General features: G+C 22.1%; 53 protein-coding genes, 6 tRNA genes and 1 pseudogene (2 of these 60 only partly in view). 27 read left to right on the plus strand and 33 right to left on the minus strand.

The genetic code is table 11. From position 1 onward, the window contains the following. From pncB to AB4W60_RS01635, 4 genes are all read right to left on the minus strand, one after another. Nucleotides 1–40, minus strand: the beginning of a protein-coding gene (gene pncB, locus AB4W60_RS01620; protein ID WP_367676029.1) for a nicotinate phosphoribosyltransferase. The gene continues 1,181 nt to the left of window position 1, outside the view; 40 of the gene's 1,221 nt are visible here — the first part of the coding sequence; its start codon is at nucleotides 38–40; the stop codon falls past the left edge of the window. 125 nt (nucleotides 41–165) lie between these two features. Beyond that, nucleotides 166–1,122: a rhodanese-related sulfurtransferase gene (locus AB4W60_RS01625; RefSeq protein ID WP_367676030.1), complete on the minus strand. Its 957-nt coding sequence runs from the start codon at nucleotides 1,120–1,122 to the stop codon at nucleotides 166–168. Nucleotides 1,123–1,211: 89 nt separating this feature from the next. Further along, nucleotides 1,212–4,082 carry a valine--tRNA ligase gene (locus AB4W60_RS01630; protein ID WP_367676031.1) on the minus strand — a complete coding sequence of 957 codons (2,871 nt, stop codon included), beginning with the start codon at nucleotides 4,080–4,082 and terminating at the stop codon, nucleotides 1,212–1,214. 98 nt (nucleotides 4,083–4,180) lie between these two features. Then, nucleotides 4,181–5,689, minus strand: a complete 1,509-nt coding sequence (locus AB4W60_RS01635) for a leucyl aminopeptidase (RefSeq protein WP_367676032.1) — start codon at nucleotides 5,687–5,689, stop codon at nucleotides 4,181–4,183. Nucleotides 5,690–5,938: 249 nt separating this feature from the next. Between AB4W60_RS01635 and argF the strand changes: the two genes are divergently transcribed. Together argF and AB4W60_RS01645 are read left to right on the plus strand one after the other, a co-directional pair. Then, on the plus strand, nucleotides 5,939–6,934 hold the full coding sequence (argF, locus tag AB4W60_RS01640; protein ID WP_367676033.1) for an ornithine carbamoyltransferase: 996 nt from the start codon (nucleotides 5,939–5,941) through the stop codon (nucleotides 6,932–6,934). Nucleotides 6,935–6,994: 60 nt separating this feature from the next. Beyond that, nucleotides 6,995–7,387 (plus strand): Rid family detoxifying hydrolase, encoded by a 393-nt coding sequence (locus AB4W60_RS01645; RefSeq protein WP_343188880.1) that lies wholly within the window; start codon nucleotides 6,995–6,997, stop codon nucleotides 7,385–7,387. A gap of 86 nt (nucleotides 7,388–7,473) precedes the next feature. Here AB4W60_RS01645 and AB4W60_RS01650 read toward each other — a convergent pair whose 3' ends face one another. The 15 genes from AB4W60_RS01650 to greA form a co-directional block, all read right to left on the minus strand. Beyond that, nucleotides 7,474–9,300, minus strand: a complete 1,827-nt coding sequence (locus tag AB4W60_RS01650; protein ID WP_367676034.1) for a DEAD/DEAH box helicase — start codon at nucleotides 9,298–9,300, stop codon at nucleotides 7,474–7,476. Between the two features lie 296 nt (nucleotides 9,301–9,596). After that, the gene (pnp, locus tag AB4W60_RS01655; RefSeq protein ID WP_367676035.1) at nucleotides 9,597–11,681 is read right to left on the minus strand and encodes a polyribonucleotide nucleotidyltransferase; all 2,085 of its coding nucleotides are present in this window, start codon (nucleotides 11,679–11,681) and stop codon (nucleotides 9,597–9,599) included. Between the two features lie 196 nt (nucleotides 11,682–11,877). After that, complete coding sequence (gene rpsO, locus AB4W60_RS01660) at nucleotides 11,878–12,147, minus strand: 30S ribosomal protein S15 (RefSeq protein ID WP_367676036.1); 270 nt, start codon at nucleotides 12,145–12,147, stop codon at nucleotides 11,878–11,880. Nucleotides 12,148–12,240: 93 nt separating this feature from the next. Further along, nucleotides 12,241–13,176 (minus strand): tRNA pseudouridine(55) synthase TruB, encoded by a 936-nt coding sequence (truB, locus tag AB4W60_RS01665; RefSeq protein ID WP_367676037.1) that lies wholly within the window; start codon nucleotides 13,174–13,176, stop codon nucleotides 12,241–12,243. Between the two features lie 36 nt (nucleotides 13,177–13,212). After that, nucleotides 13,213–13,578, minus strand: a complete 366-nt coding sequence (gene rbfA / locus AB4W60_RS01670) for a 30S ribosome-binding factor RbfA (protein ID WP_367676038.1) — start codon at nucleotides 13,576–13,578, stop codon at nucleotides 13,213–13,215. Nucleotides 13,579–13,615: 37 nt separating this feature from the next. Beyond that, nucleotides 13,616–16,219 (minus strand): translation initiation factor IF-2, encoded by a 2,604-nt coding sequence (gene infB / locus AB4W60_RS01675; RefSeq protein WP_367676039.1) that lies wholly within the window; start codon nucleotides 16,217–16,219, stop codon nucleotides 13,616–13,618. 13 nt (nucleotides 16,220–16,232) lie between these two features. After that, complete coding sequence (nusA, locus tag AB4W60_RS01680) at nucleotides 16,233–17,720, minus strand: transcription termination factor NusA (protein ID WP_367676040.1); 1,488 nt, start codon at nucleotides 17,718–17,720, stop codon at nucleotides 16,233–16,235. A 451-nt stretch (nucleotides 17,721–18,171) separates the two neighbouring features. Further along, nucleotides 18,172–18,258: transfer RNA gene (locus tag AB4W60_RS01685), tRNA-Leu, on the minus strand. Between the two features lie 32 nt (nucleotides 18,259–18,290). After that, nucleotides 18,291–18,548 (minus strand): preprotein translocase subunit SecG, encoded by a 258-nt coding sequence (gene secG, locus AB4W60_RS01690; protein ID WP_367676041.1) that lies wholly within the window; start codon nucleotides 18,546–18,548, stop codon nucleotides 18,291–18,293. Nucleotides 18,549–18,584: 36 nt separating this feature from the next. Beyond that, on the minus strand, nucleotides 18,585–19,277 hold the full coding sequence (locus tag AB4W60_RS01695; RefSeq protein WP_343188472.1) for a hypothetical protein: 693 nt from the start codon (nucleotides 19,275–19,277) through the stop codon (nucleotides 18,585–18,587). Beyond that, nucleotides 19,211–19,924 carry a hypothetical protein gene (locus tag AB4W60_RS01700; protein ID WP_367676042.1) on the minus strand — a complete coding sequence of 238 codons (714 nt, stop codon included), beginning with the start codon at nucleotides 19,922–19,924 and terminating at the stop codon, nucleotides 19,211–19,213. The genes AB4W60_RS01695 and AB4W60_RS01700 overlap by 67 nt, the downstream gene beginning before the upstream one ends. Continuing rightward, nucleotides 19,911–20,765 (minus strand): dihydropteroate synthase, encoded by an 855-nt coding sequence (folP, locus tag AB4W60_RS01705; RefSeq protein WP_367676043.1) that lies wholly within the window; start codon nucleotides 20,763–20,765, stop codon nucleotides 19,911–19,913. The genes AB4W60_RS01700 and folP overlap by 14 nt, the downstream gene beginning before the upstream one ends. A gap of 228 nt (nucleotides 20,766–20,993) precedes the next feature. After that, entirely contained in the window at nucleotides 20,994–22,901 is a 1,908-nt protein-coding gene (gene ftsH / locus AB4W60_RS01710; RefSeq protein WP_367676044.1) for an ATP-dependent zinc metalloprotease FtsH, read from the minus strand. A 56-nt stretch (nucleotides 22,902–22,957) separates the two neighbouring features. Continuing rightward, on the minus strand, nucleotides 22,958–23,587 hold the full coding sequence (locus AB4W60_RS01715) for an SAM-dependent methyltransferase (RefSeq protein ID WP_343188476.1): 630 nt from the start codon (nucleotides 23,585–23,587) through the stop codon (nucleotides 22,958–22,960). A 56-nt stretch (nucleotides 23,588–23,643) separates the two neighbouring features. Continuing rightward, nucleotides 23,644–24,123 (minus strand): transcription elongation factor GreA, encoded by a 480-nt coding sequence (gene greA / locus AB4W60_RS01720; RefSeq protein ID WP_343188477.1) that lies wholly within the window; start codon nucleotides 24,121–24,123, stop codon nucleotides 23,644–23,646. Between the two features lie 310 nt (nucleotides 24,124–24,433). On the opposite strand from greA, the gene AB4W60_RS01725 reads away from it, so the two are divergent. The 5 genes from AB4W60_RS01725 to cgtA all read left to right on the plus strand — a co-directional run bounded on the left by AB4W60_RS01725 (nucleotide 24,434) and on the right by cgtA (nucleotide 27,803). After that, nucleotides 24,434–24,688, plus strand: a complete 255-nt coding sequence (locus tag AB4W60_RS01725; RefSeq protein ID WP_343188478.1) for a BolA/IbaG family iron-sulfur metabolism protein — start codon at nucleotides 24,434–24,436, stop codon at nucleotides 24,686–24,688. Nucleotides 24,689–24,736: 48 nt separating this feature from the next. Then, nucleotides 24,737–25,993, plus strand: a complete 1,257-nt coding sequence (gene murA, locus AB4W60_RS01730; protein ID WP_367676326.1) for a UDP-N-acetylglucosamine 1-carboxyvinyltransferase — start codon at nucleotides 24,737–24,739, stop codon at nucleotides 25,991–25,993. A gap of 47 nt (nucleotides 25,994–26,040) precedes the next feature. Continuing rightward, the gene (rplU, locus tag AB4W60_RS01735; protein ID WP_367676045.1) at nucleotides 26,041–26,388 is read left to right on the plus strand and encodes a 50S ribosomal protein L21; all 348 of its coding nucleotides are present in this window, start codon (nucleotides 26,041–26,043) and stop codon (nucleotides 26,386–26,388) included. Next, complete coding sequence (gene rpmA / locus AB4W60_RS01740) at nucleotides 26,378–26,641, plus strand: 50S ribosomal protein L27 (RefSeq protein ID WP_343182899.1); 264 nt, start codon at nucleotides 26,378–26,380, stop codon at nucleotides 26,639–26,641. Before rplU ends, rpmA begins: the two co-directional genes overlap by 11 nt. Before the next feature lie 127 nt (nucleotides 26,642–26,768). Further along, nucleotides 26,769–27,803: an Obg family GTPase CgtA gene (gene cgtA, locus AB4W60_RS01745; RefSeq protein WP_367676046.1), complete on the plus strand. Its 1,035-nt coding sequence runs from the start codon at nucleotides 26,769–26,771 to the stop codon at nucleotides 27,801–27,803. Between the two features lie 404 nt (nucleotides 27,804–28,207). On the opposite strand, the gene rpsI is transcribed toward cgtA, so the two are convergent. Continuing rightward, complete coding sequence (rpsI, locus tag AB4W60_RS01750) at nucleotides 28,208–28,600, minus strand: 30S ribosomal protein S9 (protein WP_343188481.1); 393 nt, start codon at nucleotides 28,598–28,600, stop codon at nucleotides 28,208–28,210. 38 nt (nucleotides 28,601–28,638) lie between these two features. Continuing rightward, complete coding sequence (rplM, locus tag AB4W60_RS01755) at nucleotides 28,639–29,067, minus strand: 50S ribosomal protein L13 (protein WP_343188482.1); 429 nt, start codon at nucleotides 29,065–29,067, stop codon at nucleotides 28,639–28,641. A 451-nt stretch (nucleotides 29,068–29,518) separates the two neighbouring features. On the opposite strand from rplM, the gene AB4W60_RS01760 reads away from it, so the two are divergent. From AB4W60_RS01760 to rplS, 6 genes are all read left to right on the plus strand, one after another. Next, the gene (locus tag AB4W60_RS01760) at nucleotides 29,519–30,688 is read left to right on the plus strand and encodes a chorismate mutase (protein WP_367676047.1); all 1,170 of its coding nucleotides are present in this window, start codon (nucleotides 29,519–29,521) and stop codon (nucleotides 30,686–30,688) included. Between the two features lie 123 nt (nucleotides 30,689–30,811). Then, entirely contained in the window at nucleotides 30,812–32,164 is a 1,353-nt protein-coding gene (gene ffh, locus AB4W60_RS01765; protein WP_343188484.1) for a signal recognition particle protein, read from the plus strand. Between the two features lie 41 nt (nucleotides 32,165–32,205). Further along, complete coding sequence (rpsP, locus tag AB4W60_RS01770) at nucleotides 32,206–32,448, plus strand: 30S ribosomal protein S16 (RefSeq protein WP_343188485.1); 243 nt, start codon at nucleotides 32,206–32,208, stop codon at nucleotides 32,446–32,448. Between the two features lie 19 nt (nucleotides 32,449–32,467). Next, entirely contained in the window at nucleotides 32,468–33,001 is a 534-nt protein-coding gene (gene rimM, locus AB4W60_RS01775) for a ribosome maturation factor RimM (protein WP_367676048.1), read from the plus strand. Then, nucleotides 32,998–33,804, plus strand: coding sequence for a tRNA (guanosine(37)-N1)-methyltransferase TrmD (gene trmD / locus AB4W60_RS01780; RefSeq protein WP_367676049.1), 807 nt, complete (start codon nucleotides 32,998–33,000; stop codon nucleotides 33,802–33,804). Before rimM ends, trmD begins: the two co-directional genes overlap by 4 nt. Nucleotides 33,805–33,818: 14 nt before the next feature. Then, nucleotides 33,819–34,166: a 50S ribosomal protein L19 gene (gene rplS, locus AB4W60_RS01785; protein WP_343188488.1), complete on the plus strand. Its 348-nt coding sequence runs from the start codon at nucleotides 33,819–33,821 to the stop codon at nucleotides 34,164–34,166. A 96-nt stretch (nucleotides 34,167–34,262) separates the two neighbouring features. Here rplS and tldD read toward each other — a convergent pair whose 3' ends face one another. Next, nucleotides 34,263–35,717 (minus strand): metalloprotease TldD, encoded by a 1,455-nt coding sequence (tldD, locus tag AB4W60_RS01790; RefSeq protein ID WP_367676050.1) that lies wholly within the window; start codon nucleotides 35,715–35,717, stop codon nucleotides 34,263–34,265. Nucleotides 35,718–35,989: 272 nt separating this feature from the next. Here tldD and aroQ point away from each other — a divergent pair, with 272 nt between their 5' ends. Genes aroQ through accC form a run of 3 tightly spaced genes read left to right on the plus strand, consistent with a single transcriptional unit; the run spans nucleotide 35,990 to nucleotide 38,274 of the window. Continuing rightward, nucleotides 35,990–36,433 (plus strand): type II 3-dehydroquinate dehydratase, encoded by a 444-nt coding sequence (gene aroQ, locus AB4W60_RS01795; RefSeq protein WP_343188490.1) that lies wholly within the window; start codon nucleotides 35,990–35,992, stop codon nucleotides 36,431–36,433. 24 nt (nucleotides 36,434–36,457) lie between these two features. Continuing rightward, the gene (gene accB / locus AB4W60_RS01800; RefSeq protein ID WP_367676051.1) at nucleotides 36,458–36,898 is read left to right on the plus strand and encodes an acetyl-CoA carboxylase biotin carboxyl carrier protein; all 441 of its coding nucleotides are present in this window, start codon (nucleotides 36,458–36,460) and stop codon (nucleotides 36,896–36,898) included. A 14-nt stretch (nucleotides 36,899–36,912) separates the two neighbouring features. Beyond that, the gene (gene accC / locus AB4W60_RS01805) at nucleotides 36,913–38,274 is read left to right on the plus strand and encodes an acetyl-CoA carboxylase biotin carboxylase subunit (RefSeq protein WP_367676327.1); all 1,362 of its coding nucleotides are present in this window, start codon (nucleotides 36,913–36,915) and stop codon (nucleotides 38,272–38,274) included. Nucleotides 38,275–38,332: 58 nt separating this feature from the next. Here accC and fis read toward each other — a convergent pair whose 3' ends face one another. The 3 genes from fis to AB4W60_RS01820 all read right to left on the minus strand — a co-directional run bounded on the left by fis (nucleotide 38,333) and on the right by AB4W60_RS01820 (nucleotide 39,741). Next, on the minus strand, nucleotides 38,333–38,632 hold the full coding sequence (fis, locus tag AB4W60_RS01810) for a DNA-binding transcriptional regulator Fis (RefSeq protein ID WP_343188492.1): 300 nt from the start codon (nucleotides 38,630–38,632) through the stop codon (nucleotides 38,333–38,335). Between the two features lie 159 nt (nucleotides 38,633–38,791). Further along, on the minus strand, nucleotides 38,792–39,565 hold the full coding sequence (locus AB4W60_RS01815) for an RluA family pseudouridine synthase (RefSeq protein WP_367676328.1): 774 nt from the start codon (nucleotides 39,563–39,565) through the stop codon (nucleotides 38,792–38,794). Next, nucleotides 39,517–39,741: a S4 domain-containing protein gene (locus AB4W60_RS01820; protein WP_367676052.1), complete on the minus strand. Its 225-nt coding sequence runs from the start codon at nucleotides 39,739–39,741 to the stop codon at nucleotides 39,517–39,519. Before AB4W60_RS01820 ends, AB4W60_RS01815 begins: the two co-directional genes overlap by 49 nt. A 167-nt stretch (nucleotides 39,742–39,908) precedes the next feature. On the opposite strand from AB4W60_RS01820, the gene alaS reads away from it, so the two are divergent. From alaS to AB4W60_RS01855, 7 genes are all read left to right on the plus strand, one after another. Next, the gene (gene alaS / locus AB4W60_RS01825) at nucleotides 39,909–42,521 is read left to right on the plus strand and encodes an alanine--tRNA ligase (protein ID WP_367676053.1); all 2,613 of its coding nucleotides are present in this window, start codon (nucleotides 39,909–39,911) and stop codon (nucleotides 42,519–42,521) included. 83 nt (nucleotides 42,522–42,604) lie between these two features. Then, nucleotides 42,605–42,784 (plus strand): carbon storage regulator CsrA, encoded by a 180-nt coding sequence (gene csrA / locus AB4W60_RS01830; protein ID WP_343182915.1) that lies wholly within the window; start codon nucleotides 42,605–42,607, stop codon nucleotides 42,782–42,784. An 80-nt stretch (nucleotides 42,785–42,864) separates the two neighbouring features. Beyond that, nucleotides 42,865–42,954 (plus strand) — tRNA-Ser (locus AB4W60_RS01835). A 39-nt stretch (nucleotides 42,955–42,993) separates the two neighbouring features. After that, nucleotides 42,994–43,067: transfer RNA gene (locus AB4W60_RS01840), tRNA-Arg, on the plus strand. A 129-nt stretch (nucleotides 43,068–43,196) separates the two neighbouring features. Further along, nucleotides 43,197–44,723 carry a glutamate--cysteine ligase gene (gene gshA / locus AB4W60_RS01845; protein ID WP_343188494.1) on the plus strand — a complete coding sequence of 509 codons (1,527 nt, stop codon included), beginning with the start codon at nucleotides 43,197–43,199 and terminating at the stop codon, nucleotides 44,721–44,723. A 333-nt stretch (nucleotides 44,724–45,056) separates the two neighbouring features. After that, on the plus strand, nucleotides 45,057–45,728 hold the full coding sequence (locus tag AB4W60_RS01850; RefSeq protein WP_367676329.1) for an endonuclease: 672 nt from the start codon (nucleotides 45,057–45,059) through the stop codon (nucleotides 45,726–45,728). 12 nt (nucleotides 45,729–45,740) lie between these two features. Next, entirely contained in the window at nucleotides 45,741–46,478 is a 738-nt protein-coding gene (locus AB4W60_RS01855; protein WP_367676054.1) for a 16S rRNA (uracil(1498)-N(3))-methyltransferase, read from the plus strand. Nucleotides 46,479–46,482: 4 nt separating this feature from the next. Here the strand turns inward: AB4W60_RS01855 and AB4W60_RS01860 are convergent, their stop codons facing one another. From AB4W60_RS01860 to AB4W60_RS01880, 5 genes are all read right to left on the minus strand, one after another. Beyond that, entirely contained in the window at nucleotides 46,483–47,070 is a 588-nt protein-coding gene (locus AB4W60_RS01860) for a 5-formyltetrahydrofolate cyclo-ligase (protein WP_367676055.1), read from the minus strand. A gap of 36 nt (nucleotides 47,071–47,106) precedes the next feature. Further along, on the minus strand, nucleotides 47,107–47,769 hold the full coding sequence (gene rpiA / locus AB4W60_RS01865; RefSeq protein ID WP_367676056.1) for a ribose-5-phosphate isomerase RpiA: 663 nt from the start codon (nucleotides 47,767–47,769) through the stop codon (nucleotides 47,107–47,109). A gap of 166 nt (nucleotides 47,770–47,935) precedes the next feature. Continuing rightward, nucleotides 47,936–48,007, minus strand: a tRNA-Gln gene (locus AB4W60_RS01870). Between the two features lie 34 nt (nucleotides 48,008–48,041). Further along, nucleotides 48,042–48,123: transfer RNA gene (locus tag AB4W60_RS01875), tRNA-Leu, on the minus strand. Between the two features lie 57 nt (nucleotides 48,124–48,180). After that, nucleotides 48,181–48,255: transfer RNA gene (locus AB4W60_RS01880), tRNA-Met, on the minus strand. Between the two features lie 181 nt (nucleotides 48,256–48,436). Here AB4W60_RS01880 and glnS point away from each other — a divergent pair. From glnS to eno, 3 genes are all read left to right on the plus strand, one after another. Then, entirely contained in the window at nucleotides 48,437–50,077 is a 1,641-nt protein-coding gene (gene glnS, locus AB4W60_RS01885) for a glutamine--tRNA ligase (RefSeq protein WP_367676057.1), read from the plus strand. 196 nt (nucleotides 50,078–50,273) lie between these two features. Then, on the plus strand, nucleotides 50,274–51,914 hold the full coding sequence (locus AB4W60_RS01890; protein WP_343188499.1) for a CTP synthase: 1,641 nt from the start codon (nucleotides 50,274–50,276) through the stop codon (nucleotides 51,912–51,914). Between the two features lie 20 nt (nucleotides 51,915–51,934). Then, nucleotides 51,935–53,206, plus strand: a complete 1,272-nt coding sequence (gene eno / locus AB4W60_RS01895) for a phosphopyruvate hydratase (RefSeq protein ID WP_367676058.1) — start codon at nucleotides 51,935–51,937, stop codon at nucleotides 53,204–53,206. Nucleotides 53,207–53,269: 63 nt separating this feature from the next. On the opposite strand, the gene ispF is transcribed toward eno, so the two are convergent. The 3 genes from ispF to AB4W60_RS01910 form a co-directional block, all read right to left on the minus strand. Further along, complete coding sequence (gene ispF / locus AB4W60_RS01900) at nucleotides 53,270–53,752, minus strand: 2-C-methyl-D-erythritol 2,4-cyclodiphosphate synthase (RefSeq protein WP_367676059.1); 483 nt, start codon at nucleotides 53,750–53,752, stop codon at nucleotides 53,270–53,272. Between the two features lie 16 nt (nucleotides 53,753–53,768). Beyond that, nucleotides 53,769–54,464 carry a 2-C-methyl-D-erythritol 4-phosphate cytidylyltransferase gene (gene ispD / locus AB4W60_RS01905; RefSeq protein WP_343188502.1) on the minus strand — a complete coding sequence of 232 codons (696 nt, stop codon included), beginning with the start codon at nucleotides 54,462–54,464 and terminating at the stop codon, nucleotides 53,769–53,771. Nucleotides 54,465–54,548: 84 nt separating this feature from the next. Beyond that, nucleotides 54,549–54,830 carry a septum formation initiator family protein gene (locus AB4W60_RS01910; RefSeq protein WP_343188503.1) on the minus strand — a complete coding sequence of 94 codons (282 nt, stop codon included), beginning with the start codon at nucleotides 54,828–54,830 and terminating at the stop codon, nucleotides 54,549–54,551. 291 nt (nucleotides 54,831–55,121) lie between these two features. Here AB4W60_RS01910 and polA point away from each other — a divergent pair. Beyond that, nucleotides 55,122–57,671, plus strand: a pseudogene (polA, locus tag AB4W60_RS01915) (DNA polymerase I) (it continues 173 nt past the right edge of the window).

The following is a 57,671-nucleotide window of genomic DNA, read 5'->3' on the forward strand; positions in this document are numbered from 1 at the left end:
ATATAGGATATTCAAATTTTTTAAAATAATTTTTAATCATTATATTTGTATAGTACATTTTTATGGAATAAAAATAATTTACAAAAATGTTTTAAAAATATATTTTCGTAAATTAATTTTTAATATATATAAAATTTTAAATAAAAATATATAAAAAACCTATTGTTATAGAAGATTATAAGTCTTATTAAAAAAATTATATTTACAAGCCAAAGAGCAATATTTATCTAAACTATTCCTGCAATATTTACATTGTATAAAAAGCAAATGACAAGAACTATTTTTACAATTTATATAAGTATCACAAAGATTATTACATTGATGACAAGAAGATATTATGTTATTTGAATAATCTTCAATCATACGCGCATCAAAAACAAAGAGTTTTCCTTGAAAGTAATTAGGTAAATTAAACTTATGTACATCACGTAAATATTTTAAGATACCACCTTTTATATGATATACATTTTTAAAATTATTATTAAGTAACAAAGAGGTAGATTTTTCGCATCTAATACCACCAGTACAATACATTAATATCTTTTTATTTTTAAATTTTATTAATAAACTTAATATATCTTGCATTTGTTGTTTAAAAGTTTTAGCTCTAACATTTATAGAATTTACAAAATGTCCTATTTCATACTCATAATAATTACGCATATCTACTAATACGGCAGAAGAATCTTCAATCATATTATTAACTTCTATAGCATTTAAATATATTCCATTATTTTTATTATTAAATTTATTACAAATAATACCATCAGAAACAATTTGTTTTTTAATTCTGACATACAATTTATTAAATGGTATTTTACTATAACTTAGGGCTAAATTCATATACAAATTATTTAATTCAGATTTTAAAAGATATATGAATAATTTCATTTTATGATAAAAAACCAAAGGTACACTAATTTGAGCATTAATACCTTCAAAAGATATATAAACTCTACCTAAAATATTCATTTTATTAAAATTTATATGAATAAAATCACGAAATAATTCCGGTTTACTAATATAAAAATATTTATAAAAAGAAACTATCTTAATTTTATGTATTTTATTTTTTTTTTTGTTCAACAAACTTTTTTTATCTTTACTCAACAAAAATGACATTAAATTCACCAAATATTTATATAATTTTAAATTTATATTTTAAAAGCTAACTATTTATCAAAAATATCATTTATAATAAAAATATAATTTTATAGTTTATTTATTAAATTAATTCTAGAGATAATTTTTAATTTATTTTTTCTTAAAGATGTAATTCTTGATTTAGAATCAAAATATAATTTTTTAGGAGCTTTAATTATAAAATTGTTATTTAATAATCTAGATTGTAAAATATCTATTTCTTTATCTATTAAATTTAACTTTTTATTTAAACTATTTAATTCCCTTTTTTTATCTAATAATCCTTTTAAAGGTATTAATAATTCCATTTCATTTATAAAAGTAGATATAGAATAATCTATAATTTTGTTACTGCTATCTGATATAAATTTAATTTTATTTAAAAATAATATTTTAATAAGGAAATAACTAATTTTATTTATCTGATAAACTTCTTTTTTATTTAAATTATTAAAAACTAATATTAGTGGTTGTGATTTACTAATATTCATATTACAACGAGTATCTCTTACAAAAATTATAATTTTTTTTAATAAAGATACATATTTAACAGATGAACCTGATAACTTATTTTTATCAAAATTAGGAAAATTTTCTAACATAATAGATTCAGAATTAGGAGATTTTAACAATTTAATACGTTGCCATATAGTTTCAGTTATAAAAGGTATAATAGGATGAGATAGTTTCAGAATAGAATCTAAACATTCTAATAATGTATATAAAGTACTATTTATTTTTTTTTGAATATTTAATTTAATGTTTATTTTAGCTAATTCTAAATACCAGTCACAAAATTCACTCCAAATAAAATTATATAAAATTCTTGTAGCTATATCAAATCTATACTCATCTAAAGCATTTCTATATAACTTAATAGTTAAATTCAATTTAATAAATATCCATTTATCTATAAATGATAATTTAATATTTTTAATAATATTATTATATTTAAATTTATCTATATTAGTTATAACAAATCTACTAGCATTCCATAACTTATTACAAAAATTTTTATAACCTATCAATCGATTCATATCCCAATTAATATCACGACCAGTTGAAGCTAAAGCAGCAAAAGTAAATCTCAAAGCATCAGTACCTGTACCTTCTATACCTTTAGAAAAAAAATTTTTAGTATAATTCTTAACTTTTTTAATTGTATTTGAATCATTTAAATGATTAGTTCTTTTAAAAATTAGTTCATCTAAAGTAATTCCATCTATAATATCTAACGGATCAATTATATTACCTTTTGATTTAGACATTTTATTACCTTCTTCATCACGAATTAATCCAGTAATGTATATTTCTTTAAAAGGAATTTGAGGAACGTTATTAGAATCTTTAATAAAATACATAGTTAACATAATCATTCTAAAAATCCAAAAGAAAATAATATCAAAAGCACATACTAAAACATTTGTAGGATGAAATGTTTTTAAATCACTATTACAATTAGGCCAACCTAATGAAGCAAAAGTCCATAAACTAGAAGAAAACCAAGTATCTAAAACATCACAATCTTGTTTTAATTTTATATTAGAAGATAAATTATTTTTAATTCTAACATCTAGTTCATTATTTCCAACATAAATATTTCCATCTCTATCATACCATGCAGGTATTCTATGGCCCCACCATAACTGTCTAGAAATACACCAATCTTTGATGTCTTTCATCCAAGAAAAAAACATACCTTCATATTTTTTAGGTATAAATTTAATCTTTTTATTTTTTACAGCATCAACAGCTGTCTTAGATAATAAATCTACTTTTAAATACCATTGATCTGTTAACATAGGTTGGATAATAGAATTACTACGATCTCCATAAGGAGTAGATACTTCATAAAAATTAAATTTATCCAATAAATTTAATTTTTCTAGTTCTTTTATAATATATTTTTTAGCATCAGATATAGACAAATTATGAAGTTTTAAAGGAACAAAAGTATCATAAATATTTGATTTATACCCTTGATAATCATATATCTCTAATATATTTTTAATATTTCCATCAAAAGTAAATATGTTTATCATAGGTAACTTATGTCTAATAGCTAATTGATAGTCATTAAAATCATGAGCAGGAGTAATTTTAACACAACCAGTTCCTTTATTTATATCAACATATTTGTCACTAACTATAGGAATATATCTATTAATTATTGGAACAGATACAGTTCTACCTATTAAATTTTTATATCTATCATCATTAGGATTTACAGCTATAGCTGTATCCCCTAATAAAGTTTCAGGACGAGTTGTAGCAACTATTATGTAATCATTATTCACAGTACTACTAGTATTAAATTTTAATTTATCTTTTAATAAAGGATAACGTATATACCAAATGTATCCTTTTTTAGAAATATGATTAACTTCTATATCAGATATTACTGTTCTTAATTTAAAATCCCAATTAACTAGTCCTTTTCTACGAATAATTAATTTATTATTATATAACTCAATAAATGCAGTTTTAACTGCTTGAGAAATACCTTCATCTAAAGTAAATCTTTCTCTATCCCAATCAACAGAATTACCCAATCTTCTCATTTGAGAATTAATATTATTTTTAAACTTTTTTGTCCACAACCAAACTTTTCTTAAAAAATCAGATCTATTATACTCAGTTCTTAATTTTTTTTCTTCATCATAAATTTTACGTTCTACAAGAATCTGAGTTGCAATACCAGCATGATCTGTTCCAACTTGCCATAAAGTATTTTTACCTTTCATCCTATTATATCTGATTAAAATATCTATAATTGTATGCTGAAATGCATGACCCATGTGTAAATTACCAGTAATATTAGGAGGAGGTATAACTATACAAAAACTTTCATTTTTATTGTTTGGTTTAAAAAAACCTTTTTTTTCCCAAAACTTATATAATTTTTCTTCAAATTTTGAAGGAATATACACTTTTTCCATAAAAATATCTTTTTAAAGTAAAATATGAAAATTATTTAATATCATATTTGTAATGTTTATAAAAATAATTAAAATTTATTAATTAATATTAAAATAAATTAATTTTTGATAATATTAGATAAATTAAGTAAAAATTGAGCAATTAAGAATAAAGGTCTGCCAGTAGATCCTTTATTAACTCCTGAATTATATGCAGTTCCAGCAATATCAAAGTGAGCCCATTTATAATTACCTATAAAATGAGACAAAAAACAAGCAGCAGTGATTGCACCTGCAGATTTATTTCCTATATTAGATATATCAGCAAAGTTAGATTTTAATTGTTCTGAATATTTTTTAAATAAAGGAAGATTCCATGCTGTATCGCCTGTTTGATTAGAAGCGCGCAAAAGATCTGATGATAAGGAGTCATCATTAGAAAATAAACCATGAATATCTTTTCCTAAAGCAACAACACAAGCACCTGTAAGAGTTGCTATATCTATTACTATGTAAGGATCAAATCTATTTATATAAGTTAATACATCACACAATACTAAACGACCTTCAGCATCAGTATCTAAAACTTCTACAGTTTTTCCAGACATTGTTCTAACTATATCTCCTGGTCTAAATGAATTATTACCAGGCATATTTTCACAACCAGCTAATACCCCTATAACATGTAAAGGTAATTTTAATTCTGCAAGAAAAACCATAATTCCATAAACTACAGCAGCTCCACACATATCATATTTCATTTCATCCATATTAAAAGAAGGTTTTAAAGATATTCCCCCAGAATCAAAAGTTAAACCTTTACCTATTAAAACAATTTTTTTATCATATAAATTATCAACTATTGTATTTTTAAATTCTATTAAAGACATATATGATTTATTATAAGAACCTCCTCCTACAGCTAAATATGCAGACATACCCAATTCTTTCATTTTATTTTCGTCGATTATTTTAACTTTAATAAAATTATTATATTTATTTAATAAATCTAAAGAAACTTCAGATAAGTACAAAGGATTACATACATTAGGGGGCATATTACCTAGATCTTTGGCTTTATTTAAACCAATAGAAATAGATAAAGAAATCTTTAATGCATTTTTTACAATATTAATATCTTTACTATTATTAACATTTAAAATTATTTTATTTAGTAAAATACTATCATTTGACTTTTTAAAAAATAAAAAATTATAAATTTTGTCTTCGACAGACTCTATTAAAAATCTGGTTTTCCAATATATATCTAGATTTTTAATATGTAAATCTAAAAATAAATAAATAACTTCTTGAACATTTATGTCATTTAATATAGAAATAGATTTATATATTAACTTCTTATACTTAACTAAATCAAATTTTTTTTGTATTCCACAGCCCATAATCAAAAACTGGTTATTATGAGAATTATTTGAACTATTTATAAAAGTATATTTACCAAAATTAGTGTTAAGTTTACTATTTTTGACTAAATATCTCAAATATTTATTAATATAAATATTTGAATATGTAATTGTGTTTGTCTTATTAAAACAATCAAAAACTCCCAAAACAAAGAATTTATTATTTAAATTTTTAATTTTTATTTTACAAATATCATATTTCATTTTTTTTGTCTTATTAAATTATTTAATTAAATTTATCAAAATTTTAACATAAAATAAAAATTTTAATCGATTATATAATTAAATAAAAATATTTTTATATTAAATAGTTAAAATTGAAAATAAATATATTAAACAAAAGATTTAATAAACATCAAAAGTACCAATATGTTTATATAATTAACTATTTTATATTAAAAAATATAATTATAATATAACCATATTATTTAATTTATTTAGGAAAATAAGTATATGAATAATAACTTTTATAAAAAAAATTTTTTAAACTTTTCTTTATTTAACAAAGAAGATATAGAATTTCTAATAAAATTTTCATCTCATTTAAAAAAAACAAGAAAAGAAAAAAAAGAAAAAAAATACCTGAAGAACAAAAATATAATTCTTATTTTTGAAAAAGAATCTACTAGAACTAGATGTGCTTTTGAAGTAGCCGCATTTGAACAAGGAGCTAATACTACGTATATAGGACCAAAAGATAGTCATATTGGGTATAAAGAATCGTTTAAAGATACAGCTAAATTTCTTAGTAAAATATATCACGCTATACAATACAGAGGTCATGAGCATGAAAAAATAGAAGAATTAGCTAAATATTCAGATATAACTGTATGGAATGGACTAACTAACAAATTTCATCCAACACAAATTATTGCTGATTTATTAACTATGAAAGAAAATTTACCAGAAAAAAAAATAGAAAACATTTCTTGTGCTTATATAGGAGATATAAATAATAATATATGTAATTCTATACTAGAAATATCTAAAATAACAGGAATGAAAATAAACTTAATTTCTCCTAAAAAATATTGGTTTCAATATAAAAGAAAAAAAAATAATAATGTATTTTTAACCGAAAATATTGCAAAAGGAGTAAAAGATGTAGATTTTATATATACAGATATATGGTTATCTATGGGAGAAACAGAAACATCCTGGGAAGAAAAAATAAAATTTTTAAAGAACTATCAAGTAAATAAAAATGTTTTAAAATTAAGTCAAAATAAAGAAATTAAATTTTTACATTGTTTACCTTCTTTACATGATAAAAATACTATAATAGGGAAAAAGATTTTAAATGAATATAAATTTCTAAACAATGGAGTAGAAGTAACAAATGAAGTTTTTGAATCAAAAAATAGTTTAGTATTTGAACAAGCAGAAAATAGATTACATACTATAAAAGCTATCATGATATTAACATTAATAAAAAATGTACAATTTTAATAAAATTATTATTTTGAATATAAAAATAAATTAAAAAATAAAAGGTTTATATAAAAAATGATTAAGAAAAAAATACAGACTAAAAATGCTCCTGAAGCTATAGGGCCATATGTACAAGGAATAAGTTTAGGAAAAAATATAGTAATCACTTCAGGACAAATTCCTATAGATCCTATATCAAAAAATATTCCTAAGGGAATTGAAAAACAAACAGAAATAGTATTATTAAATATTAAAGAAATAATTCAAAAATCTGGTTTATTAGTAAATAACATAGTAAAAACAACAATTTTTACTACTAATTTAAATAAAATTAATATTATAAATAATATTTATGAAAATTTTTTTATAAAAAATAAGGTTATTATTTTTCCAGTTAGATCTTGTGTAGAAGTTTCTAGATTACCTAAAAATGTATTAATAGAAATTGAAGCTATGGCTTTTAAAGAATAATTAACTAATTTAATATTTAACAAAATTTTGTAAGTTAATATGCCACACTTTTGTGGCATAAATTATAAAAGTCCACAAATAAAAAATTATAAGTCACGAAGACGTAATTGCGCAACATAAGATAATTCATTTTTCTTTTTTACATTTTTGATATTTTGTTTTTTATCATTTGATTTTCGTGAATGATAAAAATTATAATAATTGTTATTTTTATTATTTTTAATTTCTCTTTGTTGTTTATTGCAAATTAACTTAATATTAATAAATTTATTTAAAATACGAGTTTTAGATAATTTTAGTAAAAAATTCTTTGAAATTCCTTTAGATAACTCAATATTTGAATAATTGGAAAATAATTTTATATTTCCAATGTTTCTACTATTTATATTACCTTCATTAGAAATAGCTCCAACTATATGACGTACTTCTACTCCATCATTACGACCAACATCAATACGATATAAATCAGTATTTGATGAATCTTTACTACGATCTTTTCTAAATCTATAATTTTTATTAGAATTATTTTTATTATGATAACTATTATTGTTTTTAAATTTATTAAAAGAAATTTTATTTGGTTTTAAAATAGTATCTGGGGGTAAAATTAATGGTCTATCTCGTTGCGCCATTTTTAATAATGCTGCTGCTAAATTTTCAATGCTTAAATCATGTTGTATAGGTTTAATTTTAGTTAATAAATTACAATATTTATCTAAATCTTTACTTTCTAATTCTTTTTTAACCATTTCGGAAAACTTAGATAAACGTTTTTCGCTTAATAATTTAGAGTTTGGTAAATAAATTTCAGTAATCCGCAATTTAATATTACGTTCTATATTTTTAAGTAATCTGTATTCACGTGGCTCTACAAATAATATAGCTCTTCCTGTTCTTCCTGCTCTACCTGTTCTACCTATACGATGCACATAAGACTCAGCATCCATAGGGATATCATAATTTATAACTAAACTAATACGATCCACATCCAAGCCTCTAGCTGCAACATCAGTTGCAATTAATATATCCAATCTGCCATCTTTTAATCTCTCTAAAGTCTGTTCTCTTAAAGATTGATTCATATCACCATTTAATGCAGAACTATTATAACCACTTTTTTCTAAAGCTTCAGAAACTTCTAGAGTCGCACTTTTAGTTCGTACGAATATTATAGTTGCAGAAAAGTCTTCTGATTCTAAAAATCTAACTAAAGCATTAGTTTTTTTTCCATATACCATCCAATAACTTTGTTTAATATTAGGGCGATTAGAAACATTTGAATTTATTCTAACTTCTTTAGGTTTATTCATAAATCTTCTAGATATATTTCTAATTACATCAGGCATAGTAGCAGAAAATAATGCTGTTTGATGTTTAGATGGAATTTGTTTCATAATATTTTCAACATCTTCAATAAATCCCATTCTTAACATCTCATCTGCTTCGTCTAAAACTAAACCATGTATTTTGCCAAGTTTTAATGTACCTCTTTTTAAATGATCTAATAATCTTCCAGGCGTACCTACAACTATTTGAGGTCCTTGACGTAAAATTTTTAATTGTAGTTCATATCTCTGTCCACCATACAAAGCTAAAACATTAATTCCATATAAATATTTTGAAAACAAAACAAAAGATTCTGCTACCTGAACGGCTAATTCTCTAGTAGGAGTCAAAACTAATATCTGAGGAGCTTTTAATGAAATGTTAACATTATTCAATAACGGTAAAGCAAATGCAGCTGTTTTGCCACTACCAGTTTGCGCCATACCTAAAACATCTTTTCCAGATAATAGATATGGAATACATTCTGATTGAATAGGAGAAGGTTTTAAATAATCTAAATCATCAAGAGACCTAGTAATATTAGGTTTTAAACCAAGATCAGAAAATTTAATTTGATTATTAATCATGAAATAATTATACCTCTTAAGTTACGGGCATCCAGTTTTTACATAACTTAATATTATAAAAAATATTTTATATTTTTAATAAAAATTATTATTAACTGGATTATAAATATATAATGAGAAGTTATGTTAATATTTAGTTTACAATTAGAATATAAGAAATTTAAAAATGAAATAAATTGTAAAAAATTTATCTCATATTGATTTTATTTTTTAAAATGTTTATTAAAAATAATATTTATTATACATTTTTTTTGAAAAAAAGACAAAAATATCTATTATTATTAATAATAATAAAATTATTTTGTAATTTCCTTCATGCTCAAACGAAGTCTTCCTTGACGATCTATTTCTAAAACTTTTACTTTAATTTCTTGATCTATATTTAAATAATCTGTCACTTTATTAACATGTTTATCGGCAATCTGTGAAATGTGAACCAAACCTTCTTTAGATATTCCAATAGAAACAAAAGCACCAAAATCAACAATCCTAGTAACTTTACCTTCATAAATTTTACCAACTTCTATATCTGTTGTTATTTCTTTAATACGTAAAATGGCATTTTGAGCTTTTTCTTCAATATTAGATGAAATTTTTATCATTCCATTATCTTCAATCTCAATTATAGTACCAGTTTCCTCTGTTAGCATCCTTATTACGGAACCTCCTTTACCTATTATGTCTTTAATTTTTTCAGGACTAATCTGAATAGTATAAATTCTAGGAGCAAATTTTGATAAATTAAGACGAGGAATACTTAAGGCTTTATCCATAACATCTAGAATATGCAATCTTGCTCCTTTTGCTTGATTTAAAGAAGTTTTAATAATTCTTTCATCTACAAATTCTGTTTTTATATCCATCTGGAGAGCAGTGATTCCTGATCTATTTCCTGCAACTTTTAAATCCATATCTCCTATGTTATCTTCATAACCTAAAATATCTGATAAAATCACATAATTATCACCTTCTTTAATTAAACCCATAGCTATACCTGCTACAGAAGATTTTATAGGCACTCCAGCGTCCATTAAAGCTAAAGAGGCACCACATACTGAAGCCATAGAAGATGATCCATTAGATTCAGTAATTTCTGAAACTATACGTACTGTGTAAGGAAAGTCTTTAATATTAGGCATAACAGCTAAAATACTCTTTTTGGCTAAACGACCATGTCCTATTTCTCTTCTTTTAGGAGATCCTACTAATCCTATTTCTCCTGTAGAGTAAGGAGGAAAATTATAATGAAATAGAAAATTATCTACTCTATCACCTAATATTTCATCGATATTTTGAGCATCTCTGGATGTACCTAAAGTTACAGATACTAAAGATTGAGTATCACCTCTTGTAAATAAAGAAGAACCATGAGTACGTGGTAAAACTCCTGTTCTAATATCTAAAGCTCTTATCATATCTTTATCTCTACCATCTATTCGTAAATTATTATTTAATAATTTCATACGTACAATATTTTTTTGAATTAATTTAAATATTTCTTCAATATCTTCATTTATAAAATTTTTATTATTCTGTGTTAAGAACAAAAAAATATTTTTTTTAATTGAATCTAAAATATTAAATCTATTATTTATATTAATAACATCATAAGCTTTATTGATTTCAATTTCAGATATAGATTTTATAGTATTAAACAAATCAATATCATAAGAAATAGGTGACCATAAAAAAGATTTTCTTTCATAATTTTCTACTAAATCATTTATATTATTAATAACTATTTGTTGGTTTTTATGACCAAATAAGATGGCTTGCATTATTTTTTCTTCAGTTAATATATTAGCTTCAGCCTCTACCATTAATATACTATCTGATTTACTTGAAATAACTAAATCTAAATCACTATTTTTCATTTCATCAATAGTAGGATTTAAAATATAGTTATTATTAATATAACCTATTCTAGCAGCACCAATAGGGCCATTAAAAGGAATACCAGATAAAGATAAAGCAGCAGAAGCACCAATAATAGCAATTATATCTGGATTTATTTGAGGATTAACAGACACTACAGTTGCTATTATTTGAACTTCATGAGTAAATCCAAAAGAAAATAGAGGTCTTATAGGACGATCAATTAAACGAGATACTAAAATTTCATTTTCATTAGGTCTCCCTTCTCTTCTAAAAAAACCACCAGGTATGCGACCTGCTGCATAAGTTCTTTCTTGATAATTTACAGTAAGAGGGAAAAATTTTTTTTCAGTATTAGGTATTTTATCACAAACAACAGTTACAAATACAGAAGTATCACCCATGCTAGCCATAACAGCAGATGTAGCTTGACGACCCATAATACCTGTTTCTAAAGTAACAATATGATTTCCATATTTAAATTTATGAAAAATAGGTTTAAACAAAATAAAAATCCTTAATATAGAGATATATAAATATCATATGAAATAAAAAATAAAAAATTAATTATAAAATTTTTAAATAAAAAACAAAAATTTACAATCAAATATTCAATATAAGCTAGTCAAAAAGGGCAATTAATTGCCCTTTTTGACTAGCTTCAAAATATAAAACATCAAAAATTAATTTCTTGAAAATATATTAACGGCGTAATTTTAAGTCTTCAATTAAAATATTATAACGTGATATATTTTTATATTTTAAATAATTTAATAATTTTCTTCTTTTAGACACCATGTTCAACAAGCCTCTTTTGCTACAAAAATCTTTTGTATGTTTAGAGAAATGATGTTGTAAATAATTAATTTGTTCTGTAATTAATGCAATTTGAACTTCTGTTATACCACTATTATTTTTATTTTTTCCATACTTAAAAACTATTTTTTTCTTTAAATTTTTATCTAAAGACATGTAAACCTCATATACATTTATGTAAAATGATAATAAATAATTTAACACAAATATAAAAAAATTATATTTTTGATTAATTTTAAAATAAATAATTTAAATAGTAATATCTATTATACATTTTGGTATTAAAAAACCTTTAATATTATAAATAGCTATACCAAAAAAAATTTTTTTATTTCCTTCAGTTAAACGTACTAATCCTTGATTATGATTAGAAGAATAATTTATAATTTGACCATATTTTAACTTTAAAGATTGATTATAGGATAAATTAACTTCAGGCAAAAAAGAAACAATAGAATTAGATGGTAACAATAATTTAATAAGTTTTTTTCGCATATTATTAATATATATGCCTGTATTGTTTATTGGTTTTTTTAAAAAATCCAAGGATATAAGATTAGAAGATGAATACGAAGATACTTTTAAACGTCTTAGAGAAACAACATGAGCTCCGCACCCTAAGTATTCTCCTAAATCATGAATAATAGTACGTATGTACGTACCTTTAGAACAATGAATTTTAAAAAAAATAAAATTTTTATTTTTTTTTAAAAATAAAATTTTACTAATATTAACTTTTCTAAATTTACGAAAAACCGTTAAACCTTTACGAGCATATTTATACAATGGAATTCCATTACATTTGATAGCTGAATACATCGGAGGTAATTGACATATTTTTCCATTAAATTTATTTAGAGAATTTAAAAATTGATCATGAGTAAAATTAACCATTCTTTTACAAACTATTATTCCATCAGCATCATAAGTAGATGTAGAAACACCAAAACAAGCTTCTACTTCATAAACTTTATTAGAATTAAGTAAAAATTGAGATAATTTAGTAGCTTTACCTATGCAAATAGGTAACATACCAGTAGCTATAGGATCTAAAGAACCCGTATGACCTACTTTATTAAGAAAAAATATTGATTTAATTTTTTTTACAACATCATTAGATGTTATTCCTTTAGGTTTATCTAGTAGTAATATTCCTTGAATTTTTTTATATTCATAAGGAATCATAAAAATAACCTTTTTTATTAATTTATTTAATATGTTTTATTTAATATTCATAGTTTTATTAATAATATTAGATATATAAATTCCTTTAACTAAAGAGTCATCATAAACAAAACTTAATTTAGGAACAACACGTAAATTTAAATTTTTACGTAGTATTATACGAATATAATCAGATGCTTTAATTAAAATATTCATAGTTTTTCTAATCATATTTTTCTCATCATTATTATATAAAGTCACGAATATTTTAGCGGAAGATAAATCACGAGATAATTTTACATGTGATATGGTTATAAATACGCAATTTATGCGAGGATCTCTAATTTTTCTATATAAGATACTCATTATTTCTTTTTTAATTTCTTCAGAAATACGACTAGATCTAAAAAATAAATTATTCATGCAAAAAAATCTCTAATTTTATTTTAAATTAAATTTATTAAATAGTACTATTTACTTTTGTTAATTTTAATACTTCAATAATATCATCAGAACATACATCATTATAGTTTTTAATTCCAATTCCACATTCAACACCACTACGAATTTCATTTACATCTTCTTTAAAACGACGCAAAGATTCTAATTGTCCTTTATAAACACAAGTACCATTTCTTAATATACGTATAGAGCTATTACGTTTAACAAATCCTTCTGTTACAATACAACCGGCTATTAAACCAAATTTAGGAGATTTAAATACATTTCTAACTTTAGCTAAACCAATAATTTCATATTTATATTCTGGTGAAATCATGTTATTCATCATTAAATTAATTTCTTCAATAAGCTTATATATTATAGAATGATATATATAATTAATATTTTCTTTTTCTATAATACGTTTCAATGAATTATTTAGTTTAATGTTAAATCCTATAATTAATGAACTGGATGCAATAGCTAAAGAAACATCTGTTTCTGTAATATTACCAATACCAGAATGTATGATATTAATTTTTATTTTATCGTTTGATAAGCTACATAATGAACTACAGATTGATTCTAAAGATCCGTGTACATTCGATTTTAATATTATATTAAAATTTATTAATTTATTTTTATCTATACTTGAAAAAATATTTTCTGTTTTACTTTTTTCTCTACGTAATAATTTAACTTCTCTATTTTTTGCTTGTCTGTAATATGCAATATCTCGAGCTTGTTTTTCGCTATTTACTACATTAATAATATCCCCAGGAATAGGAATACCAGATAAACCTAATATAGTTACAGGAATAGATGGTTCTGCTGATTTTATTTCTTCTCCTAATTCATTAAATAAAGCTCTTATTTTTCCATATTCTAAACCACACAAAACTATATTACCTTTCTTTAATACTCCTTGACGTATTAATACAGTAGCTATAGGACCTCTACCTTTATCAAGAAAGGATTCAATTACAACACCCTTAGCAAGTCCAGAAAATGTAGTTTTAATATCCAAAATTTCAGATTGCAAAGAAATAGAATTTAATAAATCTTGTATACCAATATCTTTCTTAGCTGAAATATTTACAAAAATATTATCTCCTCCCCATTCTTCTGGAACAATATTATATTTTACTAATTCATTTTTAATCTTTAATATTTTTGTTAGCTCAGATTTATCTATTTTATTTATAGCAACAATAATAGGAACTTTAGCAAAATTTGCATGATTTATAGATTCTATAGTCTGAGGCATTACACCATCATCCGCAGCTATTACTAAAACAATAATATCTGTGATTTTAGCTCCTCTAGATCTTATAGAGGTAAATGCTTCATGCCCAGGAGTATCAATGAAAGTAATAATACTATTGTTATGTCTTACATAATACGCGCCAATATTTTGAGTAATACCTCCAGGTTCTTTAGAAGCTAGATCAGTAGAACGAATACGATCTAAAAGTGAAGTTTTTCCATGATCTACATGACCCATTATTGCAACAACAGGTGGTCTTGTTTTTTTTATATGAGTTATATTAGAATTTTCAATATCCTTAATTAACAAACTTTCTAATTTATTAGATTCATACAAAGTTACTTTATGACCCATTTCTTCTGCAACTAATTGAGCTGTTTCTTGATCTATTAACTGATTTATTGTAACAATGCTACCCATATTCATTAATAACTTAATAACTATAGAACTCTTTACAGCCATTTTATTTGATAAATCTGCAACTGTAATAGTTTCTCCTATAGTAATATTTCGGTTAATATTTTTTTTAGGTTTTTTAAAACTCTGATGTAAAATATTATTTTTAAAATTTTTAGTTTTATTTTTATTTAACATATTAAAACTATGATCTTTAAATTTTCTTTTTTTAAATCTAGCACTTTTATTATTAATTTTACGTATTTTATCTAATTTTGTATAACGATCATCTTTATTTAATTTAAAATTATTAGATAATTTAGAACTAAATTCCTTTTTATTATTTCTAATAACATTTTTTTTATTTTTAAATGTAGTTTTTGATTCTTTTTTTAACTTAACAGAAAAATTTTTATTATTATTTTTATTTGCAGAATAAACCTTAGATTTATATTGTATATCTTTTAAATTATTTTTATTAATTATTTCTTTCTGTTTATTATAAGAATTATTAACAGTATCTTTTGATGAAACTAAGTTTTTCAAATCAGTTGCGCTTTTATTATGGTTTTTTTTAATTATTTTATTTTTTATTGATAAATTTTGTGTATTAGAAGAACTTATAAGATTAATTTTATTTGTAATTTTATTATTTTTTTTATACAATAATTTAGAGTTTTTTAAATAAGTTTTATTTTTTCTAAACTCAATTTTTACAGATTTATTTTTGCCATTATTACTAGAAATATTTAAAAAACTTTTTACTTTGCGTTTTAAAGTCATATGCATAAGTGATTTACCACGTTGCTTACTTAAATGATCAAGTAAAACTTCTTTTTCATGCTCACTCACGTAATCATTTTTATTTTTTACAATTCCTGCATCAGAAAATTGTTTTAATAAAATATCTAATGAAATATTTATTTCAATTGCTAATAATTCTATAGATATATTTGTCATTCTATTTATCCTATTATTTTTTAGTATTAAACCAGCATATATTTCTTGCTTGCATAATTAATTCACCAGCTTTCTTATTATCTAGAAAAGGAATGTCAATTAAATCATCTATTGCTTGATCGGCTAAATTTTCTAAAGTTAAAATTCCTTTTTTGTTTAATTCTTTCAATAGTAATTTGTTAACATTTTTTAATGAAAGAATTAAAGAACTTGTTTTGCTATTTCTGATATTTTCTTCTTTAGCTAACTCTAATGTAACTAAAGCATTTCTAGCTTTATGACGTATCTCCTTAAGTAAACATTTATTAATAGTTTTTATTTCAAGTAATTCTTCAAAAGGAACATAGACTAATTCTTCTAAAGAAGAAAAACCTTCATGAAATAAAATTTCAGCTAAAGATTTATCTATACTTAAATATTTAACAAAAATATCAATTGAAGTATTTTGTTCTTCCTGATGTTTTATATTTAAATCATCTATAGTCATAACATTAAGATTCCAACCACTTAATTGTGAAGCTAATCTAACATTTTGTCCATTCCTACCAATAGCCTGTGCAAGATGATTAGATTCTACTGCTATATCCATAGAATGATTTTCTTCATCTACTATTATAGATGAAACATCAGCAGGCGCCATAGAATTAATTACAAATTGAGCAGGATTTTCATTCCATAAAACTATATCAATTTTTTCTCCACATAATTCACTAGAAATAGCCTGAACACGAGCTCCTCTCATTCCTACACAAGCTCCTATAGGATCTATTCTTTTATCATTTGTTTTTACAGCTATTTTCGCGCGAGATCCAGGATCTCTTGCAGCAGCTTTAATTTCAATTAACTCTTCTCCTATTTCAGGAACTTCAATTCTGAATAATTCTATTAACATTTCAGATTTAGATCTACTGATAAATAACTGTATATTTTTAGATTCATTATAAACCGAATATAAAATACCTTTTAATCTATCTCCTAATCTAAAGTTTTCTCTAGGAAGCATATCTTCGCGAATTAATAATGCCTCAGCATTGTTACCTAAATCAACAATAATACTATCTCTATTTATTTTTTTTACTAAACCTGTTATTATTTCACCGGAACGACTACTAAACTGTTCCATAATCATAGTTTTTTCAGCTTCACGAACTTTCTGTACAATAACTTGTTTTGCTGTTTGCGTAGTTATTCTATCAAAAACAACTGATTCAATTTGATCTTCAATATAGTCTTTCACCTGCAATAAATTATTTTCAAAACGTGCTGCTTCTAAAGTAATTTCTTTTGTAGGATGAACTACTTCAGAAACAACTAACCATCTACGAAAAGTATAAAAATCCCCACTTTTACGATTAATACAAACTCTAACATCAATTTCTTGTTCATGTTTTTTTTTTGTTGCTATAGCTAATGCACTTTCTAAAGCTTCAAAAATTTTTTCTCTAGGTAAAGATTTTTCATTAGAAACAGCCTCTACGACTGCCAAAATTTCTTTATTCATTTTATTAAACTCCAAAAAAACTTGTAAAGAAAACAAAATAAATATTTTAAAGTAGTAAAAATAAAAATTTTTTATAAAAAAAACAAAAATATATTAATTCATTAAATTTAATTATTAAATAATTAATATTTAAGATATAAGAATTTTTTTATAAAAATCTAAAATTAAATATTTATATTTAAAAAATAATATATAATTATTGTATAAAAAATAACAATTCATTTAAAAAATAATAAAAATTAAAAATTTATGTATATAATTTTTATTAAAATAAAGATTTCTTTTATAATAAAAAACCCCGAGTAAACGGGGTCAAATATAAAAATTAATAGATTTATAAAATCAAAAGTATATAAATTTTTAAACTTTAAAAATATATTAAGAGTTTAAAATCTAAAAATATTCAACAAAAATATTTTTAGATTTTATTGAAATAATTAAAGTAGTATAATGCCGAGGACGGGACTCGAACCCGCAAACTTAAAATCAAAGTACTACTACCTCAAAGTAGTGTGTATACCAATTTCACCACCTCGGCTTATTTTTAAAAATAATAAAATAAATAAACTGTTATTTATTAACATTATTTTTTAACAAATAAATATCATCGGTATCTCTGCTACTAAGATTACAAAGCAATAAGCTTATTATAAAAAAAATACAAGCAAAAAACATAGTTAATTTAGTAATAAAGTTATTATTATTAAAGTATAAAAAATTGTTTGTATTATTTTTATTTAATATATTGTTTGAGTTTTGTTGTATAATTATACATGTAATAAGAAATAAAGATACTAATAAAAAAATTAACAAAAAAAAATTATACATAAATGATCCTTATAAAATTTAATTAAATAAAAAACTTTACATATTTAATCTATCAATAAAATTAGATATCTTTTTTGATAATGTTTGCACTATATTAATAAATTTACTTTCAATTAAAATACGAAAAACAGGTTCTGTGCCAGATTTACGTATAATAATTCTGCCGTAATTTCCCAATAATTTTTTAGATTTATTTATAATATATTTATATTTTTTATGTTTTATAAACATGAAATATTTTTCATAAGAAAAATTTAATATAACCTGAGGGAACAAATTAATTTCACTAGATAAACTGTGTAAACTTAATTTATTTATTATCATTATAGAAATAATTTCTAGACTAGAAATTATTCCATCGCTGCAAAAAGATTTATCTAATAAAATTATATGACCAGAACTTTCTGCTCCTAAATTCCATTTATTTTTTTGTAATTTTTTTAAAATACAACGGTCCCCTACTTTAGAAATCTTAAAAGGTATACTTAATTTTTTCAAAGAAAAAATTAAGCCTTTATTACTCATATAAGTAATAACAACTCCTCCTTTCAAAATACCTATATTTTTAAAATATTTTGCAATTATGTATATGATTTTATCACCACAAACTATATTACCTAAATGATCAATCATGATCATTCTATCTCCATCTCCATCAAAAGCTAATCCAATATCTGCTTGTTCTGATATAACTTTTTTTTTAGAAAATATAAATTTGTAGAACCGCAAAATTTATTAATATTTTTCCCATTAGGAATATTAAATATATTAATAACTGTAGCTCCTAATTCATAAAATAATTTATTAGCAATATTATAAGTAGCTCCATTAGCATAATCTATAACTATTTTAAAGCGACAGGATTTAATTGTTTTTGTAAAATTTTTTTTACAAAAATTTATATAAATTCTAGATGCATTTGAAATAGTTGAAAAATAACTCATTGTTTGATGTGTAATATAATTTGAAGTATTTTCTAATTCTAGTTCAATTTCTCTTTCAATTATATCTGATAATTTACTACCATCTACAGAAAAAAATTTCACTCCATTAAATTCAAAAGTATTATGAGAAGCAGAAATCATAACTCCAAAACAAGATAATAACTTTGATAAATAAGATACAGCAGGAGTAGGAAGAATTCCAACAAAAATCACAGAAAAACCAGATGCAGATAAACCTGATGCAATACAAGACTCTAATATATAACTAGAAGAACGTGTATCAGTGCCAATTATAATATTTCTTGAATAATTTTTATTTAATAAAACTGTGCCTGCAGCTAATCCTAATTTTAAAATAAAATTTTTAGTAATAGGAATAGTACCTATTTTTCCACGAATTCCATCAGTACCAAAATATTTATGATTGATCATCAAAATTTAAATCCTTAAATAATTTTACAATTTTAATAATATCTATAGCATTTAGTGTTTCTTTAACATCATGAGTTCTAATAATATTAATACCTTTAAGAATAGCAATAATATTACAAGTAAGACTTCCTGCTAAAGATTCTGATACTTGTATATCCAATAATTTAGTTATCATGGATTTTCTTGACATACCTACCATTAAAGGTAAATTAAATGATTTAAATTTATGTATATTAGATAAAATTTGATAATTATTAATGATACTTTTACTAAAACCGAAACCAGGATCTAATATCAACCTATTTCTATTTATTCCTAATGTTTCACATAATAATATTTTTTTAGAAAAAAAATTATATACTTCTTTTAAAACATTAGAATATTTATAATCATTAACTATTGTACTATTTGTTAATTTGCTATGTACAATACAACATAAAACTTCAGATTTAGATATCTCTTTTAAAGATTCATTTGTAGAAAAAGAGCGTACATCATTTATCATATGAGCTCCTTTAGCAATTGATTCTTTAATAACTACATATTTAGATGTATCAATAGATATAAAAATATCAAATCTAGAAGATATAGCTTCTAATACAGGAATGACACGATCTAACTCTTCTTGTTCGCTTATTTCTGTATAGTTTGGCCTTGTAGACTCTCCTCCAATATCTAAAATATTAATACCTAAAGAAATCATATGATAAGCACGATCAATCGAATTAGGTAAAGAATAATATTTTCCTCCGTCAAAAAAAGAATCAGGAGTAACATTAAGAATTCCCATGACATTTATATTAGATAGATCTAATGAAATATTTTTAACTTTTATTTTCATTCAACTCTCTTTAAAAAATTAAAAGATCTTTTAAAAATATGTAAAATTAAATAAAGTAACTATTATTAAAATGGTATTTTAAAATATTAAGTCATTGCCTACTGGTAAAAAAATTTAACAGTAGACTTAAAACAAAATATATTTTGATTTTTAATAAAATTAAAAAAATTTAAAAAAAATCAATTCATGATAAATAAAATTTTATATCTAAATTAGTTATTTATACCCTTAATAAAGAAAATTATTTTTATCGCAAACTTTATTTAAAGAATTTTTATTATGAGAATCATCAGTATTTAATTTAATACTAGTGGTTTTATCATTCCAATTTTTAGGAGGTTTCACATCTCTTCTATTCATTAAATCATCAATCTGCGAAGAATCAATTGTTTCATATTTAATTAAAGCATCTTTCATTGAATGCAAAATATCTATATTTTTATTCAAAATTGAACGAGCTCTTTTATAATTATTTTCTATTAATAATTTTACTTCTTCATCAATTATATGAGCTGTTTCATCAGACATATGTTTAGCTTTTGCAACTGATCTACCTAGAAAAACTTCACCTTCTTCTTCTGCATAAAGTAAAGGACCCAATTTATCTGAAAAACCCCATTGAGTAATCATATTACGAGCTAAATTAGTAGCAACTTTAATATCATTAAAAGCTCCGGTAGAAACATTATTCTTTCCATAAATTATTTCTTCAGCTAAACGACCTCCATATAAAGTAGATATTCTACTTTCTAATTTTTTACGACTAATGCTTATCATATCTTTTTCTGGTAAAAAACAAGTAATACCTAAAGCTTGTCCTCTTGGAATAATAGTAACTTTATGAACAGGATCGTGTTCTGGTACTAAATAGCCAATAATTACATGCCCTGATTCATGATAAGCTGTAGATTCTTTTTGTAAGTCAGTCATAATAATAGATTTTCTTTCAGTACCCATGATAATTTTATCTTTAGCTTTTTCAAATTCTGACATAGAAACAAACAAGTTGTTATTTCTAGCAGCAAATAATGCAGCTTCATTAACTAAATTAGCTAAATCTGCACCAGAAAATCCAGGAGTACCTCTAGCAATTATCATAGATTCTACATCAGAAGATAAAGGCACTTTTTTCATATGTATTTTTAATATTTGATTTCTACCACGTACATCAGGTAAAGAAACAATTACTTGACGATCAAATCTTCCAGGACGTAATAAAGCTGGATCTAAAACATCAGGTCTATTAGTTGCTGCTATAACTATGACACCTTCGTTTCCTTCAAAACCATCCATTTCAACTAACATTTGATTTAAGGTCTGTTCTCTCTCGTCATGACCTCCTCCTAAACCAGCCCCTCTTTGTCTTCCTACAGCATCTATTTCATCAATAAAAATAATACAAGGAGATGATTTTCTAGCATGATCAAACATATCTCTAACTCTAGAAGCTCCTACTCCTACAAACATCTCAACAAAATCAGAACCAGAAATAGTAAAGAATGGAACTTTAGCTTCTCCTGCAATAGCTTTAGCTAGTAAAGTCTTACCTGTTCCTGGAGGACCTACCATTAATACACCTTTAGGAATTTTGCCTCCTAATTTTTGAAAACGATCTGGTTCTTTTAAATATTCAACAAGTTCCATAACTTCTTCTTTAGCTTCATCACATCCAGCAATATCAGAAAATGTAATTTTTATCTTATTTTCTGTTAAAATTTTAGCTTTACTTCTACCAAAAGACATAGCTCCTTTTCCGCCACCAATTTGCATTTGACGCATAAAAAATATCCAAACACCAATTAATAATAACATTGGAAACCAAGAAATAAAAACAGAAGTAACAAAACTAGGTTCTTCAGGAATTTCTCCTATAACTTTCACATTTTTAGTAATTAAATTATCTAATAATTTAGGATCATTAATCGGTATATAAGTTTTATAGGAAATATTATTTTTTTTAATAACACTAATTTCTCTACCATTAATATGTACTTCACGTATCTGATCTTGATTGACTTCTGATAAAAAAGTTGAATAATCAATTTTCAAAATATTAACTTCATTTGAATTAAAACTTTGAAATACAGACATAAATATAATAGCTATGACTAACCAGATAATTAGATTTTTGGCCATGTCACTCAAAGGAATAACCTCTCATAAAAACTAAATTAGAAATAAATAGCTCAGATTTAATTATTTTTTTTATTTTTAGCTAAAATAAAAATTTCACGAGAACGGCTACGTGAAGCATCTGGCTTATGAATTTTAACTTCAAAAAAAATCAGTTTTATCTTTTTAATAAGCGATTCAAATTCAGTACCATGAAATGATTTTATTAAAATAAAACCGTGTTTATCCAAAAATTTTATTGAAATTTGTAAAACTAACTCACACAAATTAGTAGATTTTAAAGAATCAATAATCAAGTTTCCACTGATATTAGGAGATATATCTGACATAATAAAATTTATTTTTTTACCTTTAATACTTTGATGAATCGATTTTAAAGTTGAATACTTTCTTAAATCTCCTTGAATAAACTTAACACCAAGGATAGGATTCATAGGTAAGATATCACATGCTATAATTTCACTTTTAGAACCTATTCTATTAATTGCATAGTTTGACCAACCTCCAGGAGCAGATCCTAAATCAATTATATTCATGTTTTTTTTAAATAAACTATATTTATAATCTATTTGTTGTAATTTAAACCATGATCTAGAACGTAAATTATTTTTTAATGATAATTTAACATATTTATCATTAAAGTGTTCTTTTAACCAATTACTAGAAGACTTAGATTTTTTTTTAGACATATAATTTTAGTGTTTATAGGTAAATTATTATAAATACAAATAGATGTTAATTTAAACTATATATATTGAATATTTAATATTTTATATTTTACATTACCTCCAGGTGTTTTAACTAAAGATACATCATTAATTTTTTTGCCTATGATTCCTCTAATTATAGGAGAATTTATAGAAATTAAATTTTTTTTAAAATCTGCTTCGTCATCTCCTACTATACAACAAGTAAATTGATCTTGATTATGTAAGTTTAGTAAAGTTACAGTAGAACCAAAAATTACTTTGCCTTTATTAGGTATTTTCTTTATATCTATAATTTGAGCATTAGAAAGTTTAAATTCAATTTCTTTAATTCTACCTTCACAAAAACTTTGTTCTTCCCTAGCAGCATGATATTCCGCATTTTCTTTTAAATCACCATGTTGTCTAGCTTCTTTTATAGCAGATATGATTAAAGGACGTTTTATATATTTTAATCTTTTCAATTCTTGACGAAGTTTTTCAGCGCCTATCAGAGTCATAGGAGTTTGATTAATCATTTTGACATACCTCTTATAATTTATAAATTAATTAATTTTAAAATTAAATAATAATTTGAATATTATATAAAATTAAATAATTAAAATAAAAATATTAATTTACAATTAATAATTTATAATATTATTTTATAATACTATAACCATAAAATTTAATAATCTCAAAAATAATAACTAATTTTTGTAATTATATAATATAGAAAAAACTAGTATTAAATATATATAAACTATTAAAAATTAGATATTTAGTTTAAATAACAACAAATACTTATTAAAATTAAAAATTTAAAACAACTAAAAGAAAAAATAAAAAATGAAAATAGAAAAAATAAAAGAAACTTTAATAAAAGAGTTAAAATTAACAAAAGTATATATAAAAGGAAATGAACATCACATAGAAATTATCGCGATTGGAGATTTTTTTTTGAGAAAGAGTGAAGTACAAAGACAACAACATGTATACAAACCTCTGATGAATTACATAACAAATAAGAAAATTCATGCTATAACAATCAAAGCATATACTATAAAAGAATGGCAATCAAAAAAATCAATAGAAATATATTAATATTAGAAAATAAAAATTATTAAATTATATAATATAATGATAAACAAAATAAATAAAATAATGATAAATGGTCCAACAAGACTAAATGGAGATGTAAACATTTCAGGATCAAAAAATGCATCACTGCCAATATTATTTGCTACTTTACTTACAAAAGAAAAAATAATATTAAATAATGTACCAAATATTAAAGATATTGAAATAACTATAAAACTATTAAAACATTTAGGTGTTAAGATTAAAATATATAAATCAACATATATAATTCAATCAAATAAAGTTAGAAAATATTCGATTCCGAACAATTTAGTTATCAGTACAAGAGCATCTATTTGGGCATTAGGAGCATTTTTAACCCGTTTTAAAAAAATTAAACTTGCATTTCCAGGAGGATGTAATATAGGACTTAGACCTATAGATATTCATATAGAAGGATTAAGAAAACTAGGAGCAATAATAAAAGTAAAAGATGGTTTTATTAAAGCATATGTAAAAAAAAAATTAAAAGGTGTCTGTATTATCATGAAAAAAATTAGCGTAGGAGCAACAATTAATATCATGAATGCAGCAATTTTAGCAGAAGGAACAACAATAATCAAAAATGCAGCAAAAGAACCTGAAATAATTGATACTGCTAATTTTCTTAATATGTTAGGAGCTAATATTGAAGGAGCAGGAAATTATAAAATCACTATAAAAGGAGTAAAAAGTTTAAAAGGAGGATCCTATAAAATACCTCCAGATAGAATAGAAACTGGAACATTTCTAGTAGCCGCTGCTATTTCTAAAGGAAAAATTACATGCCACAATACAAAAACAAATGTATTGGATTCAATATTAAGTAAACTAGAAGAATCAGGAGCAAAAATTAAAATTGGAATAAATTGGATAAGTCTTGATATGAAATATCAAAAACCTAAATCAGTAAATATAGTAACTGCTCCATACCCTGGTTTTCCAACAGATATGCAAGCACAGTTTACAATACTAAATATTACTTCACAAGGAAAAGGAACAATTAAAGAAACAATATTTGAAAATCGTTTCATGCATATTCCTGAAATAATTAAAATGGGAGCTAAAGTAAAAGTAAAAAAAAATAATATAATTTGTGATGGAGCGTCTAATTTATTATCTTCTGAAATTACAGCTAAAGATTTAAGATCTTCGGCTAGTCTAATACTAGCAGGATGCATAGCTCAAGGAAAAACTATAATAAATAATATATATCATATTCAGAGAGGTTATGAAAATATTTTATATAAATTAAAAATACTTGGAGCTAATATAAAAATTATTAAATAAATTAAATAAAAATCTATAAAACTTCAACTTAAAAAGGATAAAATACAATGTACGCAATTTTTTTAAGTGGCGGAAAACAATATAAAGTAATTGAAGGACAAGAAATAAAAATAGAGAAAGTAAAAGATAAAATAGGTAATTTTATACAATTTAAAAAAGTTTTAGTTATATCAAAGAAAAAAAATACACAAATTGGTAGCCCTTTTGTTAAAGGAGGTATAGTCGAAGCAAAAGTCAATGATCATATTAGAGATAAAAAAATTGTTATTATTAAATTTAAAAGAAGAAAACATTATAAAAAAAAACAAGGTCACCGTCAATGGTTAACAAAAATAACTATAACTAAAATTAGTAAAAATACAAAAAGATTAGAGGAGACAAAAAATGGCTCATAAAAAAGCAGGAGGATCCACTAGAAACGGGAGAGATTCTCATTCAAAAAGATTAGGAGTTAAACGTTTCGGAGGAGAATTAATATCTGCAGGTAGTATAATAGTAAGACAAAGAGGTACTAAATTTCATGCTGGAAATAATGTAGGATGTGGTAAAGATCATACATTATTCGCTAAATGTAATGGAAGAGTAGAATTTAAAATACAAGGAAAAAATAAAAAAAAATATATAAATATATTAGAGACAAAATACTAAAATTATTTAATTAGAAACTATTTAAACATACAAAATTTTATTTTAAATAATTATTTTACTGAAATATTTCAAAATATAATTTTTAAAATTAATTTTATTTCAGTAAAATATTAAATAGGCAAGAAGCATGAAATTTATAGATGAAGCAAAAATTGAATTAATAGCTGGTAATGGAGGTAATGGATGTATTAGTTTTAGAAGAGAAAAATATATAGACAAAGGAGGACCTGATGGAGGAGATGGAGGAAATGGAGGTAATATTTACTTAATAACAAATAATAATTTAAATACATTAATAGATTATAGATATAAAAGATTATTTAAAGCAACAAATGGTGAGAATGGAAAATCTAAAAATAGATATGGAAAAAATGGAAAAGATATATATATTACAGTACCTGTAGGGACTAAAATCATAAACTATTTAAATAAAAAAACTTTATTTAACATGGAATTAAATGAACAAAAAATCATTTTAGTCAAAGGAGGTAAAGGAGGAATAGGTAATACAAGATTTAAATCTTCCACTAATAGAACTCCTAGATATAGAACAATGGGTAAAAAAGGAGAATCAATAATATTAAAATTAGAATTAATTCTTTTAGCTGATGTAGCTACATTAGGAAAACCTAATGCAGGAAAATCTACATTAGTATCTAAAATTTCTAATGCAAAAACCAAAATAGATAATTATCCATTCACTACTTTAATACCAAAATTAGGAATGGTAAAAATAAATCAAAAAAATGATTTTATCATTGCAGATATACCTGGTTTAATTAAAAATGCTTCTAAAGGTGTAGGACTAGGTATAAGATTTTTAAAACATATAGAAAAATGTAAATTAATATTGCATATTATAGATATAGCAAATCAAAATATGAAAGATATAGTTAAAAATATAAAAATGATAGAATATGAAATAAAAAATTATAATAATAAAATATATAAAAAACCTACGTGGTTAGTATTTAATAAAATAGATTATCTTAAAAAAAACAAAATAAACAATAGAATAAAAAAAATAATTAATTTTTATAAAAATAATTATAAACATTATTTAATTTCTGCAAAATATAATATAGGAATTAAAAAATTGTGTTTAGATATTAGTAATTTTTTAAAAAAAACTGAAAATAAAATTATTAACAAACAATATTGATAAAGCATTTTTTGAAAAAATATCAAAATATATAATTAAAAATATATAATTTAAATTTTTTTATATAAAATTATATAGTTAAAATTATTCTTTAAAAATACTTATTTTTAAAAAAAAGTAAAAATTAAAAAAAATATAAAAAAAATAAAAGATAGTCTTTATATTATCAAATAAAAATACTTATTATATTATAATTAAATATACTATGAAAAAATATATAGGAGCTGGTCAAAAGAAATAAAAAAAATTAATTAAATTAATAATTTATCCTAATCTTTAAATAAAAATTTAAAATATCATAAATAATAAAAATATCATACAACTATTAATTTAAATATCTTAAAAAAGAAAGTCCGGTATACAACAAACCGGCTCTTTCAAATAATAAAAATATTTTGAAAATGTTAACGTTTAGAAAATTGTGGTTTTTTACGCGATTTTCTCAAACCTACTTTTTTTCTTTCTACTTCTCTTGAATCACGAGTAACAAAACCTGATTTTCTTAAGTCTTTACGAAATAATTCATCATATTTAATTAATGCACGAGAAATACCTAATCTAATGGCTCCAGCTTGCCCAGAAATGCCACCACCTTTTACAGTAATATAGAAATCAAATTTATTTAATAAATTTAATAATACTAAAGGTTGTTTAACAAGCATACATGATGTTTCTCTACTAAAATAACTCTCTAATTTTTTATTATTAATAGTAATTTTACCACTACCTTTTTTTACAAAAACACGAGCAGAAGAACTTTTACGCCTACCAGTACCATAATATTGAGTTAATGACATGATAGAAATATACCTCCTTTATATTAATAAAATGTTATTTATATGATAAGATTTCTTGGTTGTTGAGCAGTATGATTATGATAATTACCAGGAAATACTTTTAATTTTTTCAGCATTAATTTACCTAAAGAGTTTCTAGGTAACATACCTTTAACAGCATTAAATATAATTCTTTCTGGAAATTTACATAACATTTCTTTAAATTTTAATTTTTTAATTCCACCAATGAATCCTGTATGTCTATAATATATTTTATTATTTAATTTATTACCAGTAACTAAAATTTTCTTTGAATTTAAAACAATAATAAAATCTCCTATATCAATATGAGGAGAATATTCTACTTTATGTTTTCCGCATAATATATGAGCAATTTTAGTAGATAACCTACCTAAAACTTTATTAGTAGCATCAACGTAGTACCAATTTCTTTTAATGTTTAAAGGTTTAATCAAAAAACTTTTCATAAAAATCCTTAAATTAACTAGAAAAACTAATATCATATTCAAAAAAAATCAATGACTATCTAAATATATGTCATATCTTGATTTATATAAAAAATGTTATTAATATAATATACATTATTTCAGAATAAAAATATAACAAGTTTAATTAGTAATTTAAGAAATTTAAAATTTTAATATATAAAATATGTTAAAAACAAAATAAGAAAATAGTGTTTAAAATGTAATTTTAATTATATAAAAATCAAATATTCAATAAAAATAATAAAGATTTACCAATTATTATTTAAATAAAAATATGAAAAAATTAGCATATATAAAAATAAAATAATACATAAAAACATAAAAGATCAAACATTTTAAAAATGTTTATAAAAATATTAACAAAAAATTCATAAATAATATTAATAATTCATGATAAATTAATAGTATTATATGTTAATAGGTAGTCATTATGATTTCCGATAATTCTTTGATATTCTTAAGAAAAAAAATTAATACAATTGATGAAGAAATACTATTACTTCTTCATAAAAGAAAAAAAATAGCAATTGAAATAGCAAAAATTAAAATAGATAGAAATAAACCAATAAGAGATATAAAAAGAGAAAAAGAACTAATAAATAAATTAATAAAAATAGGTGATAAAAAAGATCTTGAATCAAATTATATTTATAAGATATTTAAGATCATAATCAAAAACTCGGTAAATATTCAAAATAATTTACTTGAAAAATATAATAATAAAAATAAAATTTATGAGCCTATATTAGGATTTTTAGGACCAAAAGGATCTTATTCAAACTTAGCAACAACAGAATATGCAAGTAAAAATTTTAATAAGTTTTCAACAAAAGGATTAAAAAACTTTCAAGAAGTTATTAATAATCTTTGCGATAATAAAATAAATTATGCTGTTTTACCTTTAGAAAATAATAATTCAGGTACTATAAATGAAGTATATGATCTAATTGAAAAAAACGATAATTTATATATAGTAGGAGAAATTTATATTTTAATTGATCATTGTTTATTAACTACAAAAAATGTAAAAAATATTAATAACATAAAAAAAATATATAGTCATCCTCAACCAGTTCAACAATGTAGTAAATTTATTAATCAAATTAAAAATTGTAATATTCAATATACATCAAGTACATCGTCTGCAATGCAAATAATTTCTAATACAAATTTAAATGACATTGCGGCTATAGGAAGTAAATTAGGAAGTAATTTTTATAAATTAAAAATCTTAAAAGATAATATTTCTAACAAAAAAAATAATATTACTCATTTTATAATACTATCTAATGAATATAAAAAAAATTTAGAATTAAAAAAATCTAAAACTAGTTTTATCATAGAAGTAAAAAATAATATTACAGATTTAATAGAAATATTATTGATAATAAAAGAAAATGATCTTAAGGTCACTAAAATAGAATCAAGACCTGCTAGCGGATCTTTATGGAATAAAACATTCTATATAGATATTCAGTCTCATTGTGATTCACAAAACATGCAAAAAGTAATTAAAAAAATTGATATTTTTACAAATAGAATTAGAATTCTAGGATGTTATCCCATATGTAATTCTTTCGATAAAATATTAAAAATATAAACAAAAATATTTTATAAAATAAATATGAAATTAATTTCTTAATATAATTGTACAAATCAATTTAATATTAAAATAATTTCGTTAATGTTATTATATAAAAATAATTTATTATGAGTAATTAAAATGTTCGGTAATTTAACAAAACAACTAAAAAAAACAATACAAAAAATTAGTAATAGAGGAAGATTAACAGAAAAACATATAAAAAATACAATAAGAGAAGTTAGAATTGCATTATTAGAAGCAGATGTATCATTATTAGTTATTAAAAAATTCATAGATGCAATTCAAAAAAAAGTAATAGGAATAAAAATAAACAAAAGTTTAACTCCCGGACAAGAATTTATTAAAGTTGTTATGAGAGAGTTAATAAAAATAATGGAAGATGATAAACAAAAACTAAATTTATCAGTACAACCACCGGCTGTAATATTATTTCTGGGAATACAAGGAGTAGGTAAAACTACTAGTGTAGTTAAATTAGGAAATATATTAAAAAATAAAAATAAAAAAGTAATAATAGTATCAACAGATATCTATCGCCCTGCCGCTATAACACAAATAGAAATATTATCAAAAAAAATAAATATTGATTGTTTTAAATCAGATATAAATGAATCTCCTGATAAAATAGCAATTAAAGCACTAGAATATGCAAAAATAAAATTTTATGATGTTTTATTAGTTGATACTGCAGGACGTATGCATATAGATAAAAAAATGATGAATGAAATAAAAAATATTTATAATGCTATAAATCCTGTTGAAACATTATTCGTTATTGATGCAATGACAGGACAAGATAGTATAAATATTGCAAATAGTTTCAATAAAAAAATTAATATAACAGGAATTATATTAACTAAAACAGATGGTGATGCAAGAGGAGGAGCAGCTCTATCTGTAAAATATATAACTAAGAAACCAATAAAATTTATTAGTAATGGAGAAAAAATACATTCTATAGAAAAATTTAATCCAAAAATAATAGCAAAACGTATATTAGGAATGGATGATACAATAAATATAATAGAAGAAATAGAAAATAAAATAAACAAAAAAGAAATTGAAAAAATTACTAATAAATTAAAACAAGGAGAAAATTTTGATTTAAATGATTTTTTATTACAAATAAAACAAATAAAAAAAATGGGAGGAATTGTAAATTTAATAGAAAAATTTAAATCTAATAACAAAATTATAAATAATATAAAATCAAATACAAGCAAAAAAGAACTTAATAAAATTGAATCCATAATTAATTCTATGACTATAAAAGAAAGAAAACAGCATAATATTATTAAAGGATCCAGAAAACGTAGAATATCTCTAGGATCAGGTACAACTATACAAGATGTTAATAATTTACTTAAACAATTTACTAAAGTAAAAAATATTATGAAAAAAATTAAAAACAAAGGATTATCTAAAATAATACATGATTTTAAAAATATGATACCAAAAAACATCTTTTAAAAAATACTATTTTTATATTAAATAAATAAGGAAAAATCAGCATGGTAAAAATTCGTTTAGCTAGACATGGTTCAAATAAAAGACCATTTTATAAAATAATAGTTGCAGATAATAGAAGGGCTAGAAATGGACGTTTTATAGAAAAAATTGGTTTTTTTAACCCTTTGCAAAAAGATAAAAATAAAAAAGTTTCAATGAAAATAAAAAGAATAGCATTCTGGATTAAAAATGGAGCTATATTGTCAGAAAGAGTTAAAAATATATGTAAAACATACAATAAATAAAAATTTTTAAAGAATATAAATGCTAAAAAAACAAAATAAAAAACAAAAATCAAAAATTATTATAGGAAAAATTGGTTCTCCTTATGGTATTCTAGGTTGGATTTCAATATTTTCATTTACACAGAAAAAAAAAAATATATTTGCATATAATTTTTGGAAGATAAAAAAAGAGAAAAAATATTTTGATATTACAGTAATTAAATGGAAAAGAAAAAAAAATAAATTTTATGTAAAAACTAAAGAAATAAAAGATAGAACTCATGCATCACAGTTTACAAATTGTAATATATTGATTGATGAAATAAATTTACCTATATTAAAAAATAATGAATATTATTGGAAAGATATAATAAATTGCGAAGTTTATAATTTAAATAATTATAAAATAGGATATGTTATTAGCTTAATAGAAAATGGGTGCTATGATATTTTAGTAATAAAAACAAATCTAAAAAAAAATAAAAAAATGATGTTTATTCCTTTTATAGAAAAAAAAATCATTAAATACGTTAACATAAATAAAAAAATCATAAAAATAGAACTACCAAATTGAATAATAACAAGACAAAATTAAACATTAAAAAATTAAAATTAAATTGGATAGGTATTATAACTATATTTAAAGAAATGTTTAAATCTATCACAGATTATGGTATTACAAGCAGAGCTATAAAAAACAAAATTATTAATTTAGAATACTGGAATCCAAGAGAATTCTCTTGCAATAAACACAAAAGGATAGATGAAAGACCATATGGTGGAGGACCTGGAATGGTAATGCAAGTCAAACCTTTGGTAAAAGCAATACATGCAGCAAAAATAAAAGCAGGAAAAAATGTAAAAGTATTTTTTTTATCTCCTCAAGGAAAAAAAATAGATCACAAAAATATTGTAGATTTAGCTACTAACTTAAAAATAATTTTAGTATGCGGAAGATATGAAGGGATAGATGAAAGAATAATCAAAAAAGAAATTGATGAGGAAATATCTATAGGAGATTACATTACTAGCGGAGGAGAGCTTCCAGCTATGGTAATAATTGATGCAATTATCAGAATTTTACCTGGAGCATTAAAAAAGCGAAAATCTTTTAAAAATGATTCTTTTTATAACGGAATTTTAGACTATCCTAATTACACTAGACCTAAAATAGCCTATAATATGGAAGTACCTAAAGTATTATTATCTGGTAATCACAAAAAAATTGACGAGTGGAGATTTAAAAAATCTTTAGAAAAAACTTGGATAAAAAGACCTGATTTAATTAAAAAAATAAATTTAAATAGTAATGAAAAAAAAATTTTAAATGAGTATAAAAAACAATTTTATTTAAAAAAAATTAAATACAAAAAATAAAATTAGGATATATAATGAATCAAATAATAAAAAATATAGAAGAAAAACAGTTAAAAATCAATATACCAAATTTTAGATCAGGAGATATTATAGAAGTTAATGTATGGGTGGTAGAAGGTAATAAAAAGAGAATTCAAATGTTTGAAGGTTTAGTAATAGGAATTAAAAATAGAAAATTAAATTCATCTTTTACTATAAGAAAAATATCAAACGGAGAAGGAGTTGAAAGGGTATTTCAAACACATTCTCCTATAATTGAAAGTATTAATATAAAAAGATTAGGATATGTAAGAAAATCAAAACTATATTATCTTAGAAAAAAAGTAGGTAAATCTGCAAAAATCAAAGAAAGATTAACATAAATAAAAAGCAGTCAAGAATAAAAAATTCTGACTGCAATATTTAATTTTTTTAAAATATTAAATATTTAATTAATTAAAATTATAAATTTTTATAATTTAATTAGTTCCTCCAATAGTTAAATTATTTAATTTAATAGTTGGTTGGCCTACTCCTACAGGAATACTTTGACCATCTTTTATGCATATACCTATACCACTATCTAAGGATAAATCATTCCCTACCATAGAAATTTGCTGCATTACTTCAATACCAGATCCAATTAATGTTGCATTTTTTATAGGATTTGTAATTTTTCCATTTTTTATTAAATAAGCTTCTGAAGTAGAAAATACAAATTGACCTGAAGTAATATCTACTTGACCTCCGCTGAAATTTGTAGCATACAAACCAAAACCAACACTTTCGATAATTTCATCTTTATTTGATAAACCAGGCAACATATAAGTATTAGTCATACGAGGCATGGGCAAATGAGCATAAGACTCACGACGGCAATTACCTGTAGATTTAGTATCCATAAATTTAGCGTTTAATTTGTCTTGCATATAACATTTTAATATTCCATTTTCAATTAAAATATTTTTTTGACTAGGAGTTCCTTCATCATCAATTGTTAAAGAACCTCTCCTACCAAATATAGTTCCATCATCTATAATAGTACATAAACTTGAAGCAACTTTTTTGCCTATTTTATTACTAAATAAAGAAGTACCATGTCTATTAAAATCTCCTTCTAATCCATGACCAACAGCTTCATGTAATAATACTCCAGGCCATCCAGAACCTAATACAACAGCATAAGAACCTGAAGGAGCAGGTATTGCATATAAATTTAATAAAGCAGAACGAACAGCTTCTAGAGTCCAATATATTATATTAGTTTCACCTGAATTATTTTTTTCCATAAAAAATTTATAACCATCACGTCTACCTCCACCCATAAATCCTTGTTCTCTTTTACCATTCTCTTCAACAAAAACACTAATATAAACATGTATTAAAGGTCTAATATCATAAGATAAATTACCATCTGTGGATGAAACAAAAATATTTTCATAATTACTCAAAATACGAGCATTAACATCTACAACTCTTTTATCAGCTTTTCTAGCAACATTATTTATAATATTTAATATATCTATTTTTTCTTCAGAAGTATTACCTCTTAAAGGATTTATAAAATTGTATTTATTACTAGTGATAACATTATTAAAATTAATAATTTTATTATTTACATAATTTTTATCATAAATACTATCACATGCCATTTTTGAAATTTTAAATAATGAATCTACATTTATATCATTAGAATAAGAAAAACCAGTTTTGGAACCATTAATAGCTCTTATACCTATTCCATGATCTTCGTGGTAAGAACCTGTTTTAATAATGCCATTCTCTAGCAACCAAGATTCCTGTAATATTGATTGAATATAGATATCTCCATATTCTATTTTAGAATCAGACATTTTATTTAAAACATCATAAATATTTTCTTTATGGATATTATTAGAAGTTAATAAATTCTGTTTTACTGAATTAATAGTCATTATTATAAACCTATAAAAATAAAATAATTGGATTATATAAAATATTATTTAATAATTTATTTAAGATTTTAAAAAATAATAATTATCAAAATAGTTTAAAAAATTATTATTTAATATTTATATATTCCAAAAATAATAATTAAAAAAACAAAAATTCTTTAATATTAATTATTGATATATTAATACAATATAGTATTATTTGAAAAATAGTATTTAATATTTATTTTAGTTATTATTTTATCATAAACAGTGTATAGGATTTTTAAAAACAGATGAAAAAAAAAAATAATGTTTTAATATTAAATGGTCCAAATTTAAATTTGTTAGGTATAAGAGAAAAAAATATTTATGGTAATTTTACAATTGAAGAATTAATAAAAATTACTACAAAAGAAGCAAAAAAACTAAATATAAAATTATTTCATATACAATCTAATGCAGAGCATATTTTAATAGATGAAATACATAAATGTATGAATTATATAAATTTCATAATTATAAATCCGGCTGGTTTATCACATACTAGTATATCTCTAAGAGATGCATTATTATCAGTGAATATAAAATTTATAGAAGTACATATATCTAATATATATAAAAGAGAAGAATTTAGGAAAAATTCATATATTTCTGATATAGCAGATGGAATAATATGCGGTTTTGGAATTAATAGTTATTTATTAGCTTTAAAAGCATCTGCAGAATTGTTAAAATAGAATAATAGTATTTTAGGTTTCAATATGGATATAAAAAAAATAAGTAAGCTAATTAAATTAATAGAACAATCATGTATTAGTGAAATTAAAATTTCTAATGGATCAGAAGTAGTAAAAATTAAAAAAAGCATTTATATGCATAAAAACACAAAAAATTCAGAAAAAATACAAATATATAAAAAAAATAATTTAAATAAAAGAATAAGAAATAACAAAAAAAACAAGGAAAAAAAAACAATAATAAAATCACCAATGGTAGGTACTTTTTATTATAATTCACATAAAGATTCCAAACCATTTATATCAATAAATCAAAGAATTAATAAAGGAGATATAATTTACATTATTGAAGCTATGAAAGTAGTAAATCATGTAAGATCAGAAAAATCAGGCATAATTAAAAAAATTTTAGTAAAAAATGGACAATCAGTAGAATTTGATCAACCATTAATTATTATAGAATAAAAGGGAGAATTAATCTGAAAAAAATTCTAATTGCTAATAGAGGGGAAATAGCACTACGTATCTTAAGAAGTTGCAAAGAAATGGGCATAAAAACAGTTGCAGTACATTCTACAATAGATAAAAATTTAAAACATGTGTTATTAGCAGATGAAACAGTATGTATAGGACCTCCTGAAATATCAAAAAGTTATTTAAATATTCCATCAATTATTTCAGCAGCTGAGATTACCGGATCTACAGCTATTCATCCAGGTTATGGCTTTCTAGCAGAAAATGCAAATTTTGCAGAACAAGTAGAAAAATCAGGTTTTATATTTATAGGTCCAAAAGCAGATACAATGAAAAAAATGGGAGACAAAATATCTGCTATAAAGATAATGAAAAGTTACAAAATTCCATGTATACCTGGTTCAAATAAAAAAATAAGTATAAACATGAAAAAAAATTATAAATATGCTGAAGAAATTGGTTATCCAATTATATTAAAAGCTTCAAAAGGAGGAGGAGGTAGAGGAATAAGAATTGTAAAAAATAAATACAAATTAAAAGAGAATATAATTTTAGTAAAAAAAGAATCTAATTTATCATTTAATGACAAAACAATATTTATGGAAAAATATTTAAATGATGCACGTCATATTGAAATACAAATATTAGCAGATGGAAAAGGTAATGCAGTATACATATCTAATAGAGACTGTTCAATCCAATTAAATAATCGTAAAATTTTAGAAGAAGCTCCTGCTATAGGTATTAATAAAAATATCATTGATAATATAAGTAAAATATGCATAAATGTTTGTATAAAAATAAAATATAAAGGAGTAGGAACTTTTGAATTTTTATACAAAAACAAAAAATTTTTCTTTATAGAAATGAATACTAGAATTCAAGTTGAACATGCAATTACAGAAATGGTTACAGGAATAGATTTAATTAAAGAGCAAATAAATATATCATTTGGAAAAATACTATCAATTAAACAAAATCAAATAAAAACAAAAGGTCACTCTATAGAATGTAGAATAAATGCAGAAAATATTAAAACATTACTTCCTAGTACTGGTAAAATAGAAGAATTACATATTCCTAGTGGTTTCGGAATTCGATGGGAATCACATATTTACAACGGATATCCAATAACTCATTACTATGACTCAATGATAGCTAAAGTTATATCATTAGGTGAAAATAGATATATTGCAATCAAAAAAATGCAAAATGCTTTAACAGAAACTATTATTAGCGGTATAGAAACAAATATAAAATTACAAAAAAAAATATTAAATAACAAAAAATTTATTAAAGGTAAAATTAATTCTAAATTTATAAAAGACATAGTAGAAAATATAAAAAATCAAAACATGCACTTCTAAGATTTACTAAAATTATTTGAAGTGCAGTTTTATAATATTTAGTCAAAATATATTTATTTTAATTCATTCCATATTTCTTTAATTTTTTACGTAATGTACCTCTATTAATACCCATTAAAGAAGCAGCTTTAGTTTGATTACCTCTAGTATGTTGCATAATAACATCTAATAAAGGTTGTTCTACTTCATTCAAAAAATAATTATAAATATTCTTTAAATTAGAATGATTTAAATTAGAAAAAAAATTTTTTAAAGCTATACTAATAACATTACGTAAAGGTTTTTCCACAATTTTATTGTTTATATTTATAGTAGGAACTAAAACTACAAAATTAGAATTTATATTATTTAAAAACATGATTTCATATTCTCTTTATATTTAGTAAAGATATCTTAATTATACAACATTTATTATTTAAAGAATTAAAACTAGAAATTATTTATAATAAATAAAAAATAAAAAATAAAACAAGAAAATAATTATCTTTATACTAACTAAAAAATTAAAAAATCAAATTTAAACATGTTTAATTAATTTAATTAGTGAAATCATATCATAAGGCAAAGAAATTCTCCATTTCATTTTCTTTTTAGTAATAGGATGATATAATTCTAACATAAACGCATGTAATGCCTGGCGATGAAATTCATTAATTTTTTTATTAAAAAAATTTTTTTTATATATCATTTTATGGTGGTTATTAATATATAATTTATCCCCTACAATAGGATGATTAATATGTGATAAGTGAACACGAATCTGATGAGTTCTACCTGTTCCTAAAGAAATAAATAAAAAAGAAAAATTTTTAAAATAACTAATGACTTTACAGTTAGTAATTGACTCTTTACCTTTATTATTAACACTCATTTTTGTTCTATAAATTTTATGTCTAGCTATAGGATAATTAATTTTTATATTAGAGCTAACATTACCATATACTATAGACTTATAATACCTTTTAACTTTATGTAATTTAAAATAATTTATTAAAATATTATATGAAATAATATTTTTTGCAATAACCATTAAACCTGAAGTATTTTTATCTAAACGATGTACTATACCAACTCTAGGAATATTTATCATTTTATAATCACGATAAAGTAATGCATTTAAAACAGTTCCATTTAAATTACCAGCTCCTGGATGAACAACTAAATTACATGGTTTATTAATAACTATTATATCTTTATCTTCATATATTATATCTAAATTTATATTTTGAGGTATTAACTCATTTAGATTACTCTGAACAATTTTAACATAAATTTTGTCTCCATTAAAAATTTTTTTTTAGGAACGTTTACAATAATATTATTTACATAAACTTGATTTTTTAAAATGACTTTTTTAAAAAAAGAACGAGAATAATTTTTAAACAAATAAACTAAAACATAGTCTAATCTTTTTCCAAATAATTCAGAATTAAAAACAAATGAACTTAAATGATATTCTTTAAACATAAAATAATCCTTAAAATAGTTATATAAATATATAATTAATTAAAATATATTAGAAAATAAATATAAATTAAAATTATAACAAAATATTCAAGATTACATTACAATAGTTTAATATATAAAGATCTATAATAATTTAAGTAAATATTTTATATCACAAAAAAATATATATGATAAAAACCACAAATGAAATACGTAAAATGTTTCTGGAATTTTTTTATAATAAAGATCATAAAATTTTAGAAAGCAGTTCACTAATACCTAAAAATGATAACACGTTATTATTTACAAATGCAGGTATGAATCAATTTAAAAATATTTTTTTAGGAAGTGAAAAAGCAAAATATCCCAGAATTGTAACTACGCAAAAATGTTTAAGAACAGGAGGAAAGCACAATGATATTGAAAATGTAGGAAATAGTAACAAACATCATACATTTTTTGAAATGCTAGGAAATTTTAGTTTTAATGATTATTTTAAAAAAGAAGCAATTAATTATGCTTGGGAATTACTAACAAGTAAAAAATGGTTTAATTTACCAAAAGAAAATTTTATAATTACGATATACAAAACAGACAAAGAAACTTATAAAATATGGTTAAATGACATAGGAATAAATAAAAATAATTTAATAAAAATAGGAGACAACAAAAAAAATAAATACTGCTCAGATAATTTTTGGCAAATGGGAAAAGACGGACCTTGCGGACCATGTACAGAAATTTATTATAATAATAATACAAAAAATACATGTTTTAAAAAAAATAAAGAAGATTTTATCGAAGTTTGGAATATAGTATTTATGCAATTTAATAAAATTTCTCATGATAATATTAAACCTTTAAGAAAATCATATATTGATACAGGAATGGGATTAGAAAGAATTTCTGCAGTATTACAAAAAGTAAATTCTAATTTTAAAATAGATATTTTTATAGAATTAATTAATCATATAATTAGTTTAGCTGACAAAAAAATAATAAATAAAAAATCTATATATATTATAGCAGATCATATAAGATCTATATCTTTTATGATAATAGAAGATATAACTCCATCAAATGAAGGTAGAGGATATACTCTTAGAAAACTTATTAGAAGATCAGTATTACATGGAAGTAAAATTGGTATTAAAATAATTTTTTTACATAAATTAATTCCTGTATTAATTAAAACAATGGGATTCTTTGCAAATGAAATTAAAAATAAAAAAAATAAAATAAAAAAAATAATAAAAGAAGAAGAAAAAAAATTTTTAATTCTATTAAAAAAAGGAAAAAAATTATTAAATCAACATCTAAATGATAAACAAAAAATCATTTCAGGGAAAAAAATATTTTATTTGTATGATACATTTGGAATACCTATAGAATTAATGTCAGATATATGCAATACAAAACAAATCAAACTAGATATTAATGGATTTAGAAAATGTATGGAAAAACAAAAAACATTAGCTAGAAATAATAATAATTTTGATAAAAAATATAATACCTCCATACTACCAATAAATTCAATATCTAAATTTAAAGGATTTGAAAAACACCAAATAACATCCAAAATTATTTTTATAATTGTCAATAACAATTTATTAAAACAAATAAATAAAAATGATGAAACAATTATTATATTACAAGAAACATGTTTTTTTCCTGAATCTAGTGGTCAAAAAGGAGACACAGGATATATAAAAACAAGTACAGGATTATTTAAAGTAAAAAATACTATTAAATATGGATTATCAATAGCTCATATTGGAGAATTAAAACAAGGAAGTATAAATATAAATGATTCTGCAGATATCATATTAAATCAGGAAAGAAGAAATAAAATAGAAATAAATCATACCGCAACACATTTATTAAATGCTGCTTTAAAAAAAATTTTGGAATCTGAAATAGAACAAAAAGGATCTTGGATAAATGACAAATATTTAAGATTAGATTTTACATACAAAAAAAATATAAAAATACATCTAATACATCAAATAGAAAATTTAGTTAATTATCACATTAGAAAAAATCATGAAATTAAAACTTTTAATATGAAATTTGAAGATGCTTGCAAAAAAAATATATCTAAATTAGAAAACAAAACATATAAATCAATCGTAAGAGTTTTATCTATAAATAAATTTTCAAATGAATTATGCGGTGGAACACATACAAAAAATACTGGTAATATTGGATTATTTAAAATAATATCATGTGTTAGTAATTCAGCAAATACTAGAAGAATAGAAGCAGTTACTGGACAAATAGCTTTAGATAAAATACATGAACAAAATATAGAAATAAAACATATTAATTCAATTCTTGGCACAAATAATAATCAAATAAAATCAAAAATTCAAAATTTAATTTATGATAAAATAAATTTAGAAAAGCAAGTTGCTTCATATAAAATTAAAGAAATTGAAATAACATACAAAAAAATAATTAAAAATTTTATAAAAATAAAAGATATTAAATTTATTTTTTATATTTTAGATAATATAGAAAATAAACTAATATTTAAATTAATAGATAAAATCAAAAATAAAATAAAACCTGTAATTATTGTAATAATTAATAAAAAAAATGAAAAAAATTTTATTATAATATCAATCAGTAATTGCATTACAAAAAAAATACAAGCAAAAGATATAATAAAAATTATACTTAAAAAAACAAATGGAAAAGGAGGAGGAGGAAAAAATATAGCTATAGGAGGAAATATTAATTTAAATTATATAGAAAAAGCAATAAATAATTTAAAATTATGGATAAATCAAAATATATAAATTGACTACTTTATATATTAATATATGTTTTATAAGCATTAAATAAGAATGAATCTTTGTATTTTTTTAAGGAGTAAAATAGAATGCTTATTCTAACTCGTAGAGTTGGTGAGACTCTTATGATAGGTGATGAAGTTACAGTAACTGTATTAGGAGTAAAAGGAAATCAAGTTCGCATAGGAGTAAATGCGCCCAAAAAAATTTCAGTTCACAGGGAAGAAATATATAAAAGAATTAAATCTGAAAAAATAAATAATAAATAAATATATATTTTAAAAAAAAAATTGACTTATTTTGTAAAAAAAGTAATATAAAAATTATAAAAATTTATTTTAATATAAAAGGTGAGATGGCCGAGAGGATTAAGGCGCTCTCCTGCTAAGAGAGTATGTAACTAATAAATGCATCGAGGGTTCGAATCCCTCTCTCACCATAAATTAAATAAAAATTTAAAATATAAAATATATACTTAGCATCCGTAGCTCAGATGGATAGAGTATTCGGCTACGAACCGAAAGGTCGGAGGTTCGAATCCTCCCGGATGCAATATAAAAAAATTAAGTATTTAATTATAAATAAAATATAATAATTATGTTTACATAATCATTTTTTTTAAAAAATTATATATATTAATATAATTTGAAAACTAAGATTATAAGGCAAAAAACATACAAAATGTTATCTAATATTTCAAAAGAGCTAAACTGGTTACAAAAAAATAATAAAATATTAAAAGGAATTAAAAAAGGTATAGAAAGAGAAACATTAAGAATTGAATATAATGGAAATATATCACCTAAAAATCACCCTAAAAAAATGGGATCTTCATTAACTAATAAATGGATTACTACAGATTTTTCTGAAAGTTTAATGGAATTTATTACTCCTGCATATGATAATATAAATAAAACAATATTTTTCCTGCAAGATATTCATAATTATGTGTCTAATAATTTGATTAAAGAATATATGTGGCCTTTTAGTATGCCTGGATTTATTAAAAATCAAAATAAAATTGAAATTGCAAACTATGGAACATCTAATATAGCTAAAATAAAAAAAATATATAGAGAAGGTTTAAAAAATAGATATGGTGTTTATATGAATATCATGTCAGGAATACATTATAATTTTTCTTTTCCAAAAAAATTTTGGAAATATTGGTTTGAGTATAAAGGATTAAAAAAAAACCAACATAACATATCTAATAGTTATATGAAATTAATTAGAAATTATTATAGATTTGGTTGGATAATACCATATTTATTTGGAGCATCTCCTGCTATATGCTCTTCATTTCTAAAAAAAAATAAAACTAATATAAAATTCATAAAAAATAAAAAAGAAGTTTTGTACCTTCCTTGGGCTACATCTTTAAGATTAAGTGAAATTGGTTATAACAATAAATTGCAAAAAGAAATAAAAATTAATTTTAATTCTATTAATTATTATATAAAACAACTAAAATTAGCTCTAAATACACCTATAAAAAAATTCAAAAAATTTGATGTTTGTAAAAATAAAATAAAAAAACAACTAAATTGTAATATATTACAAATGGAAAATGAACTTTATACACAAATTAGACCTAAAGTAAATATTAAACCTAATCAAATACATTATAAAGAATTACTGAATAAAGGTATAGAATATATAGAAATAAGATCATTAGATGTAAATCCTTTTTCTTCTATAGGAATAAATAAAATACAGATGCATTTTTTAGAAATATTTATCATATGGTGTATGATAGGAAGTTCCAAAAAAATGAATCAAACAGAACTAAATATTTCGAATGAAAATTGGAATCGTATTATATTAGAAGGTAGAAAACCTAAACAAATTATAAAATTTAAAAAAAATAAAACAATTTATTTAAAAAATGTTATGAATCACATAATAAAAGATCTATATGAAATAGCAGAAATATTAGATGACAAATCAAAAAATAAATCTTATACAAAATCTTGCAATAATGTATATGAATTAATTAAATATCCAGAATTAACTTACTCTAATATTACTCTCAAAAAAAATCTAAAATATGGAATGAAAGAAAGCGGTTTAATGTTAGCAGAAAAATATTTTAATAAATTTAAAAATAAATCAATGAAAATTTTAAAATATGAAGATTTTATAAAAGAAATAAAATATTCAAATAAACTAAAAAAAGAAATAGAAAATCAAGAAAAAATCAATTAATTAAAAAAACAAATTTATTATAAATAGAAATTTATTTAAATTAATTGCATAAAAATATTTTTATACAATAAAATTATATCTAAATTTAAATTAAACTACATAAATCAATATACAAATATATTGATTTAATACATTAAAAAATAAAATTTCATACAAATTAACTAAGAAAATAAAATATATTTATACAATTAAACTTTAATATAAAAATATTATTTAGTTGTATACTATACATAATCAGTGAATTTTATTAATAACTATATTATTATATTAAAATAATTTATTAATAAAATTGATTAAATAATGTATATAAAACTAGTTATATTAATTATTATAATGTCTATATCATCTGTTTCAGCATTTGAATTAAAAAAAAATAAAAAAAATTTTTATCAAGCAAAAATTTTAGCAAGTAAAATAGAAAAAAAAGCTCCTGGAACTTTTTATTGTGGTTGTAAAATTATATGGAATAATAAAAAAGGAATACCAGATTTAAATTCATGTGGATATAAAATACGAAAAAATAAAGTGAGAGCAAATAGAATTGAATGGGAACATGTAGTTCCAGCATCACAATTTGGAAATAAAAGAATTTGCTGGAAAATAGGAGGACGTAGTCAATGCGATAAAGATTCAGGATATCAAAAAATAGAAACAGATTTGCATAATTTAAGACCTGCTATAGGAGAAATTAATGGAGATAGGTCTAATTTTTTATTCGAATTAATAAGAAATAAAAAATTGGTAAATCAGTATGGAAAATGTAGCGTGAAAATTGATTTCAAAAATAAGATTATAGAACCTCCAGAAATAGCTAGAGGAGCTATAGCTAGAACTTATTTTTACATGAGAGATAAATATAAAATTAAATTATCAGATAAACAATCGTATATTATGAGCATATGGAATAAAAAATATAAAGTTAGTTTATGGGAGTGTAAAAGAAATAATTTAATTTCAAAATATCAAGGAAATTATAATTTTTATATAACAAATCAATGCAAATAATTTTTTATTAAAATGAAAATTTATAGAATATATTTAAAAAATAATAACATAAAGATTAATAAAAAAATCGTAATAAATAATATAAAACAAGTACATTATTTAAATAAAGTAGTAAGAATCAAACATAACGACTTAATAGAAATATTTAATAATAGTAAATATGTGTATCATGCAAAAATTATAAATTTAAAAAAAAACAATATACATATGAAAATAATAAAAATAATAGAAACAAAAAAAGAATCTTTCTTACAATTACATTTAGGACAAGTTATATCTAAAAAACAAAATATGGATTTTACTATACAAAAATCTGTAGAATTAGGAGTAAAAACTATTACTCCATTAATTTCAGAAAAATGTTATAAAAAATACAAAAATGATGTATATGAAAAAAAAATAACACGATGGAAAAAAATAGCTGAATCTGCATGCTGCCAATGTCAAAGAAATATATTACCGAAAATTAATAACATAACTGAATTAAAAAAGTGGTGTATAGAACAAACTAAATCACTAAAAATATTTTTTAACCCTTATAGTTCTATAAGTATTAAAAAACTACCAAAAAAACATATAAAAAATATAAGATTATTAATAGGATCAGAACATGGTTTTAGTAGTATAGAAATAGAATTATTAAAAAAAAATAAATTTTATGATATTTTGTTAGGGCCAAGAATATTAAGAACCGAAACTGCTTCAATTACAGCTATTAGTATTTTACAATTCAAATATGGAGATATTTAAAATTTTAAAAAATCCATAGTTTACTAGGAGTTAAAACATAAGGTAAACGAATATCCCAATCATAAACCGGAAAATTATCAACTAATTGAAAATCATAAGCTAAACCAATAGGTATAATATTATATAAGTTATAATTATATAATAATCGGTCATAAAATCCTTGACCGAAACCTAATCTATTACCTTTTTTATTAAAAGCAACCAATGGAACAAAAATAATTTTGAGCTGAAAAATATCTATAGAAGCATTTCTTTCATAAAAAGGTTCTTTTATATTAAATTTATTTATTAATAATTTAGCATTACTATAATAACGCACAAAGATAATTTTTTTTTCTTTAAAAGAAGATATTTTAGGAACGTAAACATTGTTACTATTTGATAATAAATTTTTAATTAAATTAAAAGTATCAATTTCACCGTCAAAAGATAAAAAAATACCAACATTAAAATTTGATTTTACTATTCCGTAACTAAAAATATGATTAGATATTTCTTTACTAAAAAAAATTCTCTGTTTTTTAGTTATATTATTTCTTAGATGTCTAATATAATTTCTTATATTTTTGGATGATTTATCTTTAATAAACATATTGATTAATACTATTTTAATATTTTTATTAATTGATTATTTTCTCATGGTTTTTATACCACTATTTGTACCTATTAGAGCAATATCCGCTGTTCGATTAGCAAATATACCAACGGTTACAACACCAGGTAATGAATTAATAAAATTTTCCATATTTAAAGGATTTGAAATATCTAAATTATGAACATCAATAATAATATTATTATTTTCTGTAACTATATTTTGTCTAAGAACAGGTATTCCTCCTAATTTTATTATTTCTTTAGATATATAATTATAAGATAAAGGAATAATTTCTATCGGTACAGGAAATTTTCCTAAATATTCTACTTTTTTAGATTCATCAACTATACAAATAAATTTATTAGCAAAATTAGAAATTATTTTTTCTTTAGTAAGAGCTCCTCCTCCACCTTTAATCATTTCTAAATTAGAATTAATTTCATCCGCACTATCTATATATAATACTAAAGAACTAATTTGATTTAAATCAAATACTTTGATACCTTCCCGTTTTAAATATGTAGTAGAAATAACTGAACTAGAAACTGTACCTTTTATAATATGTTTTATTGATTTTAAAGCGTGTGTTATAAAGTTAATTATTGTAGTGCCAGTTCCTATTCCTATAATAGATCCAGGAGGAATAAAATCAATAACTGCATAACCTACAGATTTTTTTAACTGATCCTGATTCATAATAAAACTCATTATATAATAAAAAAATTGGTATAATTGAAGTCAAAGTATTACAAGATAAAAATCTTTAACAAATAAATATTTTTTATGTATATTTTATAAAATTTAAATGAGGGGAAAAATAAACTTAATTATATAAAAATAACTGATGCAATTTATTGCAACTCTGGGGTACCTGGATTCGAACCAGGGATGCCGGTATCAAAAACCGGTGCCTTATCCTCTTGGCTATACCCCAAAAAAAAATAATAATAAATAACATTTTACATTTTTACGGGAGACGAGACTTGAACTCGTAAACCTTTCGGTGCCAGAACCTAAATCTGGTGCGTCTGCCAATTTCGCCACTCCCGCAAAAAAGATTGTATTTTACATGAGTATATATAATAATTAATGTTAGTTGTTTAATTGTGGCTATGATGGGATTTGAACCCATGACCTCAGCGTTATGAGTGCTGCGCTCTAAACCAACTGAGCTACATAGCCTTTATTAATTTTTATTTACTGTTAAAATAAAAATTAATTATAACAACAAAAAAATTAAAAATAAACATATTACTTATGATAACCGTAAATTATATTTTATACAATAGTAAATTTATAAAATGTATATAAAATAACAAATAAAAAATAAAATGTACTAATTATTCAAATTGTTGGTATCAAAATGAAAAAAAATAATCATAAAATAAATTTCATTAATCATATAATAAATAAAGATTTTGAAAAAAATAAAAAAATAAAAGTACGTACTAGATTTCCTCCCGAACCAAACGGATATCTGCATTTAGGTCATGCAAAATCTATATGTTTAAATTTTGGAATTGCAAAATATTATAATGGAACATGTAATTTGAGATTAGATGATACTAATCCTGAAAAAGAAAATAAAAATTATGTAGAATCTATAAAAAATGATGTTAAATGGCTAGGTTTCAAATGGCATGGTAAGGAGCATTACGCATCAGAATATTTTAATAAAATATATCAATATGCAATTGAATTAATCAAGAAAGGATTGGCATATGTTGATAGAATGTCAAAAAAAGAAATAAAAATACACCGTGGAACATTAAACACAAAAGGTAAAAATAGTATATATAGAACACAATCTGTAAAAGAAAACTTATTTCTATTCAAACAAATGAGAAAAGGTAGGTTTAAAGAAGGAAGTATGTGTTTAAGAGCAAAAATCAATATGAGTTCTTCATATATAATAATGAGAGATCCTGTATTATATAGAATTAAATTTGTTAGACATCATAAAACTGAAAAAAAATGGTGTATATTTCCTATGTATGATTTTACTCATTGTATATCCGATGCTATTGAAAAAATAACACACTCTTTATGTACTTTAGAATTTGAAAATAATAGGCGTTTATACAATTGGATATTAAAAAATATCAATATAAATTTTTATCCAAAACAATATGAATTCTCAAAATTAAATTTAGAATACAATATTTTATCTAAAAGAAAAATAAAAAAAATAATAGAAAAAAAAATAATTAAAGGGTGGGATGATCCTAGAATTATGACTATTATTGGTTTAAAAAGAAGAGGATATACAGCATCTTCTATAAGAGAATTTTGTAATAGAATTGGTGTTAGCAAAAAAAATAATTTAATAGAAATATGCGCTTTAGAAGCATGCATATCTGAAGAATTAAATAAAAATGCTAATAGAATTATGGCTATATTAAATCCTATAAAAATTATTATAGAAAACTTACATGAAAGTTATAAAGAAAATATATTACTTAAAAACCATCCAAAAAATATAAACATGGGAACAAGAAAAGCAATATTTAGCAAGGAAATATATATAGATAAAAAAGATTTTTGTGAAAACTCACATCCCGGATATAAAAGACTATCATTAGGCAAAGAAGTTAGACTGAGATATGCATATATAATTAAAGCAACAAAAGTAGAAAAAGATAATAAAGGCAATATAAAAAATATTTTTTGTGTATGTGATTTAAACACATTAGGTAAAAATCCTACAGATAGAAAAATTAAAGGAGTTATACATTGGATTTCAGCTTTAAATGCAATAAAAGCTAAATTTAATTTATATAATTATCTTTTTTTAATTAAAAATCCAGAATTAGAAAAAAATTTTTTAAATTTTATTAATCCAAAATCTTTAGTTATTCAATACGGATTAATAGAAAAATGGAGCAAAAAAATAAAACCAGGATCTAATTATCAATTTGAAAGAGAAGGTTATTTTTCAGCAGATTATAAAGAATTTACAAACAAAAACTTGGTATTCAATCGTATTATTAAGTTAAATAGATAAAATTTGATAAATATTAATTAAATAAAATAGATAAAAAGGTTTAAAAAATAAAATAAACAAGATATTCTTAAAAAAATTATAAATATTTTAAATCAAATTTATGTAACAAAAAATTATATTTTTTATATTATTACTAATAAAAAATTTTTAATTATTAGTAATTTATCTTTTAAAAATCTAAACCTCTGGTGTAATAATGACCACACATTATATTTTTATAACAGGTGGAGTAGTTTCATCTTTAGGTAAGGGTATAGTAGCAGCTTCATTAGCTGCAATTCTAGAAAATAGAAAATTAAATATTAGTATAATAAAACTTGATCCATATATTAATGTAGATCCAGGGACAATTAGTCCAACTCAACATGGAGAAGTATTTGTAACAGAAGATGGAGCTGAAACAGACTTAGATCTAGGTCATTATGAACGTTTTATTGATACTAAAATGACAAAGAAAAATAATTTTACTACTGGAAGTGTATACTCTGAAGTGTTAAATAAAGAAAGAAAAGGAGATTATTTAGGATCAACTATTCAGGTAATACCTCACATAACTAACGAAATCAAAAGAAAAATCATTGATGGAAGCATAGGTAGAGACATAGTATTAGTAGAAATAGGAGGAACAGTAGGAGATATAGAATCGCTCCCATTTCTAGAAGCAATACGTCAAATGTCAGCAGATATAGGCAGAAAAAATATCGTATATATACACTTAACATTAGTTCCTTATATTGAAACAACAAAAGAAATAAAAACTAAACCAACTCAACACTCTGTAAAACAACTATTATCAATAGGAATACAACCAGATATAATAATATGTCGCTCAAAGTATATAGTTCCAATTCATGAAAAAGAGAAAATTGCTTTATTTTGTAATGTTTCTAAAAAAGCTGTAATTTCACTTCAAGATGTAAAGTCAATATATAAAATACCTATTTTATTACAACACCAAGGGCTAGATAGTTACATATGCAATTATTTTAAATTAAAAGTTCCATTAGCAAAATTAAATGAATGGAAAAAAATAATACAAGAACAAAACAATTTTGATAAAAAAGTTATTATTGGTATAATAGGAAAGTATGTTTCTTTGCCAGATGCTTATAAATCAATTATAGAAGCACTAAAACATGGAGGATTAAAAACACAAATAAGTGTACAAATAAAGTTAATAGATGCTGAAATAATAGAAAAAAAAGGACAAAATATATTAAAAAATCTAAATGGCATTTTAATACCAGGAGGTTTTGGTAATAGAGGAATAAAAGGTAAAATAACTGCTGCGCGCTATGCTAGAGAAAATCTTATTCCCTATTTTGGAATATGTTTAGGTATGCAAATAGCATTAATAGAATTTTCTCGTAATGTTGCAGGATTAAAAGAAGCTAATTCTACAGAATTTGATCCTAATTGTAAATACCCTGTTATAACATTAATACCTAATTCGACAAAAATAAAAAAAATAAAAAATAATAAAAAAAATCAAAAACAAAAAGAAATTAATTTAGGCGGAACTATGAGATTAGGAAATTATACATGTAAATTAATTAAAAATTGTTTATCTAGTAAGATATATAAAAAAAAATATATAATAGAAAGACATCGACATAGATATGAAATAAATAATAAACTAATAGAAAAAATAAAAAAATTTGGCTTAATAATTGCTGGAAAATCTAAAAACGCTAGCTTTATTGAAATTATTGAAATACCATTTCATCCTTGGTTTTTAGGATGCCAATTTCACCCAGAATTTACTTCGAATCCAAAAAAAGGTCATCCTTTATTTATTAGTTTTATAAAAGCAGCAAGCAAAAGTTATATAAATTAAACAAAAATAAGGATAATAATATGTCAAAAATTACAAAAATAATAGGAAGAGAGATAATTGATTCTAGAGGTAATCCGACAATAGAATCAGAAGTTCATTTAAAAGATGGAAGTATAGGAATAGCATCTGTACCTTCAGGAGCTTCTAAAGGAAGTCGTGAAGCAATGGAACTAAGAGATAGTGAAAATCCATATCGTTATCATGGAAAAGGAGTACAAAAATCTGTTAGTTATATAAATAAAGAAATACAACAATCTCTAAAAAATAAATGTGCTGAAAATCAACAAAATATTGATAACATAATGATTCAATTAGATGGAACTGAAAATAAATCTAGATTAGGTGCTAATACTATCTTAGCAGTTTCTTTAGCAGTAGCAAAATCAGCTTCAATATCTAAAAAAATACCTTTTTATCAACATATATCAGAAATTAATGAAACACCAGGAACATTTTCAATTCCATTACCAATGATGAATTTAATTAATGGAGGAGCTCATGCAAATAATAATATTGATATACAAGAATTTATGATAAAACCAATAAAACAAATAAATATTAAAGAATCTATAAGAATGGGTTCGGAAATATTTTACACTCTTGGAAAAATTTTAAAAGAAAATAATCTAAATACAGCAGTAGGAGATGAAGGAGGATATGCCCCAAATCTAAAATCTAATAACCAAGCTATAGAAATATTGCTTAGTGCAATTAAAGAATCAGGATATATAATAGGAAAAGATGTGACATTGGCAATAGATTGCGCTGCATCAGAAATATACAATAAAAAAACATTAAAATATAAATTAAAAGGAGAAAATAAAGAATTTTCATCAAAAGAATTTACGAACTATCTAAAACAACTAACAGAAAAATATCATATAACTTCTATAGAAGATGGATTACATGAATCTGACTGGAACGGATTTAAGTATCAGACTAAATTAATGGGTAAAAAAATTCAAATAGTAGGAGATGACCTTTTCGTAACTAACACTAAAATTTTAAAGAGAGGAATAAAAGAAAATGTGGCTAATGCTATTTTAATTAAATTAAATCAAATAGGATCGCTAACAGAAACATTAATGACTATAAAAATGGCAAAACAGGCGAATTATAAAGTAATTATTTCACATAGATCCGGAGAAACAGAAGACGTGACAATATCTGATTTAGCTGTTGGAACTTCTGCGGGACAAATAAAAACTGGATCTCTAAGCAGATCAGAAAGAACTGCTAAATATAATCAACTAATTAGAATAGAAGAAAAAATAACAAATACTATCATTTAACAAAATTATTGATTAAATCATTAAAATAACGGGTATTTAATAAACTCGTTATTTTTTAAAAAATTATATTTTTTGAACTAATGTTATTGCATGACATGCAATTCCTTCTGTTCTACCTACAAAACCTAATTTTTCTGTAGTTGTAGATTTAATGCTAATATTTTTATATGAACAAGATAAATCTTTAGAAATATTAATCCGCATATCTTTTATATAAGGTGTCATTATAGGATATTCTGCAATAATTGTCATATCTGTGTTGGAAATACAATATCCTATATTTTTAACTTTATCATAAGCTTTACGTAATAAGATACGACTATCAATATTCTTATAAATTTTTTTAGTGCTAGAAAAAAACAATCCTATATCACCTAATGATACTGATCCTAATAAAGAATCTATTAAACAATGCAATAGTACATCACCATCGGAATGAGCAATTAAACATTTAGTATGAGGTATTATCACACCTCCCATAATAAAACTAGTTTTTTTTTCTGTACTACTAAAAGCATGAACATCAAAACCACTTCCAATACGCATAATTATCAATAACCTCTTAAATATATACTGAATTTAAATAATAATTAATTAATTTTAAATCTTCAGGAAAAGTAAGTTTAATATTTTGATTAGATCCTAATACCATCTTAGGATAATATCCACATAATTCTAAAGCAGATGATTCATCAGTAATTTTAATACCTTTTCTTAATATATATTTTAAACAATTAAATATTAATTTAAATGGAAAAATTTGAGGCGTCAATGAAAGAAATAAACTATCCCGATTAACTGTATGAGAAATATATTTATTATATTTTATAAATTTTATAGTATCTTTAATTTTATTAGTCAATATTCCGCCAACACTACTTGTATTAACTAAGTCTATTATTTTATTAAGATCTTTATATTGTAAACAGGGTCTAACTGCATCATGAATTAGTACCCATTCAGCATTTTTTACAAAAGATAATCCTAGAAATACAGAACTACAACGATTTATACCACCCCTAGTTACAAAAATACGTTTATTTAAATAAATAGGTAAGTTACAAAAATAATTATCTTTTTTATGTAAAACAATTATTATTTTTATAATTCTAGAATCTTTCAGTAAAGTAGAAATAGAATGTTCAATTATTGTGCGTTTATTGATAACTAAATACTGTTTAGGAAAATTTAATAACATTCTTTTTCCTATACCAGCAGCAGGTATAACAGCAACAATATTATTTTTTTTTAACTTCATAGTTAACTTATACAATGTAAAATTAAAAATTAGTAATAAATATTAATTTAATGTAATAATTCTTGAATTAATCTATAAAAAATCTCATGATTTTTTAATTATTCCTAATTTACTAAGAGCTATACCTTTTATAGATTCTAATGTATTATTATTTATATATTCTATTTCTTTTAAAATTTTCTTATTATTTATTCTTGCTTTAATATTATTTTTTTTTATTTTAATAAAAGTTTTATATATAAAAAAGTAATCACAAAAACCATTTTTACCAAACCAAAAAGAATATTGCAACCAAAATAATAAAATAAATAATATAAAAGTAATTTTGTCTATTTTAAAAAATTTATTTAAATTTATAGATAACATTTATATATTATATAACCTTTAAAATATAAAAAATTAATAAAATTTAATAATTACATAAGATAATAATTAAAATAAGTTTAATTAAAATTAAAAATAAATTATTAAAATAAAAATATAAATTTATTTTTATAAAAAATTTAATACAACAATATAAATATCAATTTTAATATAATTAAAATCATAAAACAATACAATAATTATTAAATTAATAACATAAAACATGTTATTTTAATATTACATAAAAAGTTAGATCAATACAATTATTGATTATATCACACAGGAAAAGATTATATGATTAGTAAAAAGATATTAATATTAATAGATGGATCATACTATTTATATCGTTCTTATTATGCTTTAAAAAATCTTAAAAACGAAAAAGGAGAGCAATCTGGAGCTATATATGGTGTTATAAATTTAATAATAAATTTAATTAAAAAATACAAAACAAAAAATATTGCAATAATTTTTGATTATAAAAAAAAAACTTTAGAAATAAAATCTTTGCAGAATACAAAGCTAATAGAAAAATAATGCCAGAAAATTTAAAAAATCAAATAGCTCCTTTAATAAAAATAATTAAAGCAATAGGAATACCGTTTATATCTATTAAAAATGTAGAGTCTGATGATGTTATTGGAACTTTATGCAAACAAGCAGAAAAAGATAATAGAAAAGTAATAATAGTTACGAGCGATAAAGATATGGCTCAATTAGTTACAAAAAATATTAATATTATTAATGATAATATTGATTATATTATGGGCATTAAAGAAATAAAGAAAAAATATGGAGTATATCCTAAAAATATAATAGATTTATTAGCGTTAACAGGAGACAAATCAGATAATATTCCAGGAATTAAAGGAATTGGTCCAAAAACAGCAATAAAACTTATAGAAGAAATAGGTGATTTAACATTAATTTATAAAAACTTAAAAAAAATATTAACAATTAAAATACGTGGAGCTAAAAATATTATAAAAAAACTAAATAAAGATAAAAAAAATGCTTTAATATCTTATAAATTAGTAAAAATAAAATTAAATGTAAAATTACAAATTTCTCTTGAAAATATAAAAATAAAAAATACAAAAATAAAAACAGTATTAAATTTATTTAAATATTACAATTTTAATAAATGGATAAAACAAATAGAATTAAATACATGGAATTTAAAAACAGATAATAAATTGAATATTGATAAAAAAGAAAAAAAAAATAAAATAAAACAAAAATTTGTATATTTAAATAAAGAAAATTTAGAAAATAATATAAATATTATAAATAATTACAGTATGATTTCAATATATTTTGAAATTAAAGATATAAAAAATGTATGTAACAATATTAATATAAGAAACATTTTTATATCAACATCTAAAAAAACTACATATATTATTAATATAGAAGAAATTCATCAAATAAATAACAAAAAAACATTTGATAAAAATTATATATTTTTAAAATTAAAAAATATTTTAGAAAATAATTTAATAAATAAAATTCACTATAATTTAAAATTAAATTTAATAATTTTTAAAAAATATAATATAAAATTAAGAGGAAAAAATTTTGATATTATACTAGAATCTTATTTACTAAAAAACACAATAAAAAATCATGATAAGATTGAAATTCTGACAGAAAAATGGATACAATTAAAAAATAATACATATAGCAATATAAAAAATAAAATTACAAAAAACATTATAGAAGAAAATCAAAAATCTATAATTATATTCATGTTACATGTAATAATGTACAAAAAAATTAAAAAAAATAAAAAAATAAAAAATCTATTATTAAATTTAGACATACCTTTATTAAAAGTAATTTTAAGAATTGAAAAAAATGGGGTATTAATAAACAAAAATGTGCTAATAAAACATGCAGAAAAAATAAAAATAAGATTAAAAGAAATAAATAAAAAAGTAAAAACACTAACAGGAAAAAATTTCAATATTTTATCTACAAATCAGTTAAAAAATATATTATTTAATGATGAACAAAAAAAAAAATTATCAACTAGTAAATTAACATTGAAAAATTTGTTTAAAAATAATCCATTAATTACTTTAATATTAGAATATCGAAAATTATATAAAATAAAATCTGTATACTGCGACAATTTAATAAAATTGATTAATAATATTACAAAAAGAATACATACTTGTTATAATCAAGTAAAAACAACCACAGGAAGATTAACTTCTACAAATCCTAATCTGCAAAACATACCAATAAAAAGCAAAGAAGGAAAAATAGTAAGACAAGCATTTATATCTAATAAAAATAATATATTAGTATCAGTAGATTACTCACAAATAGAACTAAGAATTATAGCACACTTCTCAAAGGATAAAAAACTTCTATTATACTTTAAAAAAAATAAAGATATTCATATAGAAACAGCTAAAAAAATATTTAATATTAAATCAACAGAAATAACAAAAGATCAAAGACAGATAGCTAAAACCATAAATTTTGCATTAATTTATGGAATGAAACCTTTTGGACTATCAAAAATATTAAATATAAACATAATAGAAGCTGAAAATTATATAAAAATTTTTTTTAAAAAATATAAAGGAGTATATAATTATATAAAACAAAATTTAGAATTTGCAAAAAAAAATAAATATGTTTTAACATTGTTTGGAAGAATTTTACATGTTAAAGATATCAATTCTTTGAATAATAATAAAAAAAAATCATCTGAAAGATTGGCAATAAATGGACCTATACAAGGTACAGTAGCAGATATTATCAAATATTCTATGATTAAAATAGACCAATGGATTAATAAAAATAAAATACAAAAAAATATAAAAATGATAA

The organism is Buchnera aphidicola (Neophyllaphis podocarpi) (assembly GCF_964059055.1).
Lineage (GTDB): Bacteria > Pseudomonadota > Gammaproteobacteria > Enterobacterales > Enterobacteriaceae > Buchnera_M > Buchnera_M aphidicola_A.

Bases quoted from the DNA above. Each gene is read 5' to 3' on its own strand.
- AB4W60_RS01625 (WP_367676030.1), bottom strand. From the start codon at position 1,122: ATGTCATTTTTGTTGAGTAAAGATAAAAAAAGTTTGTTGAACAAAAAA.
- AB4W60_RS01630 (WP_367676031.1), bottom strand. From the start codon at position 4,082: ATGGAAAAAGTGTATATTCCTTCAAAATTTGAAGAAAAATTATATAAG.
- AB4W60_RS01635 (WP_367676032.1), bottom strand. From the start codon at position 5,689: ATGAAATATGATATTTGTAAAATAAAAATTAAAAATTTAAATAATAAA.
- argF (WP_367676033.1), top strand. From the start codon at position 5,939: ATGAATAATAACTTTTATAAAAAAAATTTTTTAAACTTTTCTTTATTT.
- AB4W60_RS01650 (WP_367676034.1), bottom strand. From the start codon at position 9,300: ATGATTAATAATCAAATTAAATTTTCTGATCTTGGTTTAAAACCTAAT.
- rpsO (WP_367676036.1), bottom strand. From the start codon at position 12,147: ATGTCTTTAGATAAAAATTTAAAGAAAAAAATAGTTTTTAAGTATGGA.
- truB (WP_367676037.1), bottom strand. From the start codon at position 13,176: ATGATTCCTTATGAATATAAAAAAATTCAAGGAATATTACTACTAGAT.
- rbfA (WP_367676038.1), bottom strand. From the start codon at position 13,578: ATGAATAATTTATTTTTTAGATCTAGTCGTATTTCTGAAGAAATTAAA.
- infB (WP_367676039.1), bottom strand. From the start codon at position 16,219: ATGACAAATATATCTATAGAATTATTAGCAATTGAAATAAATATTTCA.
- nusA (WP_367676040.1), bottom strand. From the start codon at position 17,720: ATGAATAAAGAAATTTTGGCAGTCGTAGAGGCTGTTTCTAATGAAAAA.
- secG (WP_367676041.1), bottom strand. From the start codon at position 18,548: ATGTATAATTTTTTTTTGTTAATTTTTTTATTAGTATCTTTATTTCTT.
- AB4W60_RS01700 (WP_367676042.1), bottom strand. From the start codon at position 19,924: ATGATCAATCATAAATATTTTGGTACTGATGGAATTCGTGGAAAAATA.
- folP (WP_367676043.1), bottom strand. From the start codon at position 20,765: ATGAAAATAAAAGTTAAAAATATTTCATTAGATCTATCTAATATAAAT.
- ftsH (WP_367676044.1), bottom strand. From the start codon at position 22,901: ATGGCCAAAAATCTAATTATCTGGTTAGTCATAGCTATTATATTTATG.
- AB4W60_RS01715 (WP_343188476.1), bottom strand. From the start codon at position 23,587: ATGTCTAAAAAAAAATCTAAGTCTTCTAGTAATTGGTTAAAAGAACAC.
- greA (WP_343188477.1), bottom strand. From the start codon at position 24,123: ATGATTAATCAAACTCCTATGACTCTGATAGGCGCTGAAAAACTTCGT.
- AB4W60_RS01725 (WP_343188478.1), top strand. From the start codon at position 24,434: ATGAAAATAGAAAAAATAAAAGAAACTTTAATAAAAGAGTTAAAATTA.
- rplU (WP_367676045.1), top strand. From the start codon at position 26,041: ATGTACGCAATTTTTTTAAGTGGCGGAAAACAATATAAAGTAATTGAA.
- rpmA (WP_343182899.1), top strand. From the start codon at position 26,378: ATGGCTCATAAAAAAGCAGGAGGATCCACTAGAAACGGGAGAGATTCT.
- cgtA (WP_367676046.1), top strand. From the start codon at position 26,769: ATGAAATTTATAGATGAAGCAAAAATTGAATTAATAGCTGGTAATGGA.
- rpsI (WP_343188481.1), bottom strand. From the start codon at position 28,600: ATGTCATTAACTCAATATTATGGTACTGGTAGGCGTAAAAGTTCTTCT.
- rplM (WP_343188482.1), bottom strand. From the start codon at position 29,067: ATGAAAAGTTTTTTGATTAAACCTTTAAACATTAAAAGAAATTGGTAC.
- AB4W60_RS01760 (WP_367676047.1), top strand. From the start codon at position 29,519: ATGATTTCCGATAATTCTTTGATATTCTTAAGAAAAAAAATTAATACA.
- ffh (WP_343188484.1), top strand. From the start codon at position 30,812: ATGTTCGGTAATTTAACAAAACAACTAAAAAAAACAATACAAAAAATT.
- rpsP (WP_343188485.1), top strand. From the start codon at position 32,206: ATGGTAAAAATTCGTTTAGCTAGACATGGTTCAAATAAAAGACCATTT.
- rimM (WP_367676048.1), top strand. From the start codon at position 32,468: ATGCTAAAAAAACAAAATAAAAAACAAAAATCAAAAATTATTATAGGA.
- rplS (WP_343188488.1), top strand. From the start codon at position 33,819: ATGAATCAAATAATAAAAAATATAGAAGAAAAACAGTTAAAAATCAAT.
- tldD (WP_367676050.1), bottom strand. From the start codon at position 35,717: ATGACTATTAATTCAGTAAAACAGAATTTATTAACTTCTAATAATATC.
- aroQ (WP_343188490.1), top strand. From the start codon at position 35,990: ATGAAAAAAAAAAATAATGTTTTAATATTAAATGGTCCAAATTTAAAT.
- accB (WP_367676051.1), top strand. From the start codon at position 36,458: ATGGATATAAAAAAAATAAGTAAGCTAATTAAATTAATAGAACAATCA.
- fis (WP_343188492.1), bottom strand. From the start codon at position 38,632: ATGTTTTTAAATAATATAAATTCTAATTTTGTAGTTTTAGTTCCTACT.
- AB4W60_RS01820 (WP_367676052.1), bottom strand. From the start codon at position 39,741: ATGTTTAAAGAATATCATTTAAGTTCATTTGTTTTTAATTCTGAATTA.
- alaS (WP_367676053.1), top strand. From the start codon at position 39,909: ATGATAAAAACCACAAATGAAATACGTAAAATGTTTCTGGAATTTTTT.
- csrA (WP_343182915.1), top strand. From the start codon at position 42,605: ATGCTTATTCTAACTCGTAGAGTTGGTGAGACTCTTATGATAGGTGAT.
- gshA (WP_343188494.1), top strand. From the start codon at position 43,197: ATGTTATCTAATATTTCAAAAGAGCTAAACTGGTTACAAAAAAATAAT.
- AB4W60_RS01850 (WP_367676329.1), top strand. From the start codon at position 45,057: ATGTCTATATCATCTGTTTCAGCATTTGAATTAAAAAAAAATAAAAAA.
- AB4W60_RS01855 (WP_367676054.1), top strand. From the start codon at position 45,741: ATGAAAATTTATAGAATATATTTAAAAAATAATAACATAAAGATTAAT.
- AB4W60_RS01860 (WP_367676055.1), bottom strand. From the start codon at position 47,070: ATGTTTATTAAAGATAAATCATCCAAAAATATAAGAAATTATATTAGA.
- rpiA (WP_367676056.1), bottom strand. From the start codon at position 47,769: ATGAATCAGGATCAGTTAAAAAAATCTGTAGGTTATGCAGTTATTGAT.
- glnS (WP_367676057.1), top strand. From the start codon at position 48,437: ATGAAAAAAAATAATCATAAAATAAATTTCATTAATCATATAATAAAT.
- AB4W60_RS01890 (WP_343188499.1), top strand. From the start codon at position 50,274: ATGACCACACATTATATTTTTATAACAGGTGGAGTAGTTTCATCTTTA.
- eno (WP_367676058.1), top strand. From the start codon at position 51,935: ATGTCAAAAATTACAAAAATAATAGGAAGAGAGATAATTGATTCTAGA.
- ispF (WP_367676059.1), bottom strand. From the start codon at position 53,752: ATGCGTATTGGAAGTGGTTTTGATGTTCATGCTTTTAGTAGTACAGAA.
- ispD (WP_343188502.1), bottom strand. From the start codon at position 54,464: ATGAAGTTAAAAAAAAATAATATTGTTGCTGTTATACCTGCTGCTGGT.
- AB4W60_RS01910 (WP_343188503.1), bottom strand. From the start codon at position 54,830: ATGTTATCTATAAATTTAAATAAATTTTTTAAAATAGACAAAATTACT.